Origin of the sequence: Endozoicomonas sp. Mp262, from assembly GCF_025643335.1 — a bacterium.
In the GTDB taxonomy this organism is placed as follows: Bacteria; Pseudomonadota; Gammaproteobacteria; order Pseudomonadales; family Endozoicomonadaceae; genus Endonucleibacter.
Window position 1 is genome coordinate 1,273,186 of record NZ_CP092489.1, and the last position, 57,671, is coordinate 1,330,856.

General features: G+C 43.1%; 37 protein-coding genes and 1 pseudogene (2 of these 38 only partly in view). 15 read left to right on the top strand and 23 right to left on the bottom strand.

Going from position 1 to position 57,671, the window contains the following annotated elements; translation table 11 throughout:
- A protein-coding gene (locus tag MJ595_RS05610; RefSeq protein ID WP_263081485.1) for an NAD-dependent malic enzyme crosses the window boundary here: on the bottom strand, nucleotides 1-5 show its beginning. 1,663 nt of this gene lie to the left of the window's left edge; only the first 5 of its 1,668 coding nucleotides appear in the window; it begins with the start codon at nucleotides 3-5; its stop codon lies beyond the left edge, outside the window.
- A 1,141-nt stretch (nucleotides 6-1,146) separates the two neighbouring features.
- On the opposite strand from MJ595_RS05610, the gene MJ595_RS05615 reads away from it, so the two are divergent.
- The 3 genes from MJ595_RS05615 to MJ595_RS05625 all read left to right on the top strand — a co-directional run bounded on the left by MJ595_RS05615 (nucleotide 1,147) and on the right by MJ595_RS05625 (nucleotide 5,099).
- The gene (locus tag MJ595_RS05615; protein WP_263081486.1) at nucleotides 1,147-1,491 is read left to right on the top strand and encodes a metalloregulator ArsR/SmtB family transcription factor; all 345 of its coding nucleotides are present in this window, start codon (nucleotides 1,147-1,149) and stop codon (nucleotides 1,489-1,491) included.
- Between the two features lie 87 nt (nucleotides 1,492-1,578).
- Complete coding sequence (locus MJ595_RS05620) at nucleotides 1,579-3,804, top strand: zinc/cadmium/mercury/lead-transporting ATPase (RefSeq protein WP_263081487.1); 2,226 nt, start codon at nucleotides 1,579-1,581, stop codon at nucleotides 3,802-3,804.
- A gap of 104 nt (nucleotides 3,805-3,908) precedes the next feature.
- On the top strand, nucleotides 3,909-5,099 hold the full coding sequence (locus MJ595_RS05625) for a pentapeptide repeat-containing protein (RefSeq protein WP_263081488.1): 1,191 nt from the start codon (nucleotides 3,909-3,911) through the stop codon (nucleotides 5,097-5,099).
- A 9-nt stretch (nucleotides 5,100-5,108) separates the two neighbouring features.
- On the opposite strand, the gene MJ595_RS05630 is transcribed toward MJ595_RS05625, so the two are convergent.
- The 6 genes from MJ595_RS05630 to pstA (MJ595_RS05655) form a co-directional block, all read right to left on the bottom strand.
- Nucleotides 5,109-6,725, bottom strand: coding sequence for a VCBS domain-containing protein (locus tag MJ595_RS05630; protein WP_263081489.1), 1,617 nt, complete (start codon nucleotides 6,723-6,725; stop codon nucleotides 5,109-5,111).
- 73 nt (nucleotides 6,726-6,798) lie between these two features.
- A complete protein-coding gene (locus tag MJ595_RS05635; RefSeq protein WP_263081490.1) occupies nucleotides 6,799-8,361 on the bottom strand; it encodes an HlyD family type I secretion periplasmic adaptor subunit in 1,563 nt (520 codons plus the stop codon).
- A gap of 9 nt (nucleotides 8,362-8,370) precedes the next feature.
- A complete protein-coding gene (locus tag MJ595_RS05640; protein WP_263081491.1) occupies nucleotides 8,371-10,536 on the bottom strand; it encodes a type I secretion system permease/ATPase in 2,166 nt (721 codons plus the stop codon).
- A 255-nt stretch (nucleotides 10,537-10,791) separates the two neighbouring features.
- Nucleotides 10,792-11,517 (bottom strand): phosphate signaling complex protein PhoU, encoded by a 726-nt coding sequence (gene phoU / locus MJ595_RS05645; RefSeq protein WP_263081492.1) that lies wholly within the window; start codon nucleotides 11,515-11,517, stop codon nucleotides 10,792-10,794.
- Complete coding sequence (gene pstB, locus MJ595_RS05650; RefSeq protein ID WP_263322465.1) at nucleotides 11,517-12,287, bottom strand: phosphate ABC transporter ATP-binding protein PstB; 771 nt, start codon at nucleotides 12,285-12,287, stop codon at nucleotides 11,517-11,519. The genes phoU and pstB (MJ595_RS05650) overlap by 1 nt, the downstream gene beginning before the upstream one ends.
- 453 nt (nucleotides 12,288-12,740) lie before the next feature.
- On the bottom strand, nucleotides 12,741-14,393 hold the full coding sequence (gene pstA / locus MJ595_RS05655) for a phosphate ABC transporter permease PstA (protein WP_263081493.1): 1,653 nt from the start codon (nucleotides 14,391-14,393) through the stop codon (nucleotides 12,741-12,743).
- Nucleotides 14,394-14,615: 222 nt separating this feature from the next.
- Here pstA (MJ595_RS05655) and MJ595_RS05660 point away from each other — a divergent pair, with 222 nt between their 5' ends.
- On the top strand, nucleotides 14,616-25,961 hold the full coding sequence (locus MJ595_RS05660; RefSeq protein ID WP_263081494.1) for a hypothetical protein: 11,346 nt from the start codon (nucleotides 14,616-14,618) through the stop codon (nucleotides 25,959-25,961).
- Nucleotides 25,962-25,974: 13 nt separating this feature from the next.
- On the opposite strand, the gene MJ595_RS05665 is transcribed toward MJ595_RS05660, so the two are convergent.
- Entirely contained in the window at nucleotides 25,975-28,245 is a 2,271-nt protein-coding gene (locus MJ595_RS05665; protein ID WP_263081495.1) for an ABC transporter permease subunit, read from the bottom strand.
- Between the two features lie 415 nt (nucleotides 28,246-28,660).
- On the opposite strand from MJ595_RS05665, the gene MJ595_RS05670 reads away from it, so the two are divergent.
- The 7 genes from MJ595_RS05670 (at nucleotide 28,661) to gorA (ending at nucleotide 36,765) form a co-directional block, all read left to right on the top strand.
- The gene (locus MJ595_RS05670; protein WP_263081496.1) at nucleotides 28,661-29,983 is read left to right on the top strand and encodes a TRAP transporter large permease subunit; all 1,323 of its coding nucleotides are present in this window, start codon (nucleotides 28,661-28,663) and stop codon (nucleotides 29,981-29,983) included.
- Between the two features lie 192 nt (nucleotides 29,984-30,175).
- Nucleotides 30,176-31,018 carry a phosphate ABC transporter substrate-binding protein gene (locus MJ595_RS05675; protein ID WP_263081497.1) on the top strand — a complete coding sequence of 281 codons (843 nt, stop codon included), beginning with the start codon at nucleotides 30,176-30,178 and terminating at the stop codon, nucleotides 31,016-31,018.
- 100 nt (nucleotides 31,019-31,118) lie between these two features.
- Complete coding sequence (pstC, locus tag MJ595_RS05680; protein ID WP_263081498.1) at nucleotides 31,119-31,991, top strand: phosphate ABC transporter permease subunit PstC; 873 nt, start codon at nucleotides 31,119-31,121, stop codon at nucleotides 31,989-31,991.
- A complete protein-coding gene (gene pstA / locus MJ595_RS05685; protein WP_263081499.1) occupies nucleotides 31,988-32,902 on the top strand; it encodes a phosphate ABC transporter permease PstA in 915 nt (304 codons plus the stop codon). The genes pstC and pstA (MJ595_RS05685) overlap by 4 nt, the downstream gene beginning before the upstream one ends.
- 4 nt (nucleotides 32,903-32,906) lie before the next feature.
- On the top strand, nucleotides 32,907-33,725 hold the full coding sequence (gene pstB / locus MJ595_RS05690) for a phosphate ABC transporter ATP-binding protein PstB (protein WP_263081500.1): 819 nt from the start codon (nucleotides 32,907-32,909) through the stop codon (nucleotides 33,723-33,725).
- Nucleotides 33,726-34,288: 563 nt separating this feature from the next.
- Entirely contained in the window at nucleotides 34,289-35,266 is a 978-nt protein-coding gene (locus MJ595_RS05695) for a hypothetical protein (protein WP_263081501.1), read from the top strand.
- A 131-nt stretch (nucleotides 35,267-35,397) separates the two neighbouring features.
- Complete coding sequence (gorA, locus tag MJ595_RS05700) at nucleotides 35,398-36,765, top strand: glutathione-disulfide reductase (RefSeq protein ID WP_263081502.1); 1,368 nt, start codon at nucleotides 35,398-35,400, stop codon at nucleotides 36,763-36,765.
- Between the two features lie 108 nt (nucleotides 36,766-36,873).
- On the opposite strand, the gene MJ595_RS05705 is transcribed toward gorA, so the two are convergent.
- The 9 genes and pseudogenes from MJ595_RS05705 to MJ595_RS05745 all read right to left on the bottom strand — a co-directional run bounded on the left by MJ595_RS05705 (nucleotide 36,874) and on the right by MJ595_RS05745 (nucleotide 45,278).
- Nucleotides 36,874-38,259: a hypothetical protein gene (locus MJ595_RS05705; RefSeq protein WP_263081503.1), complete on the bottom strand. Its 1,386-nt coding sequence runs from the start codon at nucleotides 38,257-38,259 to the stop codon at nucleotides 36,874-36,876.
- A 134-nt stretch (nucleotides 38,260-38,393) separates the two neighbouring features.
- A complete protein-coding gene (locus MJ595_RS05710) occupies nucleotides 38,394-38,579 on the bottom strand; it encodes a transposase (RefSeq protein WP_263322466.1) in 186 nt (61 codons plus the stop codon).
- A 19-nt stretch (nucleotides 38,580-38,598) separates the two neighbouring features.
- Entirely contained in the window at nucleotides 38,599-39,891 is a 1,293-nt protein-coding gene (locus tag MJ595_RS05715) for an ISKra4 family transposase (RefSeq protein WP_263081504.1), read from the bottom strand.
- Between the two features lie 78 nt (nucleotides 39,892-39,969).
- On the bottom strand, nucleotides 39,970-40,353 hold the full coding sequence (locus MJ595_RS05720) for a transposase (protein WP_263322467.1): 384 nt from the start codon (nucleotides 40,351-40,353) through the stop codon (nucleotides 39,970-39,972).
- 32 nt (nucleotides 40,354-40,385) lie between these two features.
- Nucleotides 40,386-40,859: a helix-turn-helix domain-containing protein gene (locus MJ595_RS05725; protein WP_263081505.1), complete on the bottom strand. Its 474-nt coding sequence runs from the start codon at nucleotides 40,857-40,859 to the stop codon at nucleotides 40,386-40,388.
- Nucleotides 40,860-40,996: 137 nt separating this feature from the next.
- The gene (locus tag MJ595_RS05730; RefSeq protein WP_263081506.1) at nucleotides 40,997-41,728 is read right to left on the bottom strand and encodes a polyketide synthase; all 732 of its coding nucleotides are present in this window, start codon (nucleotides 41,726-41,728) and stop codon (nucleotides 40,997-40,999) included.
- 62 nt (nucleotides 41,729-41,790) lie between these two features.
- A pseudogene (gene torD / locus MJ595_RS05735) lies at nucleotides 41,791-42,303 on the bottom strand (molecular chaperone TorD); the annotation flags it as partial.
- Between the two features lie 18 nt (nucleotides 42,304-42,321).
- Nucleotides 42,322-43,995 carry a transposase gene (locus MJ595_RS05740; RefSeq protein ID WP_263078486.1) on the bottom strand — a complete coding sequence of 558 codons (1,674 nt, stop codon included), beginning with the start codon at nucleotides 43,993-43,995 and terminating at the stop codon, nucleotides 42,322-42,324.
- A gap of 386 nt (nucleotides 43,996-44,381) precedes the next feature.
- Entirely contained in the window at nucleotides 44,382-45,278 is an 897-nt protein-coding gene (locus MJ595_RS05745; protein WP_263081507.1) for a hypothetical protein, read from the bottom strand.
- 47 nt (nucleotides 45,279-45,325) lie between these two features.
- Here MJ595_RS05745 and MJ595_RS05750 point away from each other — a divergent pair, with 47 nt between their 5' ends.
- Nucleotides 45,326-46,693, top strand: a complete 1,368-nt coding sequence (locus MJ595_RS05750; protein WP_263081508.1) for a transposase — start codon at nucleotides 45,326-45,328, stop codon at nucleotides 46,691-46,693.
- Between the two features lie 134 nt (nucleotides 46,694-46,827).
- On the opposite strand, the gene MJ595_RS05755 is transcribed toward MJ595_RS05750, so the two are convergent.
- From MJ595_RS05755 to MJ595_RS05765, 3 genes are all read right to left on the bottom strand, one after another.
- The gene (locus MJ595_RS05755) at nucleotides 46,828-47,199 is read right to left on the bottom strand and encodes a hypothetical protein (protein ID WP_263081509.1); all 372 of its coding nucleotides are present in this window, start codon (nucleotides 47,197-47,199) and stop codon (nucleotides 46,828-46,830) included.
- Between the two features lie 25 nt (nucleotides 47,200-47,224).
- Nucleotides 47,225-48,922, bottom strand: coding sequence for a non-ribosomal peptide synthetase (locus MJ595_RS05760; protein WP_263081510.1), 1,698 nt, complete (start codon nucleotides 48,920-48,922; stop codon nucleotides 47,225-47,227).
- A 154-nt stretch (nucleotides 48,923-49,076) separates the two neighbouring features.
- Nucleotides 49,077-50,069, bottom strand: coding sequence for an IS30 family transposase (locus MJ595_RS05765; protein ID WP_263081511.1), 993 nt, complete (start codon nucleotides 50,067-50,069; stop codon nucleotides 49,077-49,079).
- Nucleotides 50,070-50,212: 143 nt separating this feature from the next.
- Here MJ595_RS05765 and MJ595_RS05770 point away from each other — a divergent pair, with 143 nt between their 5' ends.
- On the top strand, nucleotides 50,213-51,547 hold the full coding sequence (locus tag MJ595_RS05770; protein WP_263078000.1) for a transposase: 1,335 nt from the start codon (nucleotides 50,213-50,215) through the stop codon (nucleotides 51,545-51,547).
- A 240-nt stretch (nucleotides 51,548-51,787) separates the two neighbouring features.
- On the opposite strand, the gene MJ595_RS05775 is transcribed toward MJ595_RS05770, so the two are convergent.
- Entirely contained in the window at nucleotides 51,788-52,333 is a 546-nt protein-coding gene (locus MJ595_RS05775; RefSeq protein ID WP_263081512.1) for an ankyrin repeat domain-containing protein, read from the bottom strand.
- 61 nt (nucleotides 52,334-52,394) lie between these two features.
- On the opposite strand from MJ595_RS05775, the gene MJ595_RS05780 reads away from it, so the two are divergent.
- Together MJ595_RS05780 and MJ595_RS05785 are read left to right on the top strand one after the other, a co-directional pair.
- Nucleotides 52,395-53,732 (top strand): IS1380 family transposase, encoded by a 1,338-nt coding sequence (locus MJ595_RS05780; RefSeq protein WP_263078015.1) that lies wholly within the window; start codon nucleotides 52,395-52,397, stop codon nucleotides 53,730-53,732.
- Nucleotides 53,733-54,128: 396 nt separating this feature from the next.
- Nucleotides 54,129-55,802 carry a transposase gene (locus MJ595_RS05785; RefSeq protein WP_263078486.1) on the top strand — a complete coding sequence of 558 codons (1,674 nt, stop codon included), beginning with the start codon at nucleotides 54,129-54,131 and terminating at the stop codon, nucleotides 55,800-55,802.
- On the opposite strand, the gene MJ595_RS05790 is transcribed toward MJ595_RS05785, so the two are convergent.
- Entirely contained in the window at nucleotides 55,796-56,701 is a 906-nt protein-coding gene (locus tag MJ595_RS05790) for a YopT-type cysteine protease domain-containing protein (RefSeq protein ID WP_263081513.1), read from the bottom strand. The genes MJ595_RS05785 and MJ595_RS05790 overlap by 7 nt on opposite strands.
- A 313-nt stretch (nucleotides 56,702-57,014) precedes the next feature.
- Nucleotides 57,015-57,671, bottom strand: partial view of a transposase gene (locus MJ595_RS05795; protein WP_263078492.1) — the 3' end only. It continues 669 nt past the right edge of the window; the window shows 657 of its 1,326 coding nt (coding positions 670-1,326); its start codon lies off the right edge, out of view; it ends in the stop codon at nucleotides 57,015-57,017.

The following is a 57,671-nucleotide window of genomic DNA, read 5'->3' on the forward strand; positions in this document are numbered from 1 at the left end:
CGCATTATTTTTTCCTGGGAATATCCACATCCATTACCTGGGCTTTCCCGGGAATCCAGTGTACTCAGGCTTATAGAGACTTTTAAGCCGGCCCCTTTGACGCCTGACAACAACTATGAAGCTGGAAAGTGGTAGACAAAACACCAGGTAGAGGTGTGAATATGTGTCTGTACTTGATTTTAAAGGATAAGCCTTGACACATTGAGTATACAGACGGGGAAACCGAAATGCCCCTGAATAGAGAAGCAAGAGTGTTACTTAATGTGGGGTTTTCTACACAAACAGCCTGTTCAGGTAACAAAAAACAATTGTCGTACTGTTGGGTAAACAAACAGGTATTCTTCGGAAAGTACGTATACTGCTGCCTGTAGGGATATGTCAATAAGTTGGCACGCCCTTTGTACTATTAAAGCCAAAAATAAAAAAAATAACCATATAACAATAATAAAAAGCTAAAAGGTTCGGCCTATAACAATAATTCTAACGTGGTCGACGGCAAATAGATGGGTTTTCAGGGTGACTTTTTGCAGGGTCGCTACCAACAGGGACAGGCGAAGATTAATAATAATAAGACCACTGGAGTGGCGTAATTCTTCGACATCAGGGAAGATAATAAAGCAATTAACTGCACAGCCTGCAAACCCATCTGCTTGTTTTCTTATTTTTCAGAGAAAATGTATTTTTGCCTGATCTCTTCATCTTGTCATCAACTTCCTGTCATTCTCCACCAACCACCCATAGAAATATCTTGGCTATAATTTGTGTGTTTTTTGTATAAATGGTCTATAAAAAAACTGGCATCTTGATTATTCAGGTGCTTCTGAAGCTGAAGCATTGGTCAAAGTAAAATTAATGGCCAAAAGTATGAAATTCCCTTTTCTGGTATAAGGACTACCAGAAAATACGGTGACGGCTATGGTGCTGAGATGTGTTCTTCCAGCCTTGTGCTGTGTGGTTTGATGACGGCTTTAAGGCCGGCTGGAAAGCCAGGCAAATGCTCCCATATGCTGTTCCATGGTTTGTAAGGTGTTTACCCGGATCGTTGCGCCCGGGCAAATAATGTCAGTCTTGATTCAGGCTATGATGAAACGCCGAGCAAGCCAGGCTCCCAACTTTAAATAGATAACTTAACCCCAGAAAGGAACTATGACGGATATACAAACCCCCTGCTGTAATCATTTGCCAGACCTGACGGATGAACAGCATCACAGGCTCGCCTCTATTTTCAGGCTTCTGGGTGATGAAGGGCGCTTGCAGCTGGTACTGGCATGTATTGATACTCCCCAGCCTGTCACACATCTTGCCGAACTGGCGGGTATGTCACAGCCCCTGACCAGCCATCACCTGCGGCAATTGAGAGAGGCGCGGATACTTAAATCCAACCGGCATGGCAAGCAAGTTCTTTATGAGCTGGATGATCATCATATCAGGCATGTTGTCCTTGATCTTGCCAGCCACGTTTTAGAGCCTGAGGATAGGCCATCAGAGTAGCCGGTAGTGGTGGTATACAAACCATCAGGTTGACCCTGAATAAATATAAAACTATATTTATATAAGTTTTATTTTATAGGTGTGGCCATGAGTTGTTGTTCATCAAAAAAATCAACCTGTCATTATGATAGCTCCCCTACCCGGCCTGCCGATGAACTGCCTCTGGAGACGGGTGTAAATGCCACTACAGCTTCAGACAGTACAGAACCTGAAACGGTTATGCTGCAATGGACAGTGAGGGGAATGGATTGCCCCGGCTGTGCTGGAAAAATTGAAAAAGCGGTCAGCAACGTCAAGGGAACTCTTGAGGCTAAAGTGGCTTTTGCCACGGAGCGCCTGCTAATAAAGGCGGTGACTGACCCAGCCGTTGAAAAAAATATAAAACGGGTGGTTAAGGATGCCGGTTTTACATTGCTGGAAACCTCTGTATCTGGACAAAAAGAGTCATCACCCGATAGTTTCTGGCAATGCTATCGCTCGATTATTATCTTTGCTCTGCTGGTGACTGCGGCGGCTATTGCCTCAAAATTCTGGCCAGACTTTGATCGCCTGCTTTTCTCCGGAGCAACCCTGTGGGGATTGGCCCCTGTTGTTCAGAAAGCCTGGCGGCTCGCCCGCAATGGTTCCCCGTTCTCTATTGAAACCCTGATGGCCATAGCGGCAATGGGTGCGCTCTTCCTGGGAGAGACCGCTGAGGCGGCGATGGTGTTATTGCTGTTTATGCTGGGTGAGCATCTTGAGGCTTTTGCCGCAGGAAAGGCCCGGCAGGGTGTCCAAAAACTTATGGCATTGACACCTGATAAGGCCATCAAGATCAACCAGGATGGTAGTCGGCTGGAAGTTCTCGCAGCAACACTGATCCCCTCTGACCTTATTGAAGTGAGACCAGGAGAAAGGTTACCTGTAGATGGGGGGCTGGTAACACCCTCTGCAAGCTTTGACCAAAGTGCCCTGACCGGAGAGTCGGTTCCCGTGGAACACGAAACAGGCGGCAAGGTTCTGGCAGGTTCTCTGGTGGTTGATAAAGTGGTTCAGCTTAAAGTCCTTTCAGAGCCTGGAGACAGTGCGGTTGACAGGATCATTCGACTGATTGAAGAGGCAGAGGCCAGCAAGGCACCTATTGAACGGTTTATTGATCGTTTCAGCCGCTGGTATACCCCGGCTATGATAGGTCTGGCAATCTTAATCGCGGTGCTTCCTCCCCTGCTTATGGGATTATCCTGGAATGAGTGGATCTATAAGTCGTTAGCCTTGTTACTGATAGGTTGCCCCTGTGCGTTGGTTATTTCCACTCCGGCTGCCGTTACCTCTGCCCTGGCGACTGCATCGCGTACCGGAGCCCTGGTGAAAGGTGGTGCTGCCCTGGAGCAGCTGGGAAAAGTAAAAACCATTGCTTTTGATAAGACGGGTACGTTGACTCAAGGTAAGCCACAGGTCAGGCATACAAAAGTATTCAATGAACGCTATGATGCCAGTGGTCTGTTGGCTTTGGCTGCGGCAGTAGAAACAGGATCAACTCACCCATTGGCCAAGGCCATTTGTGAGGAAGCTTCTGGACGGGGTATCCCGATTCCTGAAGCGGATAACATTGAAGTCCTGGCAGGACTTGGGGTTCAAGGCCGGGTTGATGAGCAATGTATACAGATAGGGTCTCCCCGTCACCTGGAAGATAGCATTAAGGCACAGCCGGGAGCACAAGCGGCTTTGGTTAACCTGGAGCAGGAAGGTAATACCATGGCGGTTGTCACCGTCAATGGCTCCCTGTTGGGATTTATCGCATTGCGGGATAGCCTGAGGGATGATGCTGCGAAGGCCATTCAAGCGTTGAAAGGCATTGGCATTAGCAGTGTGATGCTAACAGGCGACAGTCCTGTGGCTGCCGCCGCCATTGCCCGGGAACTGGATATGGATTATCGGGCCGGACTGATGCCTGAGGATAAGTCCACTGCTGTGGTTGATCTTTCCCGGCAAGGCGCAGTGGCTATGGTCGGTGATGGCATTAATGATGCCCCTGCACTGAAAAGAGCCGACATTGGTATTGCCATGGGGGAAGGGACGGATGTTGCCCTGGAAACCGCTGACTGTGCCCTGACCCATAACCGGATTGTGGAGTTGGCTGATTTAATCAAACTGTCCAGGGCAACCCTGGCCAATATTCGCCAGAATGTCACCTTGGCTATCGGGTTGAAAGCCATTTTCCTGGTGACCAGTATTCTCGGTATTACGGGTTTGTGGATGGCTATATTGGCAGACACCGGAGCTACTGCATTAGTTACTGCAAACGCGTTAAGACTGTTGCGTCATAAGTCATAGCGGCTATTTTTCAAAGAGCGTAGTGCTTCCCTTTATACTAAAACTTCTACCTTTTTGGTCGACTCCTTGTTTATTAAGTCCATAGATTCATCAAGGAGAGCCGCGTGGCTAAAGGTGATAATTCCAGGAAAAATAAGCCGAAACGTGGCGCTAAAAAGGTTGAGACTAGCAAGTCCGGTACTTTTGGCCGGACTCCTGTATTGAATGTTGATGGGTTTAAAACCGCGGGGCTTTCCCGGAAAGATGAAGGAATTAAAGTAAAAGAGGTTGATGATTATCAGGTATTGGCAACAGAGAATGTTGACCCTGCCCTTGCTCAGGAAAAAGAACGAACGAAAGCCATTAAAAAGTTACTGGACAGTTTGCATCCCGGTTATCAGGTGCCTGAAGAAACCAGTTTTAGAGGGTTGGTTCTCTCAGGTAGAGATCTGGAACGTGTCAGGTTTGTAGATAACATTCTGAAAAACACAAAAATGAGGGAGTGTCAGTTAAGGAGCGCTGTATTTAAAAGCTGCGACCTGACAGGTGCTGACCTTCGGCGGGCTGACCTCACTGGTGCCATCTTTGATCACTGTAATCTCAATGGTGCAGACCTGCGGGGATGTGACCTCTCCAATGCCAGAATTGTGGATTGTAATCTTTTTGCCGTAAACCTTGATAACAGCAAGCTGGAACAGGCCGTGATCGATCACTGTTCAATGGGAGCCCAGAGTTTTCATAACAGCTCATGCAAGGGGATTAAACTGTTTAATAGCCAGGTTATCCATGGTTTCTTTGATAGCGCCGATATGGTGGGTGCCGAAATTCGCAATATGTTATTCCGTGATTGCACGCTCACCAATACCCACTTTGATAGCGCCATTCTGGATGAATGCTGTTTTCGTGCCTGTGACAGTATTCAGGAGGGTCCTGTTTTTTCCGGGTGTGAGATGAGTAATATAACCATGATGGATTGTGAGTTTGAGGACACCCAGCTGGTCAGCACCCATATTTCCCATAGCCGGATGGAAAGGGTCAATATGGCTTCAGCCCTTTTGGAAGGAGCGCTGTTTGATGATGTTGTGTTTGACGAAGGCTCCATAAGAGATTGTTATAGCCTGGAGGAAGCTCCTACTTTCAATCAGTGTACGCTGGAACACTTGCTTATTGAGGGCTCTGAACTGTGTAATGCCCACTTTAATAAGAGTTCATTTATTGGTGCGAGGATTATTGACAGTGACTTTGAGGCTTGGGAAATGAACCATACGGGGATGGATGGCAATACCATCATTGAGTCCTGTTATGGAGCCAGTTGAAAAGTAAACTCAAGGATCACTTTGGCTGACCAAAATATCCACCTGCTGATTTCTGCAAATAATAGTAAGCAAGACACCATGTTTACTGCCCTCTTCCGTTGTGATGACAAGATGTTCTGATAAACAGTTATTTTCCCTGAGATCAAAGATGGCGGGCTGATTTTTATCCAGTGAGTAGGTCCAGTAGCCGTTACTATTCACGATAAAGGTGCCATAAGTTCCTGTGACTGTTCCGGCAATCATTACAAGATGAGCCGAATCTTCTCCTTTGACGATCATATTGCCACTGGCTAAAACTGATGCCCCGTTATCAGCCGTGATATCAATCTCCATGGAAACATTCCGGCTGATCTCTTCTTCATGGTATGTGGGAGCTTCTCCTGCTTCGAGATAGCAGAGTTTAAAGAGTTGCCGGGGGCTATATTCGGCGGAGTAACAGGGAGAAAAAAAGAATTGTGCATTACCCCGGTCAGCAAAGTGCTCATCGGGCTTGAAGATAAGTCGTCCGGTTAACAGGTCAATCCGTGAGATTTCCTGGCCTGCTTGAGCACAAATGCGGTTATAAAGAATTCTGCCCACCGAAGGTAAGGTATTCAATTTAATATTTTTCAGCTTATCGACAGGTTTATCCGCCTGTTTGTTAAAATCTTCTAGATTGAAAATATAAGTGTCCAGGCTTGTTAAAAAAGCCTCATACTTTTGGTGTGGGGCAATATAGGTTGTTTTTTTTCCGGTTGTGGCTGAGTTGGGTGAGGCATCAGGACTTTCATCCGTAATAGTAGCCAACTCGTCAATGATGTGCCCAAGCTCGGTTTCAGCTTTAGGCTCAGGCTCGTTCTTCTGGAACAGTGCCTGCTCATCAGGTATCTGGTTGATCAGTCTTTCCAGCGCCTGCTCAGGAGAACTGTCGTCTTCTGCAAAGGCTGGAGTGTCCTCTTCCTGCTGAATACCTAATGTGGCTTCCAATAACTGGTCGGCTTCAGCGATGGCCTGATCAATGTCTTTTGATCTGTCTTGTCGGGATGGTTCATGATCAGCAGGGTTGGTGTTACTAAAACTAAATTTTGTTGTATTTTCTTCTCTCTGTGGTTGTGATTCTGATGGCGCTTTACTGGAGGTTGATTCAGACTCAAGATCTACAGCGTCTATTTGTTCATCTTCTGTTATCTCAGCCAGAGCCTGTTGGCCTAGTGATTCTTCACAGGCGGAGTGATCAAAAGGCTGGTCAGTTGTCAGTATGGCTTCATGAAGGATGGGAGGAGCATGCTCTTCTGTAGCCATAATGGTCATCATGGCCGTGTGTTTTGAATAAGGTCTATCGGGTTGGTTAATCCGGTACTCGTAATAAAGTTCTTCAGAATCACCCGGAGATAAATAGCCATAGTATTCAAGATCAATGGCTAACTGGTTACCATCAATTGAAAGACTGATGCCTCCTTCACTACCTGATAATAACTTTACATGCGAAACTTGGCTTCGGGCCATGACAGGGCCAGACAGGAAAGGCCTTAGCAGGTTGATAACGTGCTTGCCACTGGAGGTTTTCTCAACAGTGGCCTGAACCGTTGTAAGATGATTGTTATCAAGATTCATGGCAGCCCTTTTGCCATTGCTCCCGTCATTCATGTTAACGTGTTTATTGGGTGAAGGACAGGCTTTGCCAGGGATGCTGTGTTGCCTGGTGTATTGTTTTGGAGTCTTAACGCTCCGTCAGGGCATTTTGTTTGGCTCTTAGAATAGGCTTCAGCAGGTACTGCATCAGTGTTTTCTGGCCGGTGATGATGTCAACATTGGTATGCATGCCAGGAATAATTTCCAGAGGCTTTTCACTGCTGCCGAGGTGGTTTTTCTTGGTGCGGATTCTTACCACATAGAAACTCTCACCCTTCTCATCCTCTATGGTATCAGCACTGATATGTTCCAGGGTTCCTTCAAGGCCGCCGTAGATGGCAAAGTCATAGGCAGTCAGTTTCACCACCGACTTCATGCCCTTTCTCAGGAAACCAATATCTTTGGGGTTTATTTGAGCCTCTACCAGCAGGGAGTCCTCAATAGGTACAATTTCCATCATATCCATTCCAGGCTGTACCACACCGCCAATGGTGGTGATATTAATGGTTTTCACAATACCATCCAAAGGGGCTCTGACCAGTGTCCGGTTTACCTGGTCTTTCATACCGGCATGGGACTCGGTTAATTGACCCAGGTTAATCTCGGTTTCCTTTAACTCGTGAACCACTTCTTCCCGAAACTTCTGTCTTGTTTCCTCTTTTCGGGCTGCGGCTTCTTCATAGGCTGACTGAAGTTTTGGCAGGGATAATTCGGTGATGCGCTTTTCTGATTGAAGGTCGTTAACCTTCTGTTTTAACTGCAGCAATTCAACTTCAGACACTACGCCCTGGTCAGCCAGTGGAGCCGTCAGCTCCAGCTCTTTAGCGCCCAGCTCATAGCTGGTGGTCAGGAACTCAACCTTTGCCTTTGCTGACAGTAGCTCATTTTGAGCCTGGTCAACCTGTTTGTTGACGATATCCAGTTCAGCGTTAAGGGTTGCGGAGCGTTGCTCATAAACGTCTTTTTCCCGGCTGGTATATTGTGGGTAATCTTTCAGCTCTTTAGAGAAGGTGAGCTTTTCACCTGATAGTTCAGCCCTTAGCCTTGCTGCTTTTGCCAGCTCACCGTAATACTCCACAGCACTTTCCCGATAGGACGATTGAAAACGGGTATCATCCAGTTGCAACAGCGGCTGGCCAGACTTTACCTGTTGTCCTTCTTTTACATAGAGCTCCTTAAGTATTCCACCTTCAAGGTTCTGGATAACCTGTAAATGGGATGATGGCACAACACTGCCCGTTCCCCGGGTTATTTCATCCAGTGGTGCAAAGCTGGCCCAGACAATAGAGCAACCCAGGGCCATTAACATGGTATAAATCAGCAGACGGCCGCCTTTAGGGGTTTTTATAAGAACAGCGGCACTGGTATCAGACATAAATTCCAGGTCTTCGGCCTTGGCATTTTCCTGTATGTCATCGAGTCCCGTGAGTTCTTGCCGTAACTTGCGAATTTCTGTGGGTAATTCGCGAAGCCATTGGTAAAAAGCTCCAGCTTGCCGGGGCAAATAAAAAAAGAAGGAATAAAATCTGGCTTGCCAGCCTGGCTGCTCCTGTTCTGATTCCTCCTGCTCTGGAGTTGAAGCCGGAATGTTTTCATCCAGAACTGGCTGACTGTTTTCTTCCTGTGGCTGGTCATCCTTGAAATTGTTCATTTTCCAGTCCTAGTCAATCTTAAGCTTGCCCTGCTTGAGCGCAGCGTGAACCTGATCCTTGGGGCCATCGGCTACCACTCGTCCGTTATCCATGACAATGAGTCGCTCAACCAATTCAAGCATTGATGCTTTATGGGTGACCAAAATAAGCGTTTTATCTTTACTGCGTTCACTGAGTTGCTGTTTCATCCGTAATTCTGTGGTGTTATCCATGGAGCTGGAAGGTTCATCCAGTACCAGGATGGGTGGATCCATCAATAACGCCCGGGCCATGGCAATACTTTGCCGTTGACCGCCCGACAGGTTTTGACCCCGTTCACCCACGTTCATATCCAAACCCTGGGGATGCTTATTGGCGAACTCTGTGACACCGGCCATTTCTGCGGCTTTCAGCAGCAGGGCATCATCAACATAGCTGGCTCCCAGGGTTATATTCTCTTTGATGCTGCCGTAAAACAGGGTGATGTCCTGGGATACGCAGCCAATGCAACGACGCAGGTCAGTGGGGTTGATTTGTCTTAGGTCTACACCGTCTACCCTGATGGCACCAGCCTCTGGTTCATAAAGGCCCAGGATCAGTTTTTCCATAGTGGTTTTACCGGAACCGATACGGCCGATAATGGCCACTTTCTCTCCGGCTTTAATATTGAGGGAAATATCCCTTAAGGCATGGATTTCCTGTTCGGGGTATTTGAAGTCAACGGCATCAAACTCCAGGTTTCCTTTTAATTCCGGGCGATGGACATAATCACGGTCGGCAGGCCTTTCCAACGGCATTGCCATAACCTGGTTAAGCCCGTCCAGGGCTGATGTGGCCTGATTATAGCGAGTGGCCAAACCAGCTACTTGTGCCATAGGTGCAAGGCAGCGGCCGGAGAGCATAACTGAAGCGATCAGCCCTCCCATACTCAGTTCACCTTCAGTGATCAGATAAACGCCGGTAATCACCATGCCGATATTGGCCAGCTGCTGGATGTAGGCACTGAATGTGGAGGCTGAAGCACTCAGTAATTTGGTTTTTATTCCCCAGGTTGCAATATGGCCTACCACCTTTTCCCACTTGTGTTGAACTTCTCCTTCAGCCTGGGCTATTTTCAGGGCTTCCATACCAGAAAGGCTTTCAATTAAAGTGGCACTCTTTTGGGTGCTGGAGCGAAGTGTCTTTTCAACGGAGCTTTTTAATGGTGCCTGGATAGCATAACTGTAGATACCGATCAGGATCATACCCACTAAGGGAATAATGGCCACCGGGCCTCCCAGAATAAAGATGACAAAGAGAATTATTACGGTAAATGGCAAGTCAACCAGTGCTGTGACGGTTGAAGAGGTTATAAATTCCCGGATGCTTTCAAATTCCTGAAGATTTTTCGCAAAAGAACCCACGGATTGAGGCCGTGCTGACATACTCAACCCCATAACCCTTTCCATTATTCGTGCAGAAAGCAGTATGTCTGATTTCTTTCCCGCTAAATCAATAAAATAACCTCGAACTATTTTGAGAATAAAATCAAAAGAGAAAACAATAAAAGCACCGAGAGCCAAAACCCAAAGGGTATCAAATGCCTGGTTGGGAACAACCCTGTCATAAACATTCATAGTGAATAACGGGCTGGCAATAACAAAGATATTAATTAACAGGGAGGCCAGAATAACATCCCGGTAAATTCTCCACGATCCCAGAATGGTTCCCCAAAACCAATGTCGGGAGCGAACATTTAAGCTTTGGGGGGAGCGCTGGTCGTAACGGTGTTTTTCCCTGATATAAATGGCATAACCGGTATAATGGTTAGCCAGTTGTTGAAGGGAAACTACTTTAACACCATCACCACTGTCAGGCATAATAATGCCTGCCGTTCCTTTATCATGATTGATATCAACTAAAATGCAGGCTTTTTTATTTTTCAGGAGAAGAACAGCGGGAACAATTAAAGACGATATATTTTCCAGATCCCTGGGATTAAGCTTTGCTGATAAACCAGCCCGTTCCGCAGCTCTGATAAAAAGATCCGGTGTTAATTTACCTTTTTCCAATGGTAATCCGGAAACCAGTGATTCCGGTGAATAGGGATTGCCATAATAGCGGGTTAAAACTGCCAGGCTAATTAATAGCGGGTCTTTTTCTGTACGGTTATGATCGGGAATATCCCAGGTATCATCATTAATAGTTGAGTCCATGATAACCTTCTGATTATCTATACCGTACAGCGGAAACGGAGTGATTTAATTTAAAAGCCACATTAAATCGATAGAACAAAATATATAACACTTATAAGGTAATTATATTTTTAATGTTAGTTTAGAATTTTGATCTTGAAAGAGATAGAAAAAGAAGTGAATGGTTTTTTGATTAAGGTATTTTTTATTTCAGATTTATTTGTCAATAAATAGGCAATAAAAAATGATTGATTAATGAAGGAAGGTATTCGACGGTTATTCACCATCGAATACCTCCTTTTGAATGCGAGTGATACCGATATGGCGAACATCGGTGCCTTTTACAAGATAAATGACATATTCTGCAATATTACGGGCGTGATCACCTATTCGCTCAAGGGAACGCAATACCCACATAATATTCAGTACCCGTGTAATAGACCGGGGATCTTCCATCATGTAGGTGACCAGCTCTCGGGTTGCGCTTTGGTATTCCCGGTCAACTGCCTTGTCTTCCTTAGCCACAGCCAATGCCATATCAGCATCAAAGCGGGCAAAAGCATTAAGGGCATCCTGAACCATCTGGCGAACATGATGACCAATATGGCGGGTTTCGATATAGCCTCTGGGGGCTTCTCCCTGTTCACTCAGTTTGATGGCGAACCGTGCTATTTTGGCGGCTTCGTCACCAATGCGCTCAAGATCGGAAGAGGCTTTTGAGCAAGCAATCACCAAACGCAGGTCTGTAGCCGCAGGCTGTCTCCTGGCCAGAATCCGGGTACACTCTTCATCAATGGAGATTTCCATGAAATTAATATCGCTGTCTTGCTCGGACACCTTTTGAGCCTGTTCACTGTTTGCAGTAATCAGTGACTCAACAGCCTCTGAAACCTGTTTTTCAACCTGGCCTCCCATGGCCAGCAGGTTATTTCGCAAATCTTCCAGCTCAGCACTGAATTGCTGTGAAATATGAGGGGCAAAGGGATTGTTTCTGCTATCCATCAGCCATACCGTCCTGTGATGTAATCTTCAGTTTGCCTCTGGGTGGGGTTAGTGAACAGTGTATCGGTATCACCATACTCGATCAGCCTACCCATGTGCACAAAAGCGGTATAGTCAGAAACCCTGGCGGCCTGCTGCATGTTGTGGGTGACGATGGCAATGGTAAACCGTGACTTAAGGTTATTAATCAACTCTTCAATTTTCAGCGTGGAGATAGGGTCCAGCGCCGATGCAGGTTCATCAAGCAGCAGAACCTCTGGTTCCACAGCAATGGTTCTGGCAATGACCAGTCGCTGCTGTTGTCCGCCGGACATACCCAAGGCATTTTCATGGAGGCGGTCTTTCACTTCATCCCAGAGTGCTGCATTTCGAAGGGCCCACTCAACTGCATCATCCAGTACCCGCTTTTTATTAATGCCCTGAATGCGAAGTCCGTAAGCGACATTTTCATAAACGGTTTTAGGAAAGGGGTTAGGCTTCTGGAAAACCATGCCCACCCGTCGGCGGAGGTCTGCAACATTGATGGATTTGTCGTAGATATTGGTGTTGTCCAGATAAATGGCTCCCTGGACTTCACAGCCCTCCACCAAATCGTTCATACGATTCATGGTGCGTAGTAGCGTTGATTTACCGCAGCCTGAAGGGCCGATAAAAGCGGTTACGCGGCGCTTGGGAATTTTCATGGAAATATCAAACAAAGCCTGCTTTTTATTGTAATAAAGACTTAGTTTATGTACGTCCAGACAGGTTTCCTCTTCTTCCAGCCCCAGTTTCTGTCGGGTACGTCCGAGGCTTTCCAGATTAAATGCCGGGATATTGTTTTTCAGGGAGGAAGGCTTCTCTCTGTTTTCTGGTTTCACTTTCAAATCCAGCATCTCATTTTGCATGATTCACTCTCTCATTAAACTGTTTATTGAAGCTGGATGGAATGACCTATTTGTCAGGGATAAAAAATATTACTCGTTCCCAGGGTGTCGCGAAACCCAGTCCTGTAGATAAAAAGTAGAGTTTTTTACTCCTTTATTCACCACGGAGACACAAAGACACAGAGAAAAGCGTTTTTTTTATCATTTTTGCTCCTGATAAGGGACAAAACAAGAAAACTTTGTGCCTCTGTGTCTTTGTGGTTAAAACAAAGCATACTTTTGCGACAGCCTCTCCTCCCTGGGAATGCATACGGGAGTGACCATTCCCTATTCCCTATTCCCCCGAACCCTGAACCCCTAGACCTCCAGACTTTTATACTTTTCCCTCAGATGATTCCGGATGGCCACTGCTGACAAATTCAGGGCAGCAATAACCACAACCAGCAGCAATGCGGTTGCGTAAACCAAAGGCCTTGCAGCCTCTACATTGGGGCTTTGGAAGCCTACATCATAAATATGAAAGCCCAGGTGCATAAATTTCTGATCCAGGTGCAGGTAAGGAAAGTTTCCATCCACCGGTAAACCGGGGGCAAGTTTGACAACACCGACCAGCATCAGTGGCGCTACTTCTCCCGCGGCACGGGCAACCGCAAGAATCAGTCCAGTCATCATGGCCGGGCTGGCCATGGGTAGAACCACTCGCCACAATGTTTCTGCTTTAGTTGCACCCAGAGCCAAACTACCTTCGCGCACTGATGCCGGGATTCTGGAAAGTCCTTCTTCTGTGGCAACAATGACCACTGGCAGGGTTAATAGAGCCAGGGTGATTGAAGCCCAGAGCAGTCCGGGGGTTCCAAAGGTTGGTGATGGCAATGCTTCCGGGAAAAATAATAGATCAATTTTTCCTCCCAGAACGTAAATAAAAAAGCCCAGGCCAAAGACGCCATAAACAATAGAAGGTACGCCGGCTAAATTATTGACTGCAATTCTTATTGTGCGGGTCAGCCAGCCTTGCCGTGCATATTCCCGGAGATAGACGGCAGCTACCACGCCAAACGGGGTGACAATGATGGACATGAGAATAACCATCATGACAGTACCAAAAATAGCCGGAAATACGCCCCCTTCGGTATTGGCTTCCCTTGGATCAGCCGTAATAAATTCATGAACCTTATCAAAGTAAAAATCCATTTTATCCAGTAAGGACATATCATTGGGGTGATAAGCTCTGATAATTTTACTGATGGGCAACTCCGTTGCTTTGCCATCCACTGTCCTAAGGGTAAGGCTGTCCCTGTTGAAAGCGTGATACAGTTTTTGTAATTGGATTTCCAGTCTACGATAGCGGGTATTTAGCTCGCTTTTTCTGGCAGCTAAATCAGCCAGGGCGGCAGGATTCCGGGTATTGTTTAGTTCCATCTTTCGAGACTTGAGACGGAGCTGTTCAAGACCGGCATTGATTGCACCAATCTCATGTTTTTCTATGTCATAAATGTCATCATAAATAGTGAGTGCCCGATTGACCCGGGTCTGAAGTTCTTGCCAAGCCTGGTCACCTTCGGCAATAATTTTTCCGTTTTCCTTTACGGAGTGAAGATAACCATAAAAGTTACCCCATTCCCTACGCTCCAGGGTCAACATGTTTTTTGGATAGTGGCCATTGTGCAGCCATGAGTTGATGACCCAGACAAAGTCAGTTCCAGTGATGTCTCTATTGCCTGTTTTGAGCAAGCTTCTGGTTAGGGTAGCACTGTCATTTTTAACCGGCAGTCCTGCGGCCTGCAGGCGGCTGACAGAAACATTTTCTTTGTCGGCTATTTCACCAGCTATCACCTGAGTGCTTTTACCGGGAATATTGTAATCCGTCACTAATACCTGTCCGGGCCAAAAATGCCCCAGGCCACGAATAGCAATTAGCCCTAGCAGGCCGAATACGAGAATAAGGCTAATAGCTACTGACCCAGCATTTAGCCAAATCCAGGGAGAACCACTTTTAAACCAGGCCTTCATATTTACCCATATCTATAAGTTGCCATACTGCAATATACGGGGCTATCAGGGAGCAATCTACTGCATGGGTATTATTAATTATCAATATGACAGTTTAATGACATCTGTTTTTGCTTTCAGATAAATAACGGATAAGTTTCAGTATTATGGCGAATAGCGATTATTCATAGTTAACTGCCTATAATTATTTAATTAACACTAATATTCTATGGACTGGAAGCAATGCCTCGCGGAATCAAAGGGCTCCCTCCCGGAACGGGTGGGATTAATCCACCCCGGGATACGCCGGATGATAATCAATACCCTGCTGGAAAAACCGCGGCTGAAAAACATATTCCTGAAAGTCATTCCAGTAATAAACCAGAATTTAAACATATAGAAAATCGGCAAGCCTTGTTACCAGGTCAACAAATTAGTGATGTGAATAATATTGAGCAAGCGCCAGACCACCTGGAAGTCTTAAGAAATAGAATCTCACAGTGTTATAGCCAGCAACAGTTATTAGCTTCTTTTTTTCAACCCGATGAATCACCGAAAGCATTTACTTTCTGTTTTAATGAATATGATGCTTCCGGTGCTTTAATTGCATCGTGGGCGGTTGAACCACCGGCTGCTAATACGCCAAAAGAAATTCTCGATCAGTATCATCAAAAAAAGGCTCAGATTCTCCAGAATGCTTCTCAAATAGCCAGTAACATCCATAACGAATTAATCCAGGCTCACCAGGATCTGACAACGGCAGCGGTGGAGCAAGGGCTACCTCCGGCGGCATTTTCTCAACTCGTTCCCCCGTTAATGACACCTCAGCCTGTATGCTTTAGCACCTTGCTGGAGAAAATAAAGCCTTTATCCCAAAACCAGCGTTATGAAGCATCAACCTGGAATCCTATGGTCGGAATGATGGGCGGAGCTTCTCAAACTACAACCTATATCCCGCGTCCTGATGGCAGTCAGCCCGTTTTTATCCCCCCTCCGCTTTATTGGGGTATGCCAACGGTTCAGCCATTGATTATGCCTAATCCATTTTTTGTACCCTGGGTTGGTTATATCGATCCCTGGATAAATCGGTATAGGGCGGGAGATATTGGGCTACCGCAGTTTTATACTAAGGCTTCCAAGCGGGTAAACTATCCTGTAAGCCCCCATATCCCTCCTCGGCCCTATTTACCTGCGAAGCGGCCAGCACGCATTCCTGAAAGGAGCTCAAGCCCAGGTAATCCCAATCCTTCAGATAAACTGCAGAAACAGATTGATTCTTTAAATGGCAAGTTGAATAAGGCCAATAATCAAATTAAAAATCTGCAAAAAAATAGCAAGCCTTATGGTGCTCAGCCTTCCTCTTTACAACAGAATGAAATTGATCGATTAAAGGGTGAAACAAAGAAACTGGCTAAAGAAATAGACCGTCTTAATAAAGAAAGGCTGAATTTTGATAAAGCGAATGGTGATCTGAAAGATGTAACCAGGCGGTTGGAAGAAGCTGAACGGCAGCTTAAATTACTACCAAAAGAAAAAGAATTGAAGAAAACGGATAATAAGGATGTTGAGAATAATTTAAAAGATAAAGTTGCCGCTTTAAAAGAACAAAAGGCAGGGTTAAAAAAGCAGGTGGCTGAACTAAAAGAAAGGATTGATTTAGCGAATCATGATGGTTTAGAACGGCATAGGGAAATCACTGAGCTAAAGGCAGAGCTTCAAATAAGTAAAGAAAGGCTATCTGAGGCACAAAGTAAGTTGTGGTTTCTTGAAGAGCAGCTTGATGATGCCCACCACACTAAAGAAGCATTATTAGCTCAAAATAGAAGTCTATCTGCCAGCATTGAAGAGCTTTCTAAAGCTGTCGTGCAGCATCAATTAAAAATAGAGCAGCTGGAGGCGCAAAATAAAGAAATTGAACGGCGAGACCGTATAATTAATGATCTTGAGAGAGAACTTGATCATCTTCGACGAGAAGGAGAATTTAAGAATATCCAATTAAATGAACTAGAAGATAGGCTAAGACAAGCTTTTGAAGAAAAAAGTAAGCAAGAGGAGCTATTTAGTCAAATAGAATCAGAGTTAAAGGCTGAACTAAGCCGTGTAATGGAACGTCTGAGAAGCTGCACAGAAGAGTTAGAGCAGCTTCAGAAAGAAAATTATCGAATTAAAGAGGATTTACACACTAAAGATCAAATTATTGAAAAATTAGAGAAAGAATTATCATTAAGAAAACTAGAAATTGATCAGCTTCGACATCAATTACAGGATTCAAGGAGGAAGTTAGAATTAGCAGAGCATAATAATGAACAGATTTATAGAGAAATTGAACAACTAAAAGAACAGCTGAAAAATCAAGAAATTACTTACCAGAAGCAGTATAAGGATTTACAGGAACGAAAGGAAAGGGAACTTAAAGATAAGGCAGATGAGATTAACCATCTAAAAGCCAGAATAGATAAGTTGGTCAGAGAGGGAGAGGAAACTGGCCAACAGCAGCAGAAAAAGATTGAAGAACTGCAACGTCATCTACAGGAAATGACAGCCCAGTACAATGAAGAGAAAGCCGCGAAGGATAAACTTGAGCAAGGTGAGCTCCAACACCTGAGAGAAAAGGTAAAAGAGCTTGATGGAGCATTAAAAACAGCAAGGTTACAGCTCCAAGAGGCTAAAACAGAAGGGACTGATGCGGAAAAGAAGTACAAAGAAGAACTCACGCTATTAGAGACAGAAAAGAAGAAAGCTGAAGAGGAGTATAAGAGTAAATATCAGGAGCTGAAGGAAGACAAAGAAAAAGCGATTAAAAAACAGGCTGACGAAATCAAAGAGTTAACCCGTAAAATAGAGGAGCTGACCAGTAATGGAAAGGAAACTGGCCAACAGCAGCAGAAAAAGATTGAAGAACTGCAACGTCATCTACAGGAAATGACAGCCCAGTACAATGAAGAGAAAGCCGCGAAGGATAAACTTGAGCAAGGTGAGCTCCAACACCTGAGAGAAAAGGTAAAAGAGCTTGATGGAGCATTAAAAACAGCAAGGTTACAGCTCCAAGGGGCTAAAACAGAAGGGACTGATGCGGAAAAGAAATACAAAGAAGAACTCATGCTATTAGAGACAGAAAAGAAGAAAGCTGAAGAGGAGTATAAGAGTAAATATCAGGAGCTGAAGGAAGACAAAGAAAAAGCGATTAAAAAACAGGCTGACGAAATCAAAGAGTTAACCCGTAAAATAGAGGAGTTGACCAATAATGGAAAGGAAACTGGCCAACAGCAGCAGAAAAAGATAGAAGAACTGCAACGTCATCTGCAGGAAATGACAGCCCAGTACAATGAAGAGAAAGCCGCGAAGGATAAACTTGAGCAAGGTGAGCTCCAGCACCTGAGAGAAAAAGTAAAAGAGCTTGATGGAGCATTAAAAACAGCAAGGTTACAGCTCCAAGAGGCTAAAACAGAAGGGACTGATGCGGAAAAGAAGTACAAAGAAGAACTCATGCTATTAGAGACAGAAAAGAAGAAAGCTGAAGAGGAGTATAAGAGTAAATATCAGGAGCTGAAGGAAGACAAAGAAAAAGCGATTAAAAAACAGGCTGACGAAATCAAAGAGTTAACCCGTAAAATAGAGGAGTTGACCAATAATGGAAAGGAAACTGGCCAACAGCAGCAGAAAAAGATAGAAGAACTGCAACGTCATCTGCAGGAAATGACAGCCCAGTACAATGAAGAGAAAGCCGCGAAGGATAAACTTGAGCAAGGTGAGCTCCAGCACCTGAGAGAAAAAGTAAAAGAGCTTGATGGAGCATTAAAAACAGCAAGGTTACAGCTCCAAGAGGCTAAAACAGAAGGGACTGATGCGGAAAAGAAGTACAAAGAAGAACTCACGCTATTAGAGAAAGAAAAGAGACAAGCAGAGGAAGACTATCAATCACGGTTTAGGGAGCTAAAGGATAATCAGGAAAAGGTTCTTATAGATAAGGAAAATGAGTATAAAACACAGCTTTCTGATAAAAATAAAGAATTTGAACAAGAAATAGAAATCGAAAGGGAAAAATTAGAAAAAGAAAGAAAGAAATTTGAACAAGCTAAAACTGATCTTCTCAAAGAAAAAGAAAACTTACAGATAGCCATGCAGGATAAAATTGATACTCTTAAGGATGAAGCTAGAAAGATTACTGCAGGTAAGGAGTTTAGTGAAGAAGTTGCTCGAGTCAATGAAATTGTTGCAAGTGCTGATTCTATTGAATCGTTGGAGAAGGCTGTTATTACTATAGGTGATGAAATTGCTTCTCTTGAAGGAAATGAAGATAAGAAGATCTTAAAAGATCAATTGATGTCTATTAAAGATAAAGCACTTCAACATTTAGATAAGATCAGGGAGCAAAATAGGAAGTCTGAAGAGAAAGTGTTAACTCTTGATCATCAAATAAAAAAACGGGCGCTTCGTATAAAACAACTGGAAAGAGATCAGCGGGTTGAAAATATAGCTAGAAAATGGCTTTTAAGAGCAAGAGCTAATATACGGGATGAACTATCTGATAAGTTAAAATTAAGATTACCTAAAGAGCTATTGAAGGGTGTGAATGATATTGAGGCTAAGTTGGCATCAGCTCTGAAAAAAGGTGATATTGACTCTCTAGGTGAGATAAAAGCTCTAGAAGATAGAATTGAGGACTTAAGAAAAAGGCTGGAAACCTATTGCACAGAAACTGGAGAAAAAGAAAATGGTGATAAAGCTCTTGATGAGATAGAAAAACTAAGAAAAATGGCTGAAGATAATATTCAAAGGCATATTAATGAGATTGAGGAATATAAAAACAGGCTTCAGGAAAAAGAACGTGAAAAGTTAGTGGTGGAGAAAAATGTTGAACAACTGAAGCATGAAAAGAGTGAGGATGATAAAAGACATACAGACGAGAAAAATAAAGTACTTGAAGATAAAAAAGCAGTTGAAGTTGAGCTTGAAAAACTTAACATTGAACTTGAAAAAGAAGGAAAGGAAAAGGAAGACTTAAAGAAAAAGCTGGATGAAGCAGAAAAGAAGGCGGAAGAATTTAAAAATAAATTGTATTTAAATAGTCCTGCTGATGATGGAGCATTGCTGGGTATTGAATTTAAAGCTGGCGAGCGATTAAAGCATGCTCTGGAGGAATATAGTAAAAATTTACTTGGGGCGGATGAAAGAGAGCATGTAAATCAAGTTTTACAGGTTATGAAGAGGGGAATATTAAAAGAAATTAAAGCTAAGGAAAAAATGGTGAAACAGCTCCGCCAGGTTTCTCCAGCTAAAAAACCGACATCTCTTGGTGAGCCAGCCATGAAGGGGATAGAAGTTGTAAGTCAGCAGGCTGAAGTATATAAAGAGTATGTTCGTACTATTCAGTCACTTAGTTCTGAAATTAATAGTGACATGGAAGCCCTTGAGTTAGAGGTTGGTCAAGGTGAGAAACTACGCTCTGATCATGTTATGAAGATAGCAGCACAAAAAGCAGGCTTATTGCTAGAAGAAGAGGTAAGCAAGCAAGAGAGAAAAATGACTGAGCTTGATGTTAGCCATCAATGGATATTATCTGGTGAGCAAAAGCATGAGTCCACTGATAATAACATTATTAAAAATTTTAATGGAAAGATTGGGCGGCAGAATTCAGGTGAAAATGACAGCTCTTTATTGACGATCGTTGAAGATGAGTTCGTTGCAAATGTCACAGATGTTATTTTTAAAGAACAGGCCTTGGATACAAAAGATGAAGAGTTGAACCTTGTTGTATCAAGTTATAGAGTCTTAGATTCAACTCGCCAGGTACTCTCTCAATTGGTAGATACAGGAAAAACTTTACTTGGTAGCAGAGCTCCAGGCACTTTTAAGGAATTAGAGGATCGTAGAAAAAAATATCAAGATATAGAAAATGCTATTTTAAGACTAGGCTCAAGTCAGCTAAGTAAGCATGCCGGAAAAATGTTACCTGAGTTTAAAGAACATCTTGATGCGCATGTTAACTTAGCACTTGAAGCTGTTAATAAACATGTCGAAAGCTTGAAACATGGTAGTCATGATGAAAACTATATTGTTTCTCTGAATAAGCGGCTTGAAAAGCTTGGAGCTAGTGGAGGCATAGTAAAGAAATATGAGATTCCCACATCATGTCAAAAGTTATCTGCTAAAGAGTTAACTAAAGCAGAAGCATTACTGGAGGATAGGGGCTTTCTAAATGATGTGATATGGATGGTTCAAAGGCAAAAGCCTAAGCAGCGACGTGTTATGAAAGGGAAAAAAGATATCTATTTGAAAGAAGGTGGGAGTGATTTTAAACAAGGGTATTTGCAAAGTATCGATAGAATGCTTAATGAGATTTGTTTGAATCATGGACTTGTGGAAAAACCAGCAATGGCCGTCTTATTGATTGCCTTGGAAAAAAAGGCTACTGATATAAATTCTCCTGTTGTTGTAATACTTTCCGAGCGTTACTCTCGGGAAGAAGGTGAAACCAGTAATCCAGGCGTGTTAAGAAATGAGAAGTTCCTGAATCAATGTCAGCAGTTATTGGCTATCGAGTCGGCCAGTGAAGAAAGGCTAAAAGGTAGCCACCAAAGTAAGTATCATCAACAAGAGCTGGAATGTTTTAAAAAAGGAAAACTCAATTATTCATCTAAGTTTGAGAGATCAGGTAAAGAGGATGAAGAAAAAACAGGTGATAGAGGTGAGCAAGGACTATTGGACACATTTTTTGACCAAATAGGTGTGGATAAGGTTGTATTTAAACAACATAAAGCAGTTGGTGAGCAAATGGCTGTGGATAAACAGTCAACACCTGCATTGATATTTATACAATCGAAAAATAGCCAGGGTCAGTATGGAAAGCTGTCTGTTGATTTATTAGGATCCAGAAGGGAATGCGATCAAAGATTATATCTTAGTTATCCAGATTATCAAAGTCCATTTAAGGGATTGAGCCCAAGTGGTCAGCTTCATAGGGATAGTATTCCATTGTCAGACACAGTTTCTGATGAAGTTGGCGAGTTAGTTCGTGTTAAGGATAAAGTTTATTATTTCAGGCTGGTTAATTCAAAAATTGATAACCGTGGAGGAAAAGAAGTTCCGGTTTTGAGATGTGAAGCACTCAATGATAAAGATCAAAATAAAGAAATTCTTGAAGGTAGTGTTTATGCCTGGGCTGCATGTCATAACAAGCCGGAGTGTCAGGGGCATCAATCTTTCTTGATTAAGCAAGCCTGGCAAGCTTATCAGGAACTTTTAAAAGAGAGCGGTGAGATTCCTGATATAGATAAGTTTAAAAAAATTGTTGGAGATATAATAGACGAGCTGCATGGAGTAAATAGAGCCTGGTTTGATCAAAAATCTTTAAGTGAGTGCAAGAAAGAGTTAATATCTATATCTCAAGATAAATTTGTTGATGTTTTATATAAAAGTACTGATGATGACTTGTTGTCCAATTTTAGGATAACATTGCCGGACTCAGTTGAAATTGAAAAGGAGCGTAAGGGTTCTAAAACAAGAGAAACTGAGCAAGCACATATTGCTGAAATTAAAACAAGAAGACTACCTTCGGATTTTGCATTACAGCAAGATAAATATACTGAATTTATGAGGCTTGAATTTCCTGATAAGCATGGTCAATTGGATAGGATGGTATTAAAACGTAAAAATGAAAGAGATCAGTTTGTTTTGGAGGTTTTTCCTGATCTAACAGCCTTTAAAGGTACACAGTTAAGTGCTGATGATCATAAGTTATCTATAAAAGAAAAAATTAAAAGGTTAAATAAAAGTTTTCAGGCATTAAAAGAAGAGCATTTAGGATATGTTGAGGATTGTGCAAAGCTTGAAAGATCAGTGTTTGCAAAAATGCCTAAAGAGCTGTTGCCTTGCAGTATAGAAGATGCCAAGAATTACTTTGCTAATAATAAAGTAAGTGTAGAGTTTGCCAGGGTGATGATGGCCTATATGATTGCTGAATCAGGGAAAAATGCCACCTACAGCTTGATTCGGGATTTTGGGAAATTTATTTCTGCCACTGAAGAGTTGGAGAGGAATAGGCGAAATTTGTCTGAAGATCAATTTAAAGAAGAATGTCAAAGATTGAACTTCCTGAATTATGATATATGTGGTCGACTCAGCGCCATGAAAGCCAGGTTGATTAGTGCAGAATCAGAAAGTTTAACAGTGGAAAATATTTCAGCAAGACTATACGAAGCCAAGAGAAAAACTCTGCTAAGAGATTATCAGGTTAAGCCTGCTACAGAAATAACAAAGAAAATCAGTGAAATGGCTAAACCGGAAAATAAAGGTAAGCCATATAAAATCAATTGCCAATGGGGAACGGGCTTTGGTAAAACAGAGATGGCAAAGCTCTATTGTATGCAGGCGTGTCGTGAAGGCTTAGGAGCCATCTATATAGCACCTGAGGAAAATGTAAATAATTTTGATGTGGAAATGTCCCGCTTCGCCAGGACTCAAGGATACAGGTATCAGCGTATCAATATCCGGGAGAGATTTGAAGAAAATCATCAATGGTGGGTCAATGGTCAAGCACTATCAGAAGTGTTGAATATGGTAAGGGGGCTACCAGTTACAGGGACAGAAAGTGGTATGCTAATCCCTGCCAGCATGTCCACAACTGATCTGCAATCCCTTCTACAGTTACATCAAGCTATTGCTAATAATCCAGAATTCAGGGCACAGTATTTGATTCTTGATGAAATAATCGGGGTGTTAACCGGAACCGGAGGAAGTAGTCACCCTCTCATTATCAGAGATGAATGTGATACATTTAATGATGCTGATGATATATCCAGATTTATTAACCAGTCTGTTTTGAACACATTAAACACTCAAGTTTCTTCAGCCGATATTATAGAGTTGCAGCTAAGCTATGATACTAGCTTAACTCATGGGATATATATGTCAGCATCAACTAACACAGAGTATGGGGCAGCCTTGTTGGCCAATGCAGAATCAGTGGATGATGTTGAAAAAAATACAAACAAACATGTTACTACCTGTGAGCAACGTTCAGAGCGCTATCTTCTTGATTCCAAATGGAGCCTGGAAACTAAAAAAGAAGATCTCCAGCAAACCCTTGAAAAAGCAATTGACTCCTATGGTCCAGATAGGGACTTGATAGTCTGTTTTCCAGGGTTTTCAGGTAATAATGGAACTCCCCCATCAATGGCACTTGCTATAAAAGGGGAAAAGGCTTTTAACAAGGCTATAAAGGGGCATAGAGCGAAAAAAGTTTTAGGGCATCTCTATTTTAAAAATGGAGAATATTATCGATATACCGAAGGTCATGAACGCTATGGGAAAACACCGGATAATAATAATGGTGTATTAGGTGAAAGGCTAACTGAGGCTGACGAAGCTGAAATAAGAAAAAACGGAGGTCGTGGCTATATTACCTGGATGACAGAAACCCGGGGGTATACTGCCGCCCAGAATAAAAATACGGTATTTATCTTTAAAAATCTATTTGGTCTTTCTTCATCAGATATACAGCAAGCACTGGGGAGAGATAGAAATAATGATGAACAGAGAAGTTTTGACGGAACTGTTTCAGTCAGTAAGGAGGAGCTGGAAGACTGGCGTCCTCAACGGCCTGAGGCTCAAGGGGTTCAGAAACAAGCACTGGACTGCTGGAAAGAGATGGAAAGTGCTAAGCGTAAATTAATAACAGAAGGTCAAACACCTTCGACCGCTTTACTCAAAGCAATGGAAGAAAAAATAAGTTTAGATTTTGATAGCAAGGATTCCAGAGAAGATGATCAATATCAGCTGATTGAAAAAAAGGCAGAGACTGCCCTTGGTCAACTTGAGAGAAAATGGAAAACTGATGGGGTGGCTGCAGAGCATATTTCCGCATTGAAGACATTTAAAAAATTAGAATGGAAAACTATTATGGCCTGTAAAACAGCACATATGGCCAGACGTGTGGAACTTGATTTTTCTAAAGCCACAAGAGAGTTTGAACAGGCAGGTAGCAAAGGGCAGCAGCATGCAGTATTACAAAACTTATTCAGACAGGAAAAGCTGCAGGTTGATGATAAGGTCGTTTCTGCATTCTGTGATATTAAAGATGAGCTAGGACAGAAACATAGAGAGGTAGTTTTAAAATCCAAGCTTGAACATGATGTAAAAAATGGGTCTCCAAAAAATCAAAATAGTAAGACTCATAAGTCAAGAGCTAATCCTGTGACACCAAAAACCACATCAAGATTTAATGGTAGTTTAAATAATGTTGCGGATAAAGCGGAAGAAAATCAAGCGTTTGTTGAAAATACAGCTGTAAATATACTCCATAGAGGAGAAGGGTTGCTACGTGAGGCCAGGTGTAAACCTGTTCTTATTGCGGAAGTGAAAGAAAGTCAGGGATTTGAAAAGAAGTACATGCAAGGAGGAATGCAAGATAAGATATCAGGTGTTTTAGATGTTTTGTCTGATTCTATACTGGATGATGAAACCTTGTTGAAAACATCCAGTCAAAAAGCACGTGATGAATTTGCGGCTTCAGTAAAAAAGCTGACTGGTGTTTTTGAAAATGAGGTTAAAAATATTAAAAGGAAAATTGAAGAAATCGTTGATCATCTTAAAACTGATTTAAATGTTTCTGGTGATGATGAAGGTCTAAAAAAACTTGAAGAAATGGTTGGCGATGATGCTATAAATACGCTTAAAACATCATTTTCAAACAGTATTTTAAGTGTTAAGGAAGAGCTTGATTCTAAAGAAGTATTGTTAAAAGAGCTTGAAAAAGAAGTTAAAGAACTAAAAGTTATTCCTGAAGCGAAGAAACTGTTAGTATCTATTGAGTCTGAAGATTTATCTCCTTCAAAAAAGATTGCTGAGATTAGAAGGTTTCAGATGGCCCAAGCTTTTAATAAAGTTCTCAGAGAGTTTTTAAGTAATTTTTCAGAGGTTGGTATTCCTATAAGAAGGGAAGATGTTACTGTCAGTGAAGAGCTTCCATTGTTGTGTGATAAAATTGATCAGCTTTTTGGTACGCACTCTACCTATTTTTCTACAGATGCAAATGGCAGAAAGCAGAGACTTTATTTAGATAAATTGAACCAGTCAATAGACTTTAGGTGTAAATCTTATAGTGATGATCGAAGGGGAGTGAATAAAAAGCCTAGTAGTGATTTTTCTTATTTCAGGTTAAAAATTGATTCGTATATGGTTAAGGAGAGAGATGGAGTTAAGGGAAAAGAAAAGGCAGAACAGTTTAGAAAATTTAAAGTTGATTTTAGAAAAAAAGAAGATGATCGCTTTAAAATTGAGAAAACAAGTGCTCAAAGTATGGAAGATATTGATATTTCTAAAATGGACGCATATGACGATCTTGAGTCATCCCTTGACGAGTTTTCTCAAACAGCGGAACTTTTTGTAAAAACGAAAATAACGGATCATGCCAGTAGAGAGGCACTCTCTGAGTATGTTAAAGGTGAATTAAAAGCTCGTCTAATTCAGTGCTATCAGTCCCAAGTTCAAGGCAGGCTGGTTCAGGAAGCAAGATGCTGTGACCAGTTCAGGGAGAGCCAGCAGCAAATTAGAATTGTACCACCCCCTCCCATGGTTCCTGTAATGTAAGATAGGTACTGTCTTATAACGAACTATACCTCTTCCTCAACCGATGCCTGATTATCTCCGCTGCTGTATTCACTACAAAGGTAAAAAGAAATAGCACCAGTGCCGCTAAAAACAGGATTCGATAATGGCTGCTGCCTACCTCTGATTCGGGCATTTCCACGGCGATATTGGCTGCCAGGGTACGCATTCCTTCAAAGATATTGGCATCCATAATGGGAGTATTGCCGGTGGCCATTAGCACGATCATGGTTTCACCCACGGCCCGGCCCATGCCAATCATCACCGCAGAGAAAATGCCCGGACTGGCTGTTAGCAGGACCACCCGGCTCAGGGTTTGCCAGGGGGTTGCTCCCAAAGCCAGTGAGCCATAGGTTAGATGCCTGGGCACACTGAAAATGGCATCTTCGGCAATGGAGAAAATGGTGGGGATCACTGCAAAGCCCATAGCCAGGCCAACCACCAGGGCATTTCTCTGGTCATAGGGAATGCCCAGTTCCGTGGTTAGCCAGGTGCGGATATCACCATGAAAGAGCCATTGCTCAATGGGGACAGCCAATGCAAATGCCAGAGCACCGCTGGCTAATACCACAGGAATCAATAATATGGCATGCCAGCCGTCCGGTACCCGGTGTCGTATGTTTCCAGGCAAACTTTCCCAAACCAGGGCAAATAGCAGGATGCCAACGGGTACTAATAACAATAATGAGAAAATTCCCAGTAAATGGTTTTCTATAAAGGGGGCCAGCCAGAGTCCGGCAAGAAAGCCGAGAATAACCGTGGGCAGTGCCTCCATAAGCTCTATGGCAGGCTTCACCTTCCGTCTTAATGCCGGTGCCATAAAGTAGGCGGTATAAATTGCACCACAGATGGCCAGGGGTGTTGCCAGCAGCATGGCGTAAAAGGCGGCTTTAAGGGTGCCAAAGGCTAGCGGTGTCAGGCTAAGCTTTGGCTCAAAATCGTTATTGGATGCCGAGGACTGCCAGATAAACTCTGGCTGGTCATAGGACTCGTACCAAATCTTATCCCATAATGCTGACCAGGAGAGTTCGGGATGTTCATTCTCCAGTTGATAGTATTGTTGTGTCGAATCACTATCCACTATCAGGGCATGACCTCTTGGCGAGATAGCGAGCTGGTTAATCGGGGTGTCTGATAACTGTTGGGTCAGCAGTACCCGATGGGCCGTGGTATAGAAAAGTCCAACCTGGCCTCTGGTATCGGTAGCCAGGAATCCCTTTTGCCTTTGTTCCGGAATAAGCTGTGTTATTGGATTATCAGCCAGCTTGAACCTGCGGATAAGTTTAAGCTCGCTACTCTCCCCTTGCCTTACCAAAAACCATTGGGATATCTGGCCGCTACTATCACCTGTCAGCAGGGAGACACCTCCCAGCAGTGACTCTATGGCAGTAATGTTTTCAGAGCCTTCTGTCAGATTTACTCTGGAATGAAACCTGGGCTTGTCAGGGTTGGATACGTTGATAATAGCCAGCTGATTTTTTTCAGTCATGGTATATAACCATGATTGATCTTCGCTAATCAGCACCTTTCCTTTAGCACCCTTAATTACCGGTAATACAACGGCCTGCTGTTCAAGACGGGTTTCTCCGGTGAGAAAGTCTTCCTTCTTGGAGAAAGCTGTCATAGCCAGCTTATTGTCACTGCTGCCAGCGATTAAAAGCCTTTCATCACTGTCACTGATTGCCACGCCCTTGATGGCATGAGCCTGTGAAAAAAGGTGAATTGGCTGTTTCCCATAGGGGTAACTGGTAAGGGGGGTAATGACCCGTTGATTGTCAGGCCAGGAGATGGAATAGTGCTGCTTAACCAAAATCACCTGACCATTGGATAGCCCTATAACTAACAGATTGCTGTTAGCCGATGCCCTGGCGATAGCAGTGACCTTAACCCCTTCTGGTATTGGCAATGGCAGTTGCTTGATGAGCTGACCGCTTTTGGCAGAAGAAAAAATAGCCTGTCCTGAGGAAAGTATTCGCAGAGCTATTTCAGCGTATTCGTCCATGGCAAGAAACAGGACGGTGCTGTTCTCGGTAATTTGACGGGAATAAGAGGACTCCAGATTGAGCTTTGCACCCTTAAATAAAGGGGCTACTTCATAGAGCAGGTAGAAAAAAATCAGGGCAATCGCCAGAATAACCCCCAGCCCACCGGTAGCCACCCCCCAGTGAGCCAGCTTCTCCTTGATAAATCGGAGAGTCTGGTATCGTTTCAGGGCTGGCGTGTAAAAATCAACTCCCGGGCTTTTTTCCATGGGACGATGATGCATAAATCAAGCGATCCGGTGTATTTGTAAGTGAAATCCTCGCATATTAAGGGATTGATATGACAGAGATATTACAGTAATTCTCTGTTGCTCCGTTTGATTAATCAGGGTACTTTAATACACGGCTGGAAGCTGTAACCTGGAGACTCAATCATCATGTTATTATCATTATCAATGGGACTATCGATGCCCTTATCTGGACTGACCTGCTCCAGTTCCCCTGCTGTTTCTGCTGCACCTGCCTTCTCCCATCACCACCCCCACCCCCACCATCATTGATTCCATCCCCGGAAACAATTTCTACTGTCTTGGGTCATTAGTAGACCCCGAACACTATCATCGTCCATAGTAATGAAATAAGCAGAATGCTGCTTCGTCTATGGTTGCCTAAATATACTATGAAAAATTTGGAATGCTTATGAACGCAGTGGTTATTGGTGTAATCACCATGCTGGCGTTGAGTATGGCGCGAATGAATGTCGTACTCTCAATCTTTGTTGGTGCTATGGTGGCCGGGCTGTCCGGTGGCCTGGAGATGACTGGAACCATGACCGCATTTACCCATGGTTTGGGTGGTGGTGCGGAGATTGCCTTGAGCTATGCCTTGCTGGGTGCTTTTGCAGCAGCCCTGGCTCATTCCGGAGTACCCGCCTGGCTTGCGGCGGGTGTTGCCCGCAAGCTGGATCGCGGCCCGGAGGGTAAACCTTCTGCCAGGGGAAAGTTTGTTTTGTTGGGAGGTATCCTTTGTATGGCCATTGCCTCCCAGAATATTATTCCGGTGCACATTGCCTTTATCCCTATCCTGATTCCTCCGCTACTGGCTACCTTCGGTAATATGCAACTGGATCGAAGGATTGTGGCCTGTGTTCTGGTGTTTGGTTTGTGCGGAACCTATCTGGTGGTTCCTTTTGGTTTCGGGAATATTTATCTCAATCAAATACTGGCCAGTAACCTGGAAGCCAATGGGGTAACCGTTGATCATGCCCTGCTTCCCCTGGCTATGGCTATTCCCGTTTCTGGCATGTTTCTGGGAATGTTGTTTGCCATTTTTGTCAGCTATAGAAAACCTCGCCACTATAATGTTGTCGAAAGTAAAGTAATTAAACAATACGATGAGGCCCTGGCTAAAAATACCCTTTTGGTGGTTGGGACGGCAGTGGCTCTGGCTCTGGTGATTCAGATAGTGACCAGCTCCATTGTTCTGGGTTCTGTGGCGGGTTTTCTGGTGATGGTGGTGGCAGGAATTGTTCAATGGCGAAAGGCCGACGATGTTTTTATTGAAGGCATAAAAATGATGGCCTTTGCCGGGTTTGTGATGATGGTGGCTTCCGGATTTGGGGAAGTGCTTCGCCAAACCGGCGACATTCCACAACTGATTGACTCGGTAACCTATCTATTTGCGGGTAATAAAGCCATTGCTGCATTAATGATGTTGATTATTGGCTTGCTGATTACTATGGGTATTGGTTCGTCCTTTTCCACTATCCCTATCATTGCTGCTATTTTTGTACCTCTTGCCATGCAACTGGGCTTTTCTCCGCTGGCTACGGCGGCATTGGTGGGCACGGCAGGTGCCCTGGGTGATGCTGGATCACCGGCCTCGGAGTCAGCCATAGGTCCCACTGTGGGTTTGAGCACCGATGGCCAACATGATCACATTCGGGATACGGTAATGCCTACTTTTCTGCACTATAACATTCCCATGATCGCCTTTGGCTGGGCTGCCGCTATGATGTTGTAATCTGTACTCATTGGCTTTGAAAATCCTGAAAAAGGCTCGGATAACTCCGGGTCTTTTTTTGCCATAGGAAAGACAGGTCAATAAAACGACATTAGTCATAAAAATGTCATCTTTGTGTCACCCGCTTGTAACACCGGGGCAATATGTTGGCTATCGAAACTGTTTGATCCTTCTTGTTAGAGGAACTGAATTGTGAAGAAAGCCCTATTGTCTACTTTAGGTGCAATTGGTGTGGCGGCAGCCCTGGTTGGCTGTGGTGGCACAGAATCTTCATCCAGCCAGTCTGTTAGCATCTCAGGCTCAACTTCCGTTACTGAAGTCATGGAGCTATTGGCAGAAACATGGCAACAGCAACACCCAGGTGCTGTGGTAGAGGTGCAGGGTACTGGCTCATCTGCCGGTATAAAGGCGGCTAATAACGGCACCAGTGAAATTGGTATGAGTTCCCGCCCCGTCAAGACAGAAGAAGAAAAGGGCGGTGTGAATCAGAAAGTGCTGGCCCATGATGGCATCGCCGTTGTTGTGAATAATGCCAACGGGGTCAGTGATCTTAGCAAGGAACAGATAGCCAGTGTCTTTAAGGGTGAAATCACTAACTGGAAAGCACTGGGAGGCAGCAATAACCCCATTGTTGTGGTGACACGTGATCCGGCTTCCGGAACCCGTGGCGCCTTTGAAGACATTATGAAACTAAAGATTAAGGATGTCAGTGGTAACAAGCTGTCGGCTGTAACCGCCAGTGCCCAGGTGGCTAGTGGCAACGGGGTTGTGAAGACCATTGTTGCTCAAAATAAATATGCCATTGGCTATATTTCTCTTGGTACTGTGGATAACACCCTTAAGCCTCTGGCTGTAGATGGAGTGCAACCGTCAATCCAGGCTATTGCTAATGGGGAATATACAGTTTCCCGTCCCTTTGTACTGTTATTTAATGAACAGAAACTGTCTGAAACCGGTAAGGATTATCTTGACTGGATGCTTTCTGCCGAAGGCCAGAGAATTGTTTCAGAGCATGGCTATATTCCGGTGATATAAGAGCAGATACCCATAACAATAATAAACGCTCGATCCCTGGCAGGCCTGTTTTTTCTGGAACAGGCTTGCCTACTCAAACGCTTGTCAGGACGTGACAATCATGGCAATGAATATTCAACCCGCGCAGATTGACAAGGCCTTCCATGGCCTTTTCTTTGCCTGTGCCCTGTTCAGTACCCTGGCCATTGGTGCCATCGGGGCTTTTATTTTTTATGAGGGCTTTCCTGCCCTCAGTGCCACAGGGCTTCTTGAATTTATAACGGGTTCCCGCTGGGCGCCCCCTGTTTATTTTGGTATAGGCCCGATGATTATGGGGTCGGTGGTTTCAACCCTCGGCGCTATTGCCCTGGGTGTACCCATGGGACTTCTCACCGCTATTTTCCTCGCTGAGATTGCCCCAGAGAAAATAGCTGGTGTCCTGAGAACAGCCATTGAATTACTGGCAGGGATTCCATCGGTTATCTATGGCTTTTTTGGCCTTGTGGTCATTGTGCCGCTAATAGAAAAAACCTTTGGGGTTCCGGCGGGTAATACCATTCTGGCAGGTATAATCGTTCTGACCGTGATGATCCTGCCAACGGTCATTACCCTTTCCGAGACAGCTATCCGCGCTGTTCCCCGAAGTTATCGTGAAGGTTCCCTGGCGTTGGGGGCATCAAAAATATTTACCATCTTTAAGGTGGTACTTCCCGCCGCCCGTTCCGGTATTTTGACGGCAACTATTCTGGGTGTAGCCCGGGCCATTGGTGAAACCATGGCCATCATTATGGTCATGGGCAATGCCACGGCAATTCCGGGCAGTCTGCTGGAACCTGCACGAACCCTGACCGCCAATATTGCCCTGGAAATGTCCTATGCCAGCGGCATTCATAGTAGTGCGCTATACGCCACAGGTATTGTGCTGTTTGTCTTTATTATGTTGCTCAATGCCTCGCTACTTTATTTAAACAAAAAAAAGGCAGGTAACTCATGACTCCGTCCACCAGTGTTGCCCGGTCTAATACCACCCTGAAGGTTCCGTCGGGTCTTTCTGTCATCACCCGGCCAGATATCAGAAAGTGGCAGGACAGAATACTGATGTCGTTAATTGTGCTGGCTACAGTAACCACGGTGAGCACCCTGTTCTGGATTCTCTGGCATATCATCAGTAACGGTATTGGTCATATCAATTGGTCTTTTCTGTCATCGGGCTATAGCCGAACCGGTGCAGTGTCCGGTATCTGGCCGATGATTGTCTCCACGGTGTATATGGTTTTGCTATCGCTGGTCATTGCCGCGCCGGTGGGTATTATGGGAGCCATTTATTTAACTGAGTATGCCCGTCCTGGCAGCAAGATCGTCGGTGTTATTCGCTTTACCACGGAGAGTCTGGCGGGTATTCCTTCCATCATCTACGGCCTGTTTGGTCTGACCCTTTTTGTAGCCACTCTTGGACTGGGTTTCTCCATACTGGCAGGAGCCCTGACCCTGGCCATCGTGATTCTGCCGGTGATTATCCGCACCACTGAGGAAGCACTGATGAGTGTTCCTGCGGCTTATCGGGAAGGTTCCTACGGCTTGGGTGCTTCCCGCCTCTATACCATCTGGCGTTTAATTCTTCCTAATGCCATGCCGGGTATTATTACCGCCATTATTCTCTGTATCGGACGAATTATCGGTGAATCAGCCCCTGTATTTCTAACCGCAGGTATGGTGGCCAGAATTCCGGATTCCGTTTTCGATTCAGGCCGCACACTGACCGTCCATCTATACAAACTGACACAGGAACTCTTTTCCGTCAGTGAATGGAATCAGGCTTATGCCACGGCCACTGTACTGGTCTTGATTGTACTGGCCTTGAATATTGTCACCCGCATGTTGTCAAAACGTTTTAAGAAGGCATAAGACCATGAATAGCACCGTCTTTGGCACAGAACCGAACCTCCGTAAGCACCGCCCTATTCATGCAGGCCAGTACGCTACCAAGTTTGGTATTGAAAACCTGAATCTGCACTATGGCAGTCAACAGGCGCTTTTCCATATCGGTATGACCATTCCGGAAATGCAGGTGACGGCCCTGATCGGTCCCTCCGGTTGTGGCAAGTCCACACTGCTCAGAACCCTCAACCGTATGAATGACTTGATTCCCGGCGTAAGCATTGATGGCAGGGTGGAACTGGATGGGCAGGATGTCTATGGCAACATGGATGTTCAGCAGTTGCGAATGCGAGTGGGCATGGTTTTCCAGAAGCCCAACCCCTTCCCCATGAGTGTTTATGACAACATTACCTACGGCCTGCGAGCCCAGGGTATCAGTAACCGTGAGCGTCTGAATGAAACCGTGGAAAAATCCCTGAAGAGTGCGGCACTATGGGATGAAGTCAAAGACCGCCTTAAGGAATCGGCACTGGGGCTGTCTGGTGGGCAGCAGCAGCGGCTCTGTATTGCCCGAACCATTGCCATGGAACCCGAAGTGATCCTGATGGATGAACCCACCAGTGCCCTTGACCCGGTAGCCACGGCCAGAATTGAGGCGTTGATGGGACAGCTAAGCCGTGAGTTCACCATTGTGATTGTCACTCACTCCATGAACCAGGCACGGCGGATTTCCAATAAGACAGCATTCTTTTTAATGGGCAAGCTGGTAGAGTTTGATGACACGGATACTATTTTTAACAACCCGCTAGACCCCCGCACCCAGGATTATATCAGTGGCCGGTTTGGGTAATACCAGCCTCCTCAAAATAGCAGCAGAAACGTAAGCGCCTTGCGAAATACATCTACAAACCTGAAACAAAAACAGCCACCTTGGCTCCGGTGGATGTTGTGCCAGAAGAAAAACTGAGTGGCGAATCTTCCATTTCGTGTCTGACTCTGACGACTCCGCAAGGCGAACGGCTTTGAGCCTGATGCTTGGTTATGTCATGTACTGAGAGAACTACCAAAGTTGGATAAAGGCCAAAGCATTGACCATCTGCTCCCCATCAAACTCCCATCTGAAGAAGCAAAAAAAGCTGCTTGAGCTACAGTTGATGGAGATTAGGTAAATCTAGGGGGCGTTCTCAATTAGACATGTGACCAGCCAGCCGTGATGAGCGCCAGGCCCTTCGGGTTCCTCACACAGGCATTCATGCCGCGTTGTACGACTTGAACAGGGAACCACCCTGCCCTGCGTCGTACGCCTTGCCTGAATGCCTGTGTGAGGAACTGGTCTCATGACTAATTGAGAACGCCCCCTAACTCAATCAACTGCTTACTTTGATAACAGAGTCGTGTTAAGAAGTTGTAAAAATGTTTTTGATTAGAGCTATTAAATCTATATTGATTGGTTTTGGAATATCCTTTGCCACTGTAAACATCTCTACTGCGACTGAAGTACAAGGTGTTTTAAGGGGTGAGCAAGAGACTGCTTCGGAACTGTATAGAGTATCGACAAAAGAGCGGATCTGCCCCTTAGGCCAAGAACGGCGCTTTAAAAGTAAATTGGCTGAATTGTCCAAAAATAACTCTACTTTGCAAACTTATGTTTTTCCCACGAATAACAATGAAAGTAGAGAAGAAACAACCTGTAGTCCAGTTTGTATTGTAGTCAGTAGCTTTTTTGAGGAAGGCGCTTCGGAGTGTGATAAAAATGCTCATTTATTATTGAAAGACCATGAAAGTGATAAATTTTCTTGGGTTGTAATGAAGCCCTGCGAGGATGATACAGAGCGTCCTGCAATCATTTATTACTTGGCTGCCTGTGCAGGAGGAGATGGTGATAAACCACCTGTTTCCAATCCTTGGGACTATAAACCTAATGATTTATTAATATTCAGTCCTGAAGAAGATGATGACAGGTCATTGGGATACTGGATCTTTTTTGGTGGGGGCTTGATGCATGTGAATGGTTCCCCTTCAACTCACATATTGGAGGCTGTGAGCACTTTATCTCATCTGCCAAAAGAGTATGCAAAAATGTCATCTGGTGCTCTTGGCTATGGCTCGGAAAAAGTTCATAGAAGAGGGCTGCGAGGAGGCAGTAAAAACTTTGGTGGTGGATGGACTTCTAATAACCCCACGGGAGGGGGGTGGAGTTCTAATCCAGATTTTAAAAACGTAGGAGGTTCGAGTGGATCATCGTTTTGGACAGGCAAAAGCCATCCTGGTGCTAATCAGGGAGGAAGAGCAGGAGGAAGTGCTTGGGGGACTGGTTGGTCTAAACCTAGCGGGAGTGGTACGGGTAGCGCAAAACCTTTATCTGGATCGAAAATCTCTGGTAGTAAATAGGAATTACTGACCTATTGTAAGCGCGATTGGTGAAATACATGCACTTCACCAATCGCTAATGCAGAAACCGTAGCTTAGAAGAAGCAATTAGTATCATACTATAGCCTTTTCAAATCATCCGGAATTCGGCAGTGACAGTAGAACAACATTTTGATTACCTGGTTATTGGTGGTGGCAGTGGTGGTATTGCCACTGCCAATCGTGCGGCTATGCACGGCGCTAAGGTTGGCCTCATTGAAGCCAAACATTTAGGCGGCACGTGCGTTAATGTGGGCTGCGTGCCCAAAAAAGCTATGTGGTTTGCCGGACAGATCGCTGATGCCCTGCGCTATGGCCCTGATTACGGTTTTGATACTGACCATAACGCAAGTATGAAGGCCTTTAATTGGAGTAGGCTGGTGGCGAGCCGCCAGGCTTATATCAGCAGAATTCATGCTTCCTACGAGCGAGTGCTTGGCAATAATAAAATTACTGTTCTGGAAGGCTATGGTGGTTTTGTTGACCGTAACACCGTCGAGGTGAATGGTAAGCATTATTCTGCTGACCATATCACCATTGCTACGGGTGGCCAGCCTGTTATTCCTGGTGTTCCCGGTGCTGAATACGGCATTGACTCTGATGGTTTCTTTGAGTTGACTGAACGTCCTGACCGGGTTGCCGTTGTTGGTGCGGGCTATATTGCGGTGGAGCTGGCGGGTGTACTGCATGCCCTGGGTAGCGAAACCCATCTGCTGGTTAGAAAGCATAAACCCCTGCGTAGCTTTGATGACATGCTGTCCGATACGTTGGTGGAAATCATGGAAGCCGAAGGACCTGCCTTACACACCCATGCTATCCCCAGCAAGGTTGTTAAAGAAGAGGATGGCAGTTTAACCCTGCACACCGAAGATGGCCGCTCATTCAATGTGGATACCCTGATTTGGGCTATCGGCCGCTCACCCAAAACGGCAGATATTAATCTGGAGTCTACTGGTATTGAGGTAAACCAACGGGGTTATATTCCCGTGGATAAATTCCAGAATACCAGTGTGCCCGGCATTTATGCAGTGGGAGATAATATCGGTAAGGTTGAACTGACGCCGGTAGCGGTTGCAGCGGGACGAAGGTTGTCTGAGCGCCTGTTTAACAACAAGCCCGAAGAGCATCTGAATTACGACAGTGTAGCCACCGTTGTCTTCAGCCATCCCACCATTGGTACTGTTGGCCTTTCAGAACAGCAGGCCCGTGAACAATACGGCGATGATAAGGTAAAGGTCTACACCAGTCAGTTCACCGCCATGTACAGCGCCCTCACCAGTCACCGTCAGCCCAGCCGGATGAAACTGGTCACCGTGGGAGAAGAGGAAAAAATTGTTGGTATTCACGCCATCGGTCATGGCTCCGATGAAATGCTTCAGGGTTTTGCCGTGGCATTAAAGATGGGAGCAACGAAAGCTGATTTTGATAATACGGTAGCGATTCATCCTACCAGTGCTGAAGAGTTTGTGACCATGCGCTAACAATAATTGGTTGGAGAGTCATAAAGATTTTTATGGTTCTCCGGTTAATAACCGTTAAATTATTGAAGCGATAAGTGGTATCGATATATTCAAAATAAAATTGAACTATTATTTTCTCTTTTTACATTTTGGAAGATCATATTGAATATGAAAGTTTCTAATCAATTTATAATTTTTACCACAAGTTTCAACCAGGGGTGGCCTGACGCGGATATATTCACCTGAGCTGTTAATAATAAAAAACTTGTATTCACTACACTGGGGAGCTGTTGTCACAAACACATCCATAAGAATGTAATGTTCTGTATTCTCATCAAAAATATAACGATGTGCAAGAAGGTCATCATGTTCGGTAACTGCCAGTTGCTTCTGGATTAAACCGTTTTCTATTATTTCTTGACAGGTATAAGGAATATGCAGTTTATAGCTCATTGATAAATCATAGGCGTACATTTTTTCGATGACATCCGGATCTTTTATTAGACCCACCTCAAAATCTTGCTCTTTTTCAAGACTGTCGACACAATCATCTGGATCATTAGAAAATGTAAAAATTGATGAACAAACAGCCGCCGCTTTACTATGTTCATCAAAAGGCGACTGTAAAACACGTTTCCTTTTTTCATCTAAAGTATCACTAATGAATACTGCCTCCTCTAAAAAACGCATAAAATAGCTGGATTTTCTAAAGCCTACTAATAATGCGTTGGGTTTAATCTTTATTCTGAGTATTACCATTCCGTTATGAGCCCATATATGATAATGTCTGCAATGATGAAAAAAACCTGTTATATTTGGGCGAGTGCACTTCCTTTCAGCATAATCCTTTGCCGTGGCATATTTACGAGTTATATAAATACCAGTACCATATTTTTCTCCGCCAAAACATGCGTGGTTAGTTTTTTTCTGTAATAAAAAATTTCTTTTTCGTTCAATTTCAAAAGCTCTCCCACCCCGATAACAATAAATATCACTATCCATAGTGCAAGACAGGTGACTTTTTCTATACTCCTCAATAAGTTTAAACATTTCATAGTCGTAGCAAGTTAAACACATTCTAAAGTCTATCTCATTCATTGATTCTCTTGATTTTATTGCCATGAAATTATATTTATAGTAACGTTCAGCATAGTAATACATAAAATCGCATAGTTCATGTTCGGAAACATGACTTGGATTGCAAAAAGAAAAAAAGTCATAACGATTAACTAATATATCAGAAAGGCCTTCGCAGTCTGCTTTGCTGGTACCAGGGAAACGTTTTAAAATAATACGCTGTAAAATTTGTTCCTTTTCTTTTTGTGTTAAAATGCTTTCAACTTCCATAGGTTCTGCTATTATTTTATCGCATTCCATATCTTCTAACATGGATTCACTACAGGCATCATCTTCACTCATCATGGAATGACAAGTTGAAACATACAGTTTGATAAATAAAACTGAAATAAATATCGTTATTTTGTATGGAAGCCTCATATTGAATACTGATCCCATAAGAAAAAAAGACTTATCAGTAAAGTCTATTGGTAATCTCTGGTTCAGATAACCTCTCAAGAGTATACTATAAAGGAATTCTAGACATGGATAGGCTTAAGAACTAAGTAGTGTATAGATTGCTTTCGAATAATTTAACCATCCAGTCGGACAGTATTAGAAAATGAGATCATATACTCCTCTCCAAATGAAAAAAGCACCCGTTCAACTTCTTTTTCAAATTCCGCAAAGCTCTTGATTGACAAGAGGTTGAGCCATTCATACTTTATTTTCCTCCACAGGATTTCAATCAGGTTGAGCTCAGGTGAATATGTTGGCAGGGGTGCTCTCTCTGATTAATTAAAACGCTGATACAGGCTCATTGATTCTATCCTCCACCATTAGGTGGCTCCAGAACTGCTCCCAACGTTCTTTAGTTTGACTGAGTGCTCTAATTCCCAAAATTATGGCTGCACTGCCGTGTTTCCAGCGCATGCCTGAACAGCACAAACGCTGTTTCACCAGCGTTTTACAAGCAGCTTCCGTAACACCTGACCCTATGGGCCATTCGTTTTTCACTGCCTGATAGTAACGCATCAACGACACGTTATTTTTAAGATAGGTGATGGCTTTGTAGAGCTTTTCTACCAGTGTCGGCGTTTTTCGGGGAAGATCTACAGACTCAAGTTCATGTAGTAGCCTCGAAGCTGAACCCATTTTATGTTTCAGCCGGTGTAGCCGGTCATCAAGCCATGACTCTCTCTGTTTTTCATCATCTGGGAACAATGCCTGTGACGCCGCGCCGATGTATTCCATTACATGAAAGAAGTCCAAAATCTGGTATTGCGTATGCTTTTTCAGAAAGCGCCAGTTATCTTTTGCACCATCGGCTACTCCTACATAATCGGCACGAGGAAAGCGCTCTTTTATCTGCCGGATTTCTCGTTCAAGATGCCCTAAAAAGCAAGCCTTTCCGTATTCCGGTGCAGAGGCTGTATAAATGGTATACTGCCTATGGCCAGTGGCATCATATAGGCTGATTGTGCCGCACATCGCTTCACGCCAGCCATCATCACAAAGCAGCATGCAGGTGCCGTCAAGGCCTATGGCCACAGAAGAAACCGGCTCATCCAGCTGAGGGATCTCGTACTCATCATTAATGTGGTCTTCTATCAGAAAGCCAACAGCATCGGATAAATGCTTGATGTAAGACAATGCCAACTTACGGCTATGGTTCAAAGCAAGGTCTTCTGCTACAGCAGGCGCAGGCATTTTACTGTATTTCCAGCTAACCATCTTTGCTAATTTGGGCGTCGCAGCACCGATAATATGAGCATGATGATCCAGTGGGCACCAAGTCTTTCCTTCACAGTGTCCTTGATAGACAGCCCGTTCATAAGTGACAGCGCCATAGGGTGTTTCGTAACGCTTGGCGACCTGGTGTTTATACCTCAGTTTTTGGCCTTTCAACACAATGGGGTCATGATCAGGCACTTCAAAGCGTTCTAACAGCTCGCCAGTGCCCAATCGACCACCTTCATTGAGAGCTTGTTGGAGCAAGTCTTCACTGGTGAGCATATTACCTGTATCAACAGGCACTTCTATTTGCAGGGTGAAGGTTTTCTCTGTACGGGAAAGGATTACAGCAGTCATATTAAAAGCGATACGTATCTCGTTCTTTACAAGATAGCTGATTTTAAAATGCTGTGTGTAATCACTCTTTCGTGTCAATCAATCTGAGAGAGCACCCGTTGGCAGAAAGCAGACCAGCAATTTCTTTTCAATCATCCAGTCATCAATTCTGGCACAAAACTTTTTGCTGGTGTGAATGCTGGCATTATCCACCATAACCACCGTGTAACGGTCATTTGAGCTGTATTTTTCATCTGCCATTTTCTCTGCAAAGTCATCAAAGGCCGCAATCACCGTATCGCTATTCACTGAACCCACAACAGGATAATGAAATAGCTCACAGCATCGGTTCATAAACCCCAGTACGTTGATGCGTTTACTTTTGACTGATGGTATTCTGAGCTGCTTTCCTTTTTCCTGCCAACCGTATGGCACACAAGGTTCCTGGGTAAAGCCGGACTCATCAAAATAAAATAAATTGATTAACCCTTTGCTCTCGGCTTCCTGGGCATCTTTCAGAGCAGTTTTACAGTCATGGAATTGCTCTTCGTCCCGTTTATGTTTGCATGATTTACGGAGTCTTTTGTAAACCAGCCCTGCTTTTTTACAATGTTTGCCAGAGTAATTTTTGATGAAGATTTACCGGTTTCATCCTCGATCTTGGATTTGACATACGATAAGCGACGAGGCTCTTCAGCCACTAATTCTTTTATGCGTTGCACTTCGGATTCGTCATATATGCACGGCCTACCGCCACCATGCCCCTTGTACAAGGCACGAATACCATATTCTTCCCAATCATCAATCCACTGAGAAGCAGTTTGATATCTAATTTCAAGTATTTCGGCAATTTGCTCAAGGGTAAAGCCACGATTGCTCAATAAAAGGCTATGGGCTCTTTCCCTTACACATCTCAGAGGTCCGTAGTGTTTGGCGAATTTCAAAGTTAATAAAACAGCTTCATCAGTGATTGTAGTGACGTACTTCATAGGGAGAGGGACTTAAAGACCAGTACTCTCTTTATAATAGACTAAATGTATCATTCAATGGCTATCTGATCGTTAGATCAAGAAGTAGATTTCTCGTACTGGCCGAACATCCAGTTTATTTGAAACCAAACTATGACCTACTTATGATCTCTATCCCTACAAGCCTCATCATATTCCTTAAGCACCAGAACCACAGAGCCAAAGCCAGGAACCATTCCATCCGCTTTCTCATCATAGGCCGATATATACCCACTTTTGGACATATTCATACCTACTTTATATTCATATCCTGAATGGAGTGGATATGGAAGACAACTTCCTCCAGCAATAGCTACATCGCAATCTCCTGTAATTAACCCTTGAATTGCAACATGCACTGACATTAAACCACTGGAACAAGCTGACTGAATTCCAACAGCAGGACCTTTTAAATCAAGTAAAAATGAAGTCCTTAGTGATTGTTGCTCTTTATTTTTTCCAATTTCAATCTCAAAGGGATCATACTTATTACTTGGCAGGCAATCTTGCTTATCAAGGATAGCATAGTTACTATCTGAGGATGAGCTATACACTCCAACTGTACGACTGATCTTCTTTGGGTTATATCCTGCTAATTCTAATGCCTTCCATACCTGTTGTATAAATAATCTTTGCTGAGGTTCAATAATAAGACTATCACGTAGAGATATACCCAATAATTCATAATCAAATTCTTCATGTCCGGATATGTATCCAGCACGAGTAATCTTATTGTTTAAATCACCATTGTTTTTAAGGGCATCATTTCCTGACTCTAATAAACCAATAAAATCATCAATATTTCTACAGCCAGGAATATTGAATGAAAAACCAATTATTGCAACATCCATACATCACTCTTAAATATATAAATTAAAAAATAAATTACACCAGAAATATTAAGCCATATTATTCAAATCATTTTTAACGAAGTGTAATATGAATCCATCTCACAGAATTTCAGCAATAACATTGCTGATGCCGAATAAAATCCAAAGGTATCTTTCTTAGAACATCTTGATGCAAATTCAGGCAGCCAGCTTAATAAAATATTATCAATAAAAAAATTTTGTGATAGTGTTTGTTTTCCATGGTTACCTTCATTAGGTAAATCTATTAACCTGGAAAAAAACTCTAGTTCTATAGAAATATGATCACCTAAATCATTAAAATCTTCGTTCAGTAAAAATCCACAATTCTTAATCATTTCCCCAATTTTTATAGCATATTCAGAATCATGTAATTCCTGATTACTTAGGTAAATTGATGCATATGGTAATGCACCACTAACTTGATCCCGAAGGAATAATGTACAGTAGTCAGCAGCAAGTTCCAGAAGTATATCATCTCTTGATAACATTTTATCAAGATAAAACATAAATTGCTTAACTGACTCCCTTAATTCATTTATTTCGGAAAGATTATGTAGAAAATTCGTAAGTTCTCAATAACTGCTGGTTAACCCACACGAAAAGTCGCTGGATGCTTGTTCTATCAGGTCGGGCAACCAGGGAAAACTGCCACTGCCCATGATTCGATCTTTCAGATAATGCCAAAACGATAAACCGTACAACCGGCAAGTTTTTTTCAGGCTGGCAAACGTATCCCGGCACTTTCTTCCCGCTTTGCTTTTTGTGCCGCCGCTGATTTTTCGTCGTTTCACGTATTCCCGTATTTGGCTTTCGCTCAGGTTGTTATGGAGCGGAAGGCTTGGAGCATCGAGTACCTGTAGCAATTCCTTCTCTATAACGACCAGCCCTGACAGTGCGTCCTGTAAATCAGGAAAGTCTACCTGGGTATTAGTCAGGGCCTTGAAATCGCGACGTATGTTTTGAGCTTTACTTTTATCGGGGCTGGCCTTGAAGACTTTTAAATCGTTGTAGATAGCCCAGAACCATGTACGACACCAGTACTGTGCACTGGCTTGCTGCTCATTGACCGGGTGGACTTTAGCCAATCCCCGCTCCGCATGAACCCAGCATTGAGCATGGTTGAATACGTTGAACTGCTGAGCACCATCACTGAATGTGGTCAGGTGTCCCATACCATGAGCCATTAAGCTGCTGTAAATAAGCGCTTCTGCTGCTTGCTTGCGCCGGGTCTTTCCCGTTAGCCCATGGTCGTTAAGGGCTGCTTCCCAGGCTTCCCGGTTTAAAAACGTAACGCCCATGTATTGCCTGATGATGCTTAGCCACTTCTCCGGGTAATCAAATTTTTCCAGATAGTCCAAGGCGTCCTGCGTGACGGAATAAGTCTTCCAGGGGCGATGCAAGAGGCTCAGGAAGTTTTCCCTACTCTTACTGCCTGTGCTCTCAAACCAGGCAAATAGCTCATTGTTGATAATGGTACAGTAGCCATTTTGTCCTTTATGCCTAGCTCCGGTGTCATCGGTCTGGATGTAGCGGGAGCATTTGAACCCTGTTGCCAGCAAAGCGTCTTTTTCTTCATGAAAGTCAGTATGACCTTCAGTGAGTAGCCGATGAAGTTCTCCCGCGGACATTGAGATTCCTATATCCCACAACCAGTCCAACAGCTGCGGCTGAGTCACCGAGCAACCGTGATGCTGGTACAACAAATAGGACTGGAGTTGTGGTCCATAGTGATGTCCATGCAGGCTTTCGGGAGGTTTTGCTGTGATGGTTTGTCCGTCGGGCGTCTGCCATTGCTCCAAATGATACTCGACCGTGAACGCCTGAATAGTCAGCTCTTGTACAGAAAAAGAGCTAAATCCGTTTGGTGTCGAACCAGACGGGACATCAGATACTTCTACGGTGATGATTTTTTCTGTTGCTGGCTTATCAGGCTGTTGGCGATTTTTTCGTGTTCGTTCGCCAGGCTTCTCAACCTTACGTTTCCCTGAATTATCAGGCGGTTCGTTGTCATCACCGGGACCATTATCACCCTTTTTACCATCATCTTTTGGTTTTGTATTGGGTCTGATATCAGGCTTTGGCGGCAGTTTTTTAAGACGACGAATCTGCGCTTGCAGTGCCTCAACAAGCGCTTGAAGCTTCGCTATCTGCTCTTGCTGCTGAGTAATCTGCCCTTGCTGCTGAGCAACAAGATTCAGTAATCTCGCAGGTGAGTACACTTGCTCTTGATTGATTGGGGGTTGCATGAGGGAAGGATAGATGTATATCAGAATTTTGCAGCTATCCAGCAGTTATTGAGAACTTACGAAAATTCACCATATCTACGCTAGTGTAAAAATCAATATCATCTTTAGTTAACTCTTCTCTAAAAATTGTTGATAGCCACATATAAATATCAGAACGAAGCCCATCGAAGCAGGTATACTTAGGCATTAATTACCCTTTAACTAATCATTAATATAATTTAACAGACACTCATTAAAGCGAGAGAGTTTGTAAAGCCTAGAAACAGACCTCTACCAATAAACCAGCAACTCAAATAAATATTAATCAGGCATCTCATATAAACTCTCAATGATGTCCCAAGCTAATATTTTTCTATATTTTAAAACTCTTTAATATCGCTAGATATTTATGAAGAAATAATAGCCATAGCTTCAATTTCAACTAATAGCTCACCACGACATACATCTGCTATAGTATATGTAGCCGGAATTTCCTTCGGAAAATACGTTTCGCACAATAACTGAACAGCTTTGTAGTCTTCTTGTCGTTTAATATAAACGTTATAGGAGCAAACACCTTCTAATTTAAGATTCCCTGGTTTTATTTTGCTTATATGAACCCTCTCATGCTCAGGATTAATTAATAATGAAATGTTTTGAATTGTGCAAAGCGTTTGTCTTTCAATATCATTTTCGTATAAGCTATCAGATCCTATTATGCTAGCAGTACCTGAAATACTTATTAACTGATTGTTTCTGCTTTGAAGACTGATGGCTCTCGCAAATAATGGAGGGATTTCACTTTTATTTTCTGGATACTGATATGCATTTGTCTGTACCCTGTTTTCAAAAGGAGTGAAAGTGTCACCACATTTTTTCTTACAAGCTAAAACACTGACACATCCTATTTGATTCCTGCTTCCAATGCCAGTACTTGCTGGATATTGATATACCTTATATTTTTCAAATGATTTCTTTCTTGCTAAATTAATTATTTGATATTTTCCTTCATTGTCATCTAATATACCATCAATAAAAAGCCAAAAACGTGAGATATGCTCAATACTAAAACCATTCTTTAGTAAAGAGTTAATTGCTTTATCAAAATATGAGCTCCATAAATCTAATTCTTTTTGATTATCTATATGATTATAATTTAAAACTGTCCGTCCCCACGTTATATCTGGTTGAGAAATCAATTTCGTCCTATCATCTCTAGTTACAGCAGCTATTCCCGTGACATCAATTAAATCACTGCAACAGCAAGGCTTACAGTAAATTCCAAATGGAGTGATTTCGCACAAAATAACGTCTACTTTTGATAGGGATACTTTATCAATGGCTGTCTCTCATGGCTTATCCATTCCAAAAAAGTCGTAAGCATCTTTGTGCAAACAGTTTAATTACTACGATTTCTGAAAGTTATGAGCAAATTCCAGATGTCCGACCAAACAAGGATTCCAGAAAAATAACAATACATGATGCCTCCATGTCCGCTTTTGCCATGATGCATCTCAAGTACCCATCGCTCCTCTCGTTTGAGCGTGATAAAACAGAGCAAGAAGTAAGGCATAACCTTGAGCACCTGTATCAGATAAAAAAACGTGCTCCCTGTGATACCAGTATGCGGGAAATCCTGGATCCAATAGATCCCGTAGAGTTCAAAAAGCCTTTTAAGACATTGCTGTCTAACGTCCAAAGGGGCGGATTACTGAAGGCATTCGAATTTCACTGCGGGAACTTGAAAAATCACTACTTGCTCCCGATCGATGGAACTGGGCTATTTTACTCCTGCAATAATAAAAAACCTTGTCAGGAGTGCTGTACTAAAAATAAGGGAAAGGTCAACGAAGCTCACTACCACCAGTTAATGGCAGCATGCATTGCTCACCCGGATCAAAAAACAGTCTTGCCATTGGCACCGGAAGCCATAGTTTGCCAGGATGGTTCGACCAAAAATGACTGTGAAAAAAATGCCATCAAACGGTTATTTGCCACCATACGAGAGCATCACCCACGTTTAAAGTTCGTTATTCTTCTGGACAGTCTTTATGCTGACAACCCCACTGTCCAGCTGATTAAGAGTTATGGCTGGCATTACATCATTGTAGCGAAAGACGGAAACCATGCTTCGCTGGTTGAAGCGATGGATGAGCTGGATAAAGAGGGAAAAGTTCACCGTGCTGAAAAAGTTAATGAAGAGACTGGAATTAAGTGGTGGTTTCGCTATGCCAATGACGTCAGGCTGAACAAGGCAAAATATGCAGAACAGGTTAATGTGCTTGATTTTGTCGAAACCGATAAAAAAGGTAAACAGCATATCTGGTGCTGGGTGACTGATATTCCGCTTAACGAAGAAACCATAGAACCCGTCATGAAAGGAGGGCGCTGCCGATGGCATATTGAGAACCAGACGTTTAACACCCTGAAAAATCAAGGCTACGATCTCGAACATAACTACGGTCACGGTGAGAAGCACTTAGCCACAAATCTGGCCTATCTGACGATGCTTGCTTTTCTCGTAGATCAAATACAGGAACTGTGCTGTCCCCAGTTTCAGGAAGCTTTAAGAACCCGCTCAAAAGGAGTCCGTATAGCATTATGGAAATGGATACAGGGCTATTTTTTGCATTGGCTGATAAAAACGTGGGAGGGGCTTTTTTACACAGTAACTCATGGTATTGAAGAGAAAAGGGTGATTCCATTCGATACATCATAACCGGCCATATCGTAGCTACGTTCAGGGGTGACATTTTTTCTTTAAAGCTCCGCTTTGTTAATTGGCGGCTCAGTTTTGATCGGCTTCATTATTTTTGCTGCCTTATTGTCAATACCAACGATCATCGACGTTCATCATGCGGGAATAGCTGTAGTTACAGTGACATCATCACCCATTACAAGCCATAATGATAAGCTATAATCATATTCATCAGCAGGAGGCTGTACCACTATTTCTAAATCTTTATACCAGGATTTAGGAAACTTATCCTGTAAGTTTTTAATCTTTTCCAGATTGCCAATATTAGAAGTAAATAAAGTGGCTCTAATTAAACCACTGGCGCCCATTAGTTTAGATAAGCTATATAAGTTAGACTGTTTATCTTTATTTTCGTTAAGAAGAGTGAACAAGTATTCATTGTTAAACATCGCAGAGACAAATACATGATCCGCCCCTCCAAATTCCACATTTATTTTTTTTACATCTATATTATTAGATCTCATCATTAGCACCTGAAATCCCTCCTATTTATTACTTTCTAAAATTTAAATTTGATTTAATATGTTCATCTATTTTTGATATGCTGCCTAATGAATATATATCTATCAAGCTAATATCTAAATTTAAGATATTATTTATATTTTTATGCAGTTCAACCAAAGTCATTGAGTCAAACCCTACATCAAATAAACCTTTATCAGGGGTATCTATTTTTTTATTAATAACACTTTCAGCTATATCTTTTATATCACATAAATTTGTTGATTTTTTAACTTTAGTTTGCGATAACTCTTTATTTGCCCATTTCTCTATGGCATCAACATCTAACTTGTTATTACTGGTTAGAGGCCAATCATTTACGCATAGAAAGTGTTTTGGCATTAAATAACCGCTTAAGAGCAAACTCGAATTTCTTTCAATTTCACTCATTGTTAATCCCTGTTTTTTAGCTGTAGAGTCTAATTCTATTGCAGCAATAATTAATCCATTCATAACAAAACAATAGGCCTTTTGAATATGGATATGATCTTCAAGCAATGACTCAACTTCATCAAGCTCCACACGATGTCCATTTATTTTTACTTGCCGGTCATTTCTTCCCAGATAATAAAAATCTTCCTCAGAGTCACACTCAACATAATCACCTGTGTCATAAAACAATGTATTATTTATCATAGTGAAGGCTCTATCATTTTCTATGTTATTATTTATGTAACCGCACGAAAGCCCATTTCCAGATAAAAAAAGCCTGCCACAACTATTTTTTTTGAATTTTTTTATGCGTTCATCAAAAAACAGATAATCAACACCATTCACAACTTTTCCGATAGATAATCTTTTTTTCTCAATCAACTTTTTCAATACTAAGCTTTCAACAGTTGAGAAGATTGTATTCTCTGTTGGACCGTATCCATTATAAAGACTTACAGAGTTTGTATCGTGTAAAAATTTTATTGATGCAGCTAAACTAACCTTATCTCCTCCAATAATAATGCTATTGACCTTTTTTAAGGCACTGTAATTATCATCTAGTACTTTTTTGTTAAATAAACCAGCGGTCATCCACATGCAAGATATTGAGTACTTCTCAATCTGACTCTGTAATGAATCATCATCTAGAATCATTATTTTATTTATTAGAACTAATGTATTACCAGATAATAGAGGTGTGAAAATTTCAAAAATTGACGCATCAAATGATAATGATGAATACGACAAAAATACTTCTTTCTCAGAAAATCGCATAAATTTTGGATTATCAAGGAGATTCATCACAGATGATGAACGAACCTGTACACCTTTTGGCTTTCCAGTGGTTCCTGAGGTAAACATAATTGCCATAACATGATCGAATATCAACTTGCCTGATTCACAGTCATGGTTTACCTCTATTTCATCACTAATCATCTCATTATAAAAATCAACATCTCTAACAACTCTGACTTTATAAAAGCATTTTTTTATTTCATTTATTGATTTATTTGATCGGTCATTATCTACAGGTATATATGTAATATCCAGATCAATAGCTGCCAACATTAATATTATAGATTTAAATCTACTTTTAACATTAATTAAAACTGGTAGTTTACAATCTCCTAATGATCGTTTACATGATTCAACTAATAAGTCAATATTCTTGTATGAATATGTTTTCTCCTCTGAAATTATTGCTATTTTGTTACTATTGGAATTCCTTATAAAGGATAACTTTTCTTTCAATAACATTTTACATCTTCATTAATTATTTATTAATTACCAGAGCTTGGACACCAACCTTAAATTATCCGGAACCTTATAATTTACTGTGTCAACTAATGTGTAAGCACTGATTAGTTAAAGTACTATAGTATAGCGCTATTAAACTCATTAACTCCTGAATTCAAGTCATAAATGCATAACCCATGACTTTTCTTGCATTCACTCCAGTTAACTCTTTGAATGCCTCATATGGTGTTTTGTAACCGAGGCATTTCCTGGGCCTGCTGTTCAGCTTGTCTACCGCAATGATAACGTCTCTTTCTTTGACGTTATGAAGCTCCATTGATTTGGGAAAGTACTGCCTGAGCAGCCCATTGGCATTCTCATTCTGGCCTCTCTCCCAAGAGTGGTAGGGCACAGCAAAGTAGCTGTCGCAGCTCAAGGCTTTGTTGATTGCTTCATGCTGAGCAAATTCCTTACCGTTGTCGTAAGTGATCGTTTTAACAAACCTTTTCAGGGGCTTGAGTGTATCAATCACTGCCTGTTTAACCGCTTTTGCTTTCTTTCCTGGCAGCGGAACAGCAAGGCGCAGTTTAGTCTTTCGCTCATCCAGTGTGGCAATGGCACCCTTATGGTTTTTGCCGATTACGGTATCCGCCTCCCAGTCACCAACACGCCCCCTGTTGTTGACGATCTCCGGGCGCTCTTCAATACCTACCCGGTTAGGTATGCCTGTTCGGTTATGAGCTGAACCATATCGCTTTCGGTACGTTTTTTTCTGATGGCGCAAGTGTTTATACAGGGTACCGTCAGTGCGCTTATCATCCTCTATGAACTGGTAAATCGTCTCATGATGCAACTTGATTATCCCTTCTTTTTCAAGCCTTCCAGCCGCTTGCTCAGGACTCCAGTCAGCCCGGATATCTTGAGCAATCCGTCGCTTAATATCTTCCGTCAACTTCACCGCCTTGGGTTTTTCCTTATGACGCTGTTGAGCCTTACGATGAGCCTGCTGGTGCCTGTAACCACGCTGCCCTGTGTTGCGTCCTAACTCCCGTGACAGCGAACTCTGTGAACGCCCGAGTTTTTCTGCAATTTTATTTTGAGAAGTCCCATTTTTCAGTTCGATTTCGATATAATGTCTCTCTTCAGAGCTAAGGTGCTTAAAGGCCATCCTTGGCGTCCTCTGTTTGGCAGCAATTCCCGCAGACTTGATTAAAGCCCTTAATAACAAGGGCTGTAGCTTGGTAGCCTCTTGCTAAAATCGCAGACTATCCGGTAGAATTTCACCACAATAATAATAACGATGCTCATGTTGTGCCGCTAACGAAACCAAGAACCATTGCTGAAAAACTGCTCAAAATAGTCTCTGATGAAGCGGGTCAAATTCCAGACTTTCGCAAGAAAAGCCAACATGACAAAATTGTCCTTCATGATGCGGTCATGAGTGGCCTGGCAGTCATGCACCTGAAATACCCTTCATTACTGGCTTTTGATCAGGATTGTGTCAATAACCCAGATAGGCTCAAGAACTTAAAGTCGATGTACAATGTCAGCTGTGTCCCCAGTGATACCTATCTGAGGGATCTGATTGACCCTATCGAAACACGCTATTTAAGGAAGTTCTTTACCCGCCTGTTTGCCTTTGTGCAACGATCTGGGCGGCTTAAGCAGTTCACTTATTTTGAGGAAGGGTATCTTGCGCCTATCGATGGTACGGGGCACTTTTGCTCAGGGAAGATTAGTTGTCCTGAGTGTTGTGTAAAAAAGCCAGGCAGCAAAAATCCGCAATACTACCATCAGTTACTGGCCTGCTGTCTGGTAAAGCCGGGCAAGAAAGAAGTATTACCTTTAATGCCTGAACCCATCATCAAACAAGTTGATGCGTCAAAGAATGATTGTGAGAAGGTAGCGCTCAAGCGGCTATTGGCGAATTTATCCAGAGAGCATCCGCACCTGCCACTGGTTCTGACTTTTGATGACCTGTACTCAGATGGACCGACCATCAAGTTGGTAAAGTCCTTTGGCTATAGCTTCATTATGGTGGCAAAGGATTCAACCCATGAGTCGTTATACCAGGCCGTCGATGAGCTGGATTGTGCAGACAAAGTGGTGCGCTATGAATATACCGATGATAAAGGGTTTACGCACTGGTTCCGGTTTGTGAATGGTGCCCCCATTAACAAGTCACACCCGGATGTGCTGGTTAACTTTCTCGAATATATAGAAATTGATCCAGAGGGCAACAAGAAGTACGTCAACACCTGGGTCACGGACATTGAGCTTTCAGCCGAGAACGTGAATAAATTCATGCGAGGAGCACGCGCTAAATGGAAAATTGAAAACGAAACGTTCAATACACTGAAAACACAGGGCTACCATCTCGAACACAATTACGGGCACGGAAAGCAGCATCTGGCCAGCAATCTGGCATGCCTGACTTTTACGGCCTTCCTCATCAACCAGATAGAACAACTGTCTTGCAAGCTCTTCCAGGAAGCGCTCAAGATAAAAAAGTCTAAAAAGGCATTCTGGCATGCCATACGAGGGCTGTTTGACTGGTTCTGCATTGATAACTGGACAGACGTATTTACAGCTATCATTGAAGGGCGAAGTGTGAGCTTGAAGTTGCTGACTGTCGATACGACATAGAGCGTTGATGTTAGCCCTGTGACCTGTGTTACCTGTCATTAAAACCGACTGCCGATATAGCAGCAGTCTGGCTCTGTTCATCCGCGATAAAATCATTTTTAATTAACTGAAAATGTGCCAGCCGGAATCTGGTTTGCGGGAATTGCTGTCTGTTTGGTTTGGTTGCTTAACAGAGTACCCCTGAGTTCTGATTCACTTCAAAGGCTCTGTAACAACCCTCTGGTTACAGAGGTTATGCATTTATGATACAAATTCAGGCTCATTAATTTTTTGGGTTATTGCTTTTTTTATTGAAATTACTGTTTTTCCATCAAGTCTTGTTTTTTTGTTGTGTAGCAATATCAAAGCAACATCTGGGTTGTTTGTATGAATAGCCATTTCAGTGGGGGTTGATCCAAAACTATTTCTTAAATTAGGGTTGGCACCCTTTTCTATTAAGTGTGCCACTGTTTTATCATGCCCGTTCATGACCGCCAGATGAAAAGGAGTTGTTTGGGTATTTCCTTTTTTAAGGTTGAATAATTCAGGTTGGGATAAGCATACTTGATCTATCAAGTTGCCATGATTAAAAAGGGTGAATATGTGTACTGGTGTAATTCCATTGTTTCCTTCCATCAATAAATCAAACCCATTGCTAAGAAATATTCCTATAATTTCTGATTGTCCACTTTTGCATGCAAGAAAAAATAAGTCTATTAACTCAGGTGTTGGTTGTATATGGTGTTCATTAAATATTTGACCTGAATCCGTGAGTTCACTGTAGCCCAACTCCTCTGGATCAACCACAAAACGTAAGTTCCAAGTTAAAATGCACCCACTCTAATTTTCACCACCTGGGTGCATTTTTGTGAAACTGAAAATTGAACAATCACAGACGGAATTTTATACACCGGTCGCAGGGCTTTATTTCGTTGGTCATGCACTCAACAAAAAGACAGCGTTAAGCAAATCCCTGCGCAAAATAAAAAAAAGGCACCGTATCACTCATATCGACCTGATCAGAGCTTACTGCGGCCAACTGGCTCAGGGTAAAAGTGATTTTGATAATGTTGATAATAACCGGGATAACGACTGGTTCCGGTTGGCAATGGGCATTAAACAAATGCCTTCAGCCAGCCGCTTAAGACAGCGTTTCAATGAAGATGCCGCCCAACTGATTCCTTTCATCGAGGACAGCCTTACCGATGTCCTGGTTAATCTTCAGGTGCCCGTCACACCCCTTCCGAAAAAACTCGATAAGAAGCAGCACATACCACTGGATATCGACGTATTCCCTATGGATAACAGCAATACCAAAAAGGAGGGGGTCGAGTACACGTATAAAAAATTCTTTGGTTATGCCCCTATTGCCGCTTACTTTGGCTGCGAAGGCTGGTGCCTGGGATGTGAATTACGCCCAGGCTCTCAGCACTCCCAGAATGATTTTATTGGCTTTTTACAAGCAGTGCTGCACCGCAGCCGACGTTTGACCCGAGCGCCTATTCTGGTTCGCCTTGATAGTGGCCACGATGCTGAGGAATCGCGCCGGGAAATCGCCGGGTTCAAAGGTGTGAATCACATTATCAAGCTCAACCCAAGAAAGTATCACACCAAGGAACACTGGCTCCCCATTTTTGAAGAAAAGCAAGTCAAATGGGAGGAGTCGCGTCCAGGAAAGAGTTATGCGACACTCTCAACCGTCTATGAAACCAACTATGGTAACCAGCGTCTGATTATTCGCATTATCAAGCGTACCACTGATACTGTAGGGCAGAGATTTCTGACACCCGATTATGAGCTGGAAGGATGGTGGACAACACTCAGCGAAGCTGACTACAGCGATGATCAGATCATTAATCTTTATGAGGATCATGCGACCAGCGAGCAGTTTCACAGTGAGTTGAAGACTGATATGGATTTAGAGCGCCTGCCTTCAGGCAAGTTTGACACCAACGACCTGGTGATGTGTTTGGGTGCACTGGTCTATAACATTCTGCGCTACATGGGGCAGAGTTGCTTGCTCGGGCCAGATGCGCCGGTACGTCATAAAGCCAAACGACGCCGGTTAAAAACCGTGATACAGGAACTCATCTACCTGGCTGCCCGTCTTCTGAAAAAAGGACATCAATACCGGCTACGCTTTGGTCGTTACTGTCCTGGTTTCAGGTCTTTCCATCAATTAATAAGCCAGCATGCACTTTGTTGATTGAATAGCGAGATAGAAAAAAATGCCATAAATGAGAAAGTACTGTATTGATAACGGTAGGGCTTCTTTCAACCTGTCTTCAAGTTTGATGATATTTTGATCAGCATTTATGCTTAAAAACGACATAAAAACACTTCAATCAATAACCCGAGTTATTTTCAAAGGAAAAAATTAATCAGCACATTTTCAAAACTGCCGGGCAAATCAAGAAATCACGGATTCAGGTTTGAGATATAGCCATAATATTATTGTTTCTAATTGCTTGTCGTAAGTTTAAAGAGAGTAATGTATCTCTTTGCTCTTGAGTAAGTTTTTCATAGTCGATATCTTGATCAGGTAAGTTCTCAATAACTGCTGGATAGCTGCAAAATTCTGATATACATCTATCCTTCCCTCATGCAACCCCCAATCAATCAAGAGCAAGTGTACTCACCTGCGAGATTACTGAATCTTGTTGCTCAGCAGCAAGGGCAGATTACTCAGCAGCAAGAGCAGATAGCGAAGCTTCAAGCGCTTGTTGAGGCACTGCAAGCGCAGATTCGTCGTCTTAAAAAACTGCCGCCAAAGCCTGATATCAGACCCAATACAAAACCAAAAGATGATGGTAAAAAGGGTGATAATGGTCCCGGTGATGACAACGAACCGCCTGATAATTCAGGGAAACGTAAGGTTGAGAAGCCTGGCGAACGAACACGAAAAAATCGCCAACAGCCTGATAAGCCAGCAACAGAAAAAATCATCACCGTAGAAGTATCTGATGTCCCGTCTGGTTCGACACCAAACGGATTTAGCTCTTTTTCTGTACAAGAGCTGACTATTCAGGCGTTCACGGTCGAGTATCATTTGGAGCAATGGCAGACGCCCGACGGACAAACCATCACAGCAAAACCTCCCGAAAGCCTGCATGGACATCACTATGGACCACAACTCCAGTCCTATTTGTTGTACCAGCATCACGGTTGCTCGGTGACTCAGCCGCAGCTGTTGGACTGGTTGTGGGATATAGGAATCTCAATGTCCGCGGGAGAACTTCATCGGCTACTCACTGAAGGTCATACTGACTTTCATGAAGAAAAAGACGCTTTGCTGGCAACAGGGTTCAAATGCTCCCGCTACATCCAGACCGATGACACCGGAGCTAGGCATAAAGGACAAAATGGCTACTGTACCATTATCAACAATGAGCTATTTGCCTGGTTTGAGAGCACAGGCAGTAAGAGTAGGGAAAACTTCCTGAGCCTCTTGCATCGCCCCTGGAAGACTTATTCCGTCACGCAGGACGCCTTGGACTATCTGGAAAAATTTGATTACCCGGAGAAGTGGCTAAGCATCATCAGGCAATACATGGGCGTTACGTTTTTAAACCGGGAAGCCTGGGAAGCAGCCCTTAACGACCATGGGCTAACGGGAAAGACCCGGCGCAAGCAAGCAGCAGAAGCGCTTATTTACAGCAGCTTAATGGCTCATGGTATGGGACACCTGACCACATTCAGTGATGGTGCTCAGCAGTTCAACGTATTCAACCATGCTCAATGCTGGGTTCATGCGGAGCGGGGATTGGCTAAAGTCCACCCGGTCAATGAGCAGCAAGCCAGTGCACAGTACTGGTGTCGTACATGGTTCTGGGCTATCTACAACGATTTAAAAGTCTTCAAGGCCAGCCCCGATAAAAGTAAAGCTCAAAACATACGTCGCGATTTCAAGGCCCTGACTAATACCCAGGTAGACTTTCCTGATTTACAGGACGCACTGTCAGGGCTGGTCGTTATAGAGAAGGAATTGCTACAGGTACTCGATGCTCCAAGCCTTCCGCTCCATAACAACCTGAGCGAAAGCCAAATACGGGAATACGTGAAACGACGAAAAATCAGCGGCGGCACAAAAAGCAAAGCGGGAAGAAAGTGCCGGGATACGTTTGCCAGCCTGAAAAAAACTTGCCGGTTGTACGGTTTATCGTTTTGGCATTATCTGAAAGATCGAATCATGGGCAGTGGCAGTTTTCCCTGGTTGCCCGACCTGATAGAACAAGCATCCAGCGACTTTTCGTGTGGGTTAACCAGCAGTTATTGAGAACTTACTTGATCAGCAACTGATTCTGTATTTCTTGTGGTTGCATTTCTTTGTAAGCTGATTTTTTCAAGGGCGCATAGTAAATTATTATTGTTTTTTGTTTGATGGAATCGACTCAATATTTCAATCGCTAAGGAATCGATTTCATCTTCTTCAAATTCAGTATAAGTGGAACCTCCAGTGTTGAGATAGTTTTGATCAAAGAGTGTGATTTTACCATCTTGTATAGAAAGGGCTATTGTATGATCTAATGAGTTAATTTTAAATACCTGCTGTTGATTTGGGATGGAGCTGACATCCTCGCATAGGGACAATAATAACTCCACCAAACTGAAATGATCCAGGTTATGAATAGTATATTGTGAGGATAAGTGGTTGGATTCATCAGGTGATGAGGAGGCTAAGGCTTTGGGTAAAGCATAGGGTGATATCGCCTGGGTACTTTGTATTGGCAGGGTATCTTTGAGCTCTGTCAAAGAGGGTGCATAGTAAAGGTATATGGTATCCAGGAACGCAGGTATTTCAAGTAGATGTTGGGTATCCTCATCGAGTTTAGATAGGGGCTGTTTGGTGAACTTAGCCATATTTCTTGCATCTCTAATTGCATCTCCGAGGTTGTGATAACGCTCTCCCCAAAATAACCACCCTTCCTTTGGGTCTGTTGTTAATGTTTCTATACGTTTATCAAATGCACCTTGATCATCAGCAAGTACTGACTGGGTCCAGCTTAAGACAAGCCCTTCACAAACCCCATTTGGTATATCCTTTGCCTGTATATGCCTGATTTGGGTGCCTATGGATGTAATATTTTCCTGAAGCTTTTCCCAATAAGTAGGGGGAGGGAGAGAGACTGTGTTTTTTTGTGGTGCGCTATTTGTTGGTAGCTCTGTTACATGCATTGAATGGGTTTTATTTAGGGTATGAGTACTTTCAATCTTCCTGTTTTTTAGTTGTTGGGAGATAAATTTCCGGACTTTTGTAATAAGTTCTGTAGAAGGAGCCTCTTTTTCATGAAGGTCAACATTTTTTAAAAGGCTATTTAACTCATCATCATCTGTTACTGGTACTTTTATCTTTTTGTCTTTCCATACTTAACTTTAGAGTTAGTATGACATGAACGTTTGGTTATATTTTAAAAATTGTGTGCAAAAATACATCCAAACGTTTTTTCAGATTCGGTATTATTCTTGATTATTGCGTTGTTGCCGCTATTTATGCCGCTTTTTTCTTTTCTTTGACTATTCCGTCAGTCAAACTATTAAAATTGAACTCATATTTTTGGCTATATCGGTTCCAGCCCTCACGAATAGGTAATCTGGGGATAATTCCTGCGAGTGCAAATCTTAGCATGCCAGCGGTGGTTGTATCCTGATCCCGCCAAGGAATCCTTGAAATGCCCACGCTTGCTTGATTTTTACAGACGGTCAACAGTTGCAATAATGCGTATCCAGCCATCTTCAGATGCATCCACCGCAACAGAGTTCTCAGCTTTTGCTGCCATAACTGGCGGCAACCAAATGAATGTTTAATTTGCTGAAACATGGGTTCAACCGGCCATCTTTTCGCATAAATACGAAGGATGTCTATACCTTCAAGTCCAGTATTGGTTGCAATGAATATACGGCTTTCTGTCAGTCCTTTATCATTTTCAAACCGACCCCAGACAACCCGAACCTTGCGGCCTTTCAGGAAGCGAGCCCGACATACCCGGGTGCGATAACGTATCTTTCGAAATCTGCCGTATATTCTTACGGTTGTTTGATATTCCGGTAGCTTCTCCACTTCCGGGGGCGTCATTTTGATGCCATACTTTTTGGGTCGCCCACGTTTTTTTGCAGTGGACTCCAACGGTAAGGCATACAATGCCCG

Excerpts from the sequence above, each read along its gene's own strand:
- MJ595_RS05615 (WP_263081486.1), top strand. The coding sequence starts at position 1,147 with ATGACGGATATACAAACCCCCTGCTGTAATCATTTGCCAGACCTGACG.
- MJ595_RS05620 (WP_263081487.1), top strand. The coding sequence starts at position 1,579 with ATGAGTTGTTGTTCATCAAAAAAATCAACCTGTCATTATGATAGCTCC.
- MJ595_RS05630 (WP_263081489.1), bottom strand. The coding sequence starts at position 6,725 with ATGAATGACGGGAGCAATGGCAAAAGGGCTGCCATGAATCTTGATAAC.
- MJ595_RS05635 (WP_263081490.1), bottom strand. The coding sequence starts at position 8,361 with ATGAACAATTTCAAGGATGACCAGCCACAGGAAGAAAACAGTCAGCCA.
- MJ595_RS05640 (WP_263081491.1), bottom strand. The coding sequence starts at position 10,536 with ATGGACTCAACTATTAATGATGATACCTGGGATATTCCCGATCATAAC.
- phoU (WP_263081492.1), bottom strand. The coding sequence starts at position 11,517 with ATGGATAGCAGAAACAATCCCTTTGCCCCTCATATTTCACAGCAATTC.
- pstA (WP_263081493.1), bottom strand. The coding sequence starts at position 14,393 with ATGAAGGCCTGGTTTAAAAGTGGTTCTCCCTGGATTTGGCTAAATGCT.
- MJ595_RS05660 (WP_263081494.1), top strand. The coding sequence starts at position 14,616 with ATGCCTCGCGGAATCAAAGGGCTCCCTCCCGGAACGGGTGGGATTAAT.
- MJ595_RS05665 (WP_263081495.1), bottom strand. The coding sequence starts at position 28,245 with ATGCATCATCGTCCCATGGAAAAAAGCCCGGGAGTTGATTTTTACACG.
- MJ595_RS05670 (WP_263081496.1), top strand. The coding sequence starts at position 28,661 with ATGAACGCAGTGGTTATTGGTGTAATCACCATGCTGGCGTTGAGTATG.
- pstC (WP_263081498.1), top strand. The coding sequence starts at position 31,119 with ATGGCAATGAATATTCAACCCGCGCAGATTGACAAGGCCTTCCATGGC.
- pstA (WP_263081499.1), top strand. The coding sequence starts at position 31,988 with ATGACTCCGTCCACCAGTGTTGCCCGGTCTAATACCACCCTGAAGGTT.
- pstB (WP_263081500.1), top strand. The coding sequence starts at position 32,907 with ATGAATAGCACCGTCTTTGGCACAGAACCGAACCTCCGTAAGCACCGC.
- MJ595_RS05695 (WP_263081501.1), top strand. The coding sequence starts at position 34,289 with ATGTTTTTGATTAGAGCTATTAAATCTATATTGATTGGTTTTGGAATA.
- MJ595_RS05705 (WP_263081503.1), bottom strand. The coding sequence starts at position 38,259 with ATGGGATCAGTATTCAATATGAGGCTTCCATACAAAATAACGATATTT.
- MJ595_RS05715 (WP_263081504.1), bottom strand. The coding sequence starts at position 39,891 with ATGACTGCTGTAATCCTTTCCCGTACAGAGAAAACCTTCACCCTGCAA.
- MJ595_RS05725 (WP_263081505.1), bottom strand. The coding sequence starts at position 40,859 with ATGAAGTACGTCACTACAATCACTGATGAAGCTGTTTTATTAACTTTG.
- MJ595_RS05730 (WP_263081506.1), bottom strand. The coding sequence starts at position 41,728 with ATGGATGTTGCAATAATTGGTTTTTCATTCAATATTCCTGGCTGTAGA.
- MJ595_RS05740 (WP_263078486.1), bottom strand. The coding sequence starts at position 43,995 with ATGCAACCCCCAATCAATCAAGAGCAAGTGTACTCACCTGCGAGATTA.
- MJ595_RS05750 (WP_263081508.1), top strand. The coding sequence starts at position 45,326 with ATGGCTTATCCATTCCAAAAAAGTCGTAAGCATCTTTGTGCAAACAGT.
- MJ595_RS05755 (WP_263081509.1), bottom strand. The coding sequence starts at position 47,199 with ATGATGAGATCTAATAATATAGATGTAAAAAAAATAAATGTGGAATTT.
- MJ595_RS05760 (WP_263081510.1), bottom strand. The coding sequence starts at position 48,922 with ATGTTATTGAAAGAAAAGTTATCCTTTATAAGGAATTCCAATAGTAAC.
- MJ595_RS05765 (WP_263081511.1), bottom strand. The coding sequence starts at position 50,069 with ATGGCCTTTAAGCACCTTAGCTCTGAAGAGAGACATTATATCGAAATC.
- MJ595_RS05785 (WP_263078486.1), top strand. The coding sequence starts at position 54,129 with ATGCAACCCCCAATCAATCAAGAGCAAGTGTACTCACCTGCGAGATTA.
- MJ595_RS05790 (WP_263081513.1), bottom strand. The coding sequence starts at position 56,701 with ATGCATGTAACAGAGCTACCAACAAATAGCGCACCACAAAAAAACACA.